The organism is Cohnella zeiphila (genome assembly GCF_014212055.1).
Classification (GTDB): Bacteria; Bacillota; Bacilli; order Paenibacillales; family Paenibacillaceae; genus Cohnella; species Cohnella zeiphila.
Genome location: NZ_JACJVO010000018.1, coordinates 1 through 57,671, shown reverse-complemented (window position 1 = coordinate 57,671; position 57,671 = coordinate 1). Strand labels below are relative to the sequence as shown.

The 57,671-nt window shown below is 60.8% G+C and carries 48 protein-coding genes and 1 riboswitch (1 of these 49 running past the window's edge); of the genes, 31 read left to right on the top strand and 17 right to left on the bottom strand.

All coding sequences use genetic code 11. The annotated features are described in order from the left end of the window. The 4 genes from H7C18_RS14930 to H7C18_RS14915 all read left to right on the top strand — a co-directional run. A protein-coding gene (locus H7C18_RS14930) for a S41 family peptidase (protein ID WP_185129883.1) crosses the window boundary here: on the top strand, positions 1-1,283 show its 3' portion. 205 nt of this gene lie to the left of the window's left edge; only the last 1,283 of its 1,488 coding nucleotides appear in the window; its start codon lies beyond the left edge, outside the window; the stop codon is at positions 1,281-1,283. Between the two features lie 84 nt (positions 1,284-1,367). Continuing rightward, entirely contained in the window at positions 1,368-2,861 is a 1,494-nt protein-coding gene (locus H7C18_RS14925; RefSeq protein WP_185129882.1) for a PDZ domain-containing protein, read from the top strand. Between the two features lie 38 nt (positions 2,862-2,899). Next, a riboswitch (guanidine-I (ykkC/yxkD leader) is annotated at positions 2,900-3,020 on the top strand. Between the two features lie 291 nt (positions 3,021-3,311). Further along, entirely contained in the window at positions 3,312-3,656 is a 345-nt protein-coding gene (locus H7C18_RS14920) for a DMT family transporter (RefSeq protein ID WP_185129881.1), read from the top strand. After that, complete coding sequence (locus H7C18_RS14915; protein WP_185129880.1) at positions 3,656-3,976, top strand: DMT family transporter; 321 nt, start codon at positions 3,656-3,658, stop codon at positions 3,974-3,976. Before H7C18_RS14920 ends, H7C18_RS14915 begins: the two co-directional genes overlap by 1 nt. Before the next feature lie 87 nt (positions 3,977-4,063). Here H7C18_RS14915 and H7C18_RS14910 read toward each other — a convergent pair whose 3' ends face one another. From H7C18_RS14910 to H7C18_RS14895, 4 genes are all read right to left on the bottom strand, one after another. Continuing rightward, positions 4,064-4,753, bottom strand: a complete 690-nt coding sequence (locus H7C18_RS14910; protein ID WP_185129879.1) for an SdpI family protein — start codon at positions 4,751-4,753, stop codon at positions 4,064-4,066. 4 nt (positions 4,754-4,757) lie between these two features. Further along, complete coding sequence (locus H7C18_RS14905; RefSeq protein ID WP_185129878.1) at positions 4,758-5,027, bottom strand: autorepressor SdpR family transcription factor; 270 nt, start codon at positions 5,025-5,027, stop codon at positions 4,758-4,760. 157 nt (positions 5,028-5,184) lie between these two features. Next, a complete protein-coding gene (locus tag H7C18_RS14900) occupies positions 5,185-6,300 on the bottom strand; it encodes a TFIIB-type zinc ribbon-containing protein (protein ID WP_185129877.1) in 1,116 nt (371 codons plus the stop codon). 6 nt (positions 6,301-6,306) lie between these two features. Continuing rightward, positions 6,307-7,464: an SPFH domain-containing protein gene (locus H7C18_RS14895; RefSeq protein ID WP_185129876.1), complete on the bottom strand. Its 1,158-nt coding sequence runs from the start codon at positions 7,462-7,464 to the stop codon at positions 6,307-6,309. Between the two features lie 188 nt (positions 7,465-7,652). Between H7C18_RS14895 and uvrB the strand changes: the two genes are divergently transcribed. From uvrB to H7C18_RS14845, 10 genes are all read left to right on the top strand, one after another. After that, positions 7,653-9,650, top strand: a complete 1,998-nt coding sequence (gene uvrB, locus H7C18_RS14890) for an excinuclease ABC subunit UvrB (protein ID WP_420481862.1) — start codon at positions 7,653-7,655, stop codon at positions 9,648-9,650. A 324-nt stretch (positions 9,651-9,974) separates the two neighbouring features. Further along, positions 9,975-10,712 carry a glycerophosphodiester phosphodiesterase gene (locus tag H7C18_RS14885; protein WP_185129972.1) on the top strand — a complete coding sequence of 246 codons (738 nt, stop codon included), beginning with the start codon at positions 9,975-9,977 and terminating at the stop codon, positions 10,710-10,712. Then, entirely contained in the window at positions 10,712-12,376 is a 1,665-nt protein-coding gene (locus H7C18_RS14880) for a DUF4091 domain-containing protein (RefSeq protein ID WP_185129875.1), read from the top strand. Before H7C18_RS14885 ends, H7C18_RS14880 begins: the two co-directional genes overlap by 1 nt. Before the next feature lie 125 nt (positions 12,377-12,501). Beyond that, the gene (locus H7C18_RS14875; protein ID WP_185129874.1) at positions 12,502-14,229 is read left to right on the top strand and encodes a right-handed parallel beta-helix repeat-containing protein; all 1,728 of its coding nucleotides are present in this window, start codon (positions 12,502-12,504) and stop codon (positions 14,227-14,229) included. After that, a complete protein-coding gene (locus H7C18_RS14870) occupies positions 14,226-15,806 on the top strand; it encodes a sialate O-acetylesterase (protein WP_185129873.1) in 1,581 nt (526 codons plus the stop codon). Before H7C18_RS14875 ends, H7C18_RS14870 begins: the two co-directional genes overlap by 4 nt. 85 nt (positions 15,807-15,891) lie before the next feature. Next, a complete protein-coding gene (locus H7C18_RS14865; RefSeq protein WP_185129872.1) occupies positions 15,892-17,721 on the top strand; it encodes a cache domain-containing sensor histidine kinase in 1,830 nt (609 codons plus the stop codon). After that, positions 17,696-19,267 (top strand): response regulator transcription factor, encoded by a 1,572-nt coding sequence (locus H7C18_RS14860; protein WP_185129871.1) that lies wholly within the window; start codon positions 17,696-17,698, stop codon positions 19,265-19,267. The genes H7C18_RS14865 and H7C18_RS14860 overlap by 26 nt, the downstream gene beginning before the upstream one ends. Before the next feature lie 122 nt (positions 19,268-19,389). Next, positions 19,390-20,307: an ABC transporter permease gene (locus tag H7C18_RS14855; protein ID WP_202887086.1), complete on the top strand. Its 918-nt coding sequence runs from the start codon at positions 19,390-19,392 to the stop codon at positions 20,305-20,307. A 15-nt stretch (positions 20,308-20,322) separates the two neighbouring features. Continuing rightward, positions 20,323-21,216, top strand: coding sequence for a carbohydrate ABC transporter permease (locus tag H7C18_RS14850; protein WP_185129869.1), 894 nt, complete (start codon positions 20,323-20,325; stop codon positions 21,214-21,216). Between the two features lie 90 nt (positions 21,217-21,306). Next, complete coding sequence (locus H7C18_RS14845; RefSeq protein ID WP_185129868.1) at positions 21,307-23,076, top strand: type 2 periplasmic-binding domain-containing protein; 1,770 nt, start codon at positions 21,307-21,309, stop codon at positions 23,074-23,076. Positions 23,077-23,196: 120 nt separating this feature from the next. On the opposite strand, the gene H7C18_RS14840 is transcribed toward H7C18_RS14845, so the two are convergent. Beyond that, a complete protein-coding gene (locus tag H7C18_RS14840; protein ID WP_420481861.1) occupies positions 23,197-24,489 on the bottom strand; it encodes an amidohydrolase in 1,293 nt (430 codons plus the stop codon). Between the two features lie 145 nt (positions 24,490-24,634). Here H7C18_RS14840 and H7C18_RS14835 point away from each other — a divergent pair, with 145 nt between their 5' ends. Beyond that, complete coding sequence (locus tag H7C18_RS14835) at positions 24,635-24,853, top strand: hypothetical protein (RefSeq protein WP_185129867.1); 219 nt, start codon at positions 24,635-24,637, stop codon at positions 24,851-24,853. Here H7C18_RS14835 and H7C18_RS14830 read toward each other — a convergent pair. The 4 genes from H7C18_RS14830 to H7C18_RS14820 form a co-directional block, all read right to left on the bottom strand. Further along, on the bottom strand, positions 24,850-25,683 hold the full coding sequence (locus tag H7C18_RS14830; protein WP_202887085.1) for a methyltransferase domain-containing protein: 834 nt from the start codon (positions 25,681-25,683) through the stop codon (positions 24,850-24,852). The genes H7C18_RS14835 and H7C18_RS14830 overlap by 4 nt on opposite strands. A 35-nt stretch (positions 25,684-25,718) precedes the next feature. Continuing rightward, entirely contained in the window at positions 25,719-25,886 is a 168-nt protein-coding gene (locus H7C18_RS34825) for a MerR family transcriptional regulator (protein WP_202887083.1), read from the bottom strand. Positions 25,887-26,058: 172 nt separating this feature from the next. Next, the gene (locus H7C18_RS14825; RefSeq protein ID WP_185129866.1) at positions 26,059-26,850 is read right to left on the bottom strand and encodes an SDR family oxidoreductase; all 792 of its coding nucleotides are present in this window, start codon (positions 26,848-26,850) and stop codon (positions 26,059-26,061) included. Next, complete coding sequence (locus H7C18_RS14820; RefSeq protein ID WP_185129865.1) at positions 26,847-27,398, bottom strand: GNAT family N-acetyltransferase; 552 nt, start codon at positions 27,396-27,398, stop codon at positions 26,847-26,849. Before H7C18_RS14820 ends, H7C18_RS14825 begins: the two co-directional genes overlap by 4 nt. A 212-nt stretch (positions 27,399-27,610) precedes the next feature. Here H7C18_RS14820 and uvrA point away from each other — a divergent pair, with 212 nt between their 5' ends. Beyond that, entirely contained in the window at positions 27,611-30,469 is a 2,859-nt protein-coding gene (gene uvrA / locus H7C18_RS14815; protein WP_185129864.1) for an excinuclease ABC subunit UvrA, read from the top strand. A 216-nt stretch (positions 30,470-30,685) separates the two neighbouring features. Beyond that, a complete protein-coding gene (gene rpiA, locus H7C18_RS14810; RefSeq protein ID WP_185129863.1) occupies positions 30,686-31,354 on the top strand; it encodes a ribose-5-phosphate isomerase RpiA in 669 nt (222 codons plus the stop codon). Between the two features lie 84 nt (positions 31,355-31,438). Here the strand turns inward: rpiA and H7C18_RS14805 are convergent, their stop codons facing one another. From H7C18_RS14805 to H7C18_RS14795, 3 genes are all read right to left on the bottom strand, one after another. Beyond that, the gene (locus tag H7C18_RS14805) at positions 31,439-32,569 is read right to left on the bottom strand and encodes a PdaC/SigV domain-containing protein (protein WP_185129862.1); all 1,131 of its coding nucleotides are present in this window, start codon (positions 32,567-32,569) and stop codon (positions 31,439-31,441) included. Positions 32,570-32,838: 269 nt separating this feature from the next. After that, positions 32,839-33,651 (bottom strand): ABC transporter permease subunit, encoded by an 813-nt coding sequence (locus tag H7C18_RS14800; protein WP_185129861.1) that lies wholly within the window; start codon positions 33,649-33,651, stop codon positions 32,839-32,841. After that, on the bottom strand, positions 33,648-34,535 hold the full coding sequence (locus H7C18_RS14795; protein WP_185129860.1) for an ABC transporter ATP-binding protein: 888 nt from the start codon (positions 34,533-34,535) through the stop codon (positions 33,648-33,650). Before H7C18_RS14795 ends, H7C18_RS14800 begins: the two co-directional genes overlap by 4 nt. A 153-nt stretch (positions 34,536-34,688) precedes the next feature. Here H7C18_RS14795 and H7C18_RS14790 point away from each other — a divergent pair, with 153 nt between their 5' ends. Then, positions 34,689-35,327, top strand: coding sequence for a TetR/AcrR family transcriptional regulator (locus H7C18_RS14790; protein WP_185129859.1), 639 nt, complete (start codon positions 34,689-34,691; stop codon positions 35,325-35,327). 82 nt (positions 35,328-35,409) lie between these two features. Here the strand turns inward: H7C18_RS14790 and H7C18_RS14785 are convergent, their stop codons facing one another. Further along, positions 35,410-35,931, bottom strand: coding sequence for a DinB family protein (locus H7C18_RS14785; protein ID WP_185129858.1), 522 nt, complete (start codon positions 35,929-35,931; stop codon positions 35,410-35,412). Between the two features lie 237 nt (positions 35,932-36,168). Between H7C18_RS14785 and H7C18_RS14780 the strand changes: the two genes are divergently transcribed. The 3 genes from H7C18_RS14780 (at position 36,169) to H7C18_RS14770 (ending at position 40,064) form a co-directional block, all read left to right on the top strand. Further along, the gene (locus H7C18_RS14780) at positions 36,169-36,378 is read left to right on the top strand and encodes a hypothetical protein (protein ID WP_185129857.1); all 210 of its coding nucleotides are present in this window, start codon (positions 36,169-36,171) and stop codon (positions 36,376-36,378) included. A 183-nt stretch (positions 36,379-36,561) separates the two neighbouring features. Then, positions 36,562-39,075 (top strand): U32 family peptidase, encoded by a 2,514-nt coding sequence (locus tag H7C18_RS14775; RefSeq protein ID WP_185129856.1) that lies wholly within the window; start codon positions 36,562-36,564, stop codon positions 39,073-39,075. A gap of 278 nt (positions 39,076-39,353) precedes the next feature. Then, entirely contained in the window at positions 39,354-40,064 is a 711-nt protein-coding gene (locus tag H7C18_RS14770) for a hypothetical protein (RefSeq protein WP_185129855.1), read from the top strand. 272 nt (positions 40,065-40,336) lie between these two features. Here the strand turns inward: H7C18_RS14770 and H7C18_RS14765 are convergent, their stop codons facing one another. Further along, entirely contained in the window at positions 40,337-41,224 is an 888-nt protein-coding gene (locus tag H7C18_RS14765) for an AraC family transcriptional regulator (RefSeq protein ID WP_185129854.1), read from the bottom strand. A gap of 128 nt (positions 41,225-41,352) precedes the next feature. Here H7C18_RS14765 and H7C18_RS14760 point away from each other — a divergent pair, with 128 nt between their 5' ends. Then, a complete protein-coding gene (locus H7C18_RS14760) occupies positions 41,353-42,165 on the top strand; it encodes a phytanoyl-CoA dioxygenase family protein (protein WP_185129853.1) in 813 nt (270 codons plus the stop codon). Between the two features lie 136 nt (positions 42,166-42,301). On the opposite strand, the gene H7C18_RS14755 is transcribed toward H7C18_RS14760, so the two are convergent. Beyond that, positions 42,302-43,111: a phytanoyl-CoA dioxygenase family protein gene (locus tag H7C18_RS14755; protein WP_185129852.1), complete on the bottom strand. Its 810-nt coding sequence runs from the start codon at positions 43,109-43,111 to the stop codon at positions 42,302-42,304. Positions 43,112-43,229: 118 nt separating this feature from the next. Between H7C18_RS14755 and H7C18_RS14750 the strand changes: the two genes are divergently transcribed. The 7 genes from H7C18_RS14750 to H7C18_RS14720 all read left to right on the top strand — a co-directional run bounded on the left by H7C18_RS14750 (position 43,230) and on the right by H7C18_RS14720 (position 51,592). Further along, positions 43,230-44,153 carry an AraC family transcriptional regulator gene (locus H7C18_RS14750; RefSeq protein WP_185129851.1) on the top strand — a complete coding sequence of 308 codons (924 nt, stop codon included), beginning with the start codon at positions 43,230-43,232 and terminating at the stop codon, positions 44,151-44,153. A 162-nt stretch (positions 44,154-44,315) separates the two neighbouring features. Then, a complete protein-coding gene (locus H7C18_RS14745; protein ID WP_185129850.1) occupies positions 44,316-45,698 on the top strand; it encodes a UDP-glucose dehydrogenase family protein in 1,383 nt (460 codons plus the stop codon). Positions 45,699-45,838: 140 nt separating this feature from the next. After that, positions 45,839-46,717 carry a UTP--glucose-1-phosphate uridylyltransferase GalU gene (galU, locus tag H7C18_RS14740; protein WP_185129849.1) on the top strand — a complete coding sequence of 293 codons (879 nt, stop codon included), beginning with the start codon at positions 45,839-45,841 and terminating at the stop codon, positions 46,715-46,717. Between the two features lie 142 nt (positions 46,718-46,859). Beyond that, entirely contained in the window at positions 46,860-47,555 is a 696-nt protein-coding gene (locus tag H7C18_RS14735; protein WP_185129848.1) for a helix-turn-helix domain-containing protein, read from the top strand. 387 nt (positions 47,556-47,942) lie between these two features. Further along, complete coding sequence (gene pcrB / locus H7C18_RS14730; RefSeq protein ID WP_185129847.1) at positions 47,943-48,680, top strand: heptaprenylglyceryl phosphate synthase; 738 nt, start codon at positions 47,943-47,945, stop codon at positions 48,678-48,680. Further along, positions 48,670-51,075, top strand: a complete 2,406-nt coding sequence (pcrA, locus tag H7C18_RS14725; RefSeq protein ID WP_185129846.1) for a DNA helicase PcrA — start codon at positions 48,670-48,672, stop codon at positions 51,073-51,075. Before pcrB ends, pcrA begins: the two co-directional genes overlap by 11 nt. 88 nt (positions 51,076-51,163) lie before the next feature. Continuing rightward, positions 51,164-51,592 (top strand): hypothetical protein, encoded by a 429-nt coding sequence (locus H7C18_RS14720; RefSeq protein WP_185129845.1) that lies wholly within the window; start codon positions 51,164-51,166, stop codon positions 51,590-51,592. A 20-nt stretch (positions 51,593-51,612) separates the two neighbouring features. Here the strand turns inward: H7C18_RS14720 and H7C18_RS14715 are convergent, their stop codons facing one another. Continuing rightward, positions 51,613-52,467: an alpha/beta fold hydrolase gene (locus tag H7C18_RS14715; RefSeq protein WP_185129844.1), complete on the bottom strand. Its 855-nt coding sequence runs from the start codon at positions 52,465-52,467 to the stop codon at positions 51,613-51,615. 153 nt (positions 52,468-52,620) lie between these two features. On the opposite strand from H7C18_RS14715, the gene H7C18_RS14710 reads away from it, so the two are divergent. Continuing rightward, the gene (locus H7C18_RS14710; RefSeq protein WP_185129843.1) at positions 52,621-53,307 is read left to right on the top strand and encodes a TetR/AcrR family transcriptional regulator C-terminal domain-containing protein; all 687 of its coding nucleotides are present in this window, start codon (positions 52,621-52,623) and stop codon (positions 53,305-53,307) included. A 104-nt stretch (positions 53,308-53,411) separates the two neighbouring features. Beyond that, a complete protein-coding gene (gene ligA, locus H7C18_RS14705; RefSeq protein ID WP_185129842.1) occupies positions 53,412-55,433 on the top strand; it encodes an NAD-dependent DNA ligase LigA in 2,022 nt (673 codons plus the stop codon). A gap of 60 nt (positions 55,434-55,493) precedes the next feature. On the opposite strand, the gene H7C18_RS14700 is transcribed toward ligA, so the two are convergent. Then, entirely contained in the window at positions 55,494-57,131 is a 1,638-nt protein-coding gene (locus H7C18_RS14700) for an alpha/beta hydrolase family protein (protein WP_185129841.1), read from the bottom strand. Positions 57,132-57,671 lie beyond the last annotated feature (540 nt).

The following is a 57,671-nucleotide window of genomic DNA, read 5'->3' as shown; positions in this document are numbered from 1 at the left end:
AAGCCTATGAGCTGATCCGCAGCCGTTCGCTGACGACTGCCGATCCGGACAAGCTGATAGACGGGGCGATCTCGGGAATGGTCTCGGCGCTGAACGACCCGTTTTCGGCTTATTATTCGCAAGAGGAAGCCAGCGGTTTTACGGATTCGGTGCAAGGAAGCTTTTCCGGCATCGGCGCGAAGCTTGATCTGCTGGACGGCAAGCTTATCGTCAGCAAGGTCATGAAGGGAACGCCGGCGGATCGCGCCGGGTTGAAGGAGCAGGACATCGTGCTGTCGGTCAACGGCCAGAGCCTGGAAGGACTCAGCCTACAGGATGCCGTCGCGAAGATTCGCGGGCCGAAGGGGACAAAGGCGAAGCTTCGGGTTCAGCGGTCCGACGTCGCCGAGCCGCTGGAGCTGGAGCTCGTACGGGACCTGATCGCCGCCCAGACGGTAAGCGGCGAACTGGACGACGGCGTCGGCTGGCTGAAAATCACGCAATTTACGTTCGACACGCCGCAGCTGGTCGAACAGGAGCTGGCATCGCTCGAGAAAGGCGGCATGAAGGCGCTCGTGATCGACGTTCGCAACAACCCGGGAGGCGTCGTCGCTTCCGTCGAAGAGGTGGCGGAGCTGTTCATTCCGAGCGGCCGGACGATCGTCATCGACGAGGACGCGGAAGGCAAGCGGGAGACGAAGATGGCGAGCGGCATGCCGGGCAAAGCCAAGACGTATCCTCTCGTCGTTCTGGTGAACGGGGAAAGCGCGAGCGCTGCGGAGATTCTTGCAGGCGCGCTGCGCCAATCGGCCGGCGCGACGCTCGTCGGCACGACGACGTACGGGAAGGGAACGGTGCAGGTCAGCTTCGAGCAGGAATTCGGGGACGGCAGCCTGATGAAGCTGACCGTATCCAAGTGGCTCCTCCCCGACGGTACCTGGATTAACGGGCAAGGAATCCGGCCGGATACGGTTGTCGGCGAGCCCGATTATTACTCTGCGGTCTCGCTGCCGATGGACCGGAAGCTGTCGCGGGACGAGACGGGAGACGATGTGCGCAACCTTCAGCTTATGCTGGAAGGGGTCGGTCTGCCCGCGGACCGGAAGGACGGCTACTTCAGCGCCGCAACCGAGCAGTCGGTGCGCGAGTTCCAGCGCGGGATGAAGCTGCCGGAGACGGGCGTCGTCGACGAGCAGACGGCGGAAAAGCTGGAGGCCGCGCTGATCGAAGTGCTGCGCGATCCGGACAACGACGCGCAATGGCAGGCCGCGAAGGCCGAAGCGCTGGAGCTGGCCGGGCTCTGACCGGGCGGACGACCAAAATCTGTCGGGAGGATTTCCAAGTCCCTTGTCGAATATGTAAAAGGCTTACGAAAGGGGACGGTCTGCATGAATCCTCTCTGGGACGTACTGCGGGAGGCGGGTCATGCCGCGCTGGGCATGCTCGCCTTGCCTTTTCTGTATATGGCGATTCTGTTCGCCTGGTGGCACGCCAAGCAAGCTTCGACGCTGCAGCGGCGGCTGTTCCACGTTCGGCTGCACGCCTCGCTGGTCGTCGCCCTGCAGCGCACGGGGGCCGGCATCGCCGTCGGTCTGCTCATCTCGCTGCTCGGGCTTGGCGTCGGCGCCCGGCTCGACCAGCAGACGCTGGCTTGCGTCTGGGCGGCGATGATCGTGCTGGCGCTCGTTCGGCTGCGCTATATTTGCATCGCCTATGCGGCCGGAGCGCTGGGCGTCGTGCAATGCGCGATGACGTGGGCCGGCGTCTCCGAGACGGACGGGGCGGTCGTCAAGGCGCTGCTCGGGATCGACGTTCCCGGCCTGCTGCTGCTTGCGGGACTGCTTCACGTCGCCGAAGGCTTGCTTGTCCGCTGGCAGGGCGCGCGCTTCGCGATGCCGCTCTTTCTGGAAGGAAAGCGGGGCAAGCCGGTCGGGGCGTACGCTTTGTCCGGCGTCTGGCCGGTGCCGCTGCTGTGGCTGCTGCCGGCGGCGGGAAGCGGGGGCGGCTTCGACCTTCCGTGGACGCCGCTGTCCGGGCTGCTCGGCGGCGGCGCTTCCGTCGCCGCCTGGAGCTTCGCCGCTTTTCCGGTGCTGCTTGGATTCAGCGACCGGACGGAGACGCGCTGGCCGGAGAGCAAGGCCCGCGATACCGGCGGCTCTCTGATCGCGTACGGCGTTGTCGTCGCGGCTCTGGCCGCCGGATCCTGGTATTGGAAGCCGCTGACGATCGCGGCGGCGCTCGCCGCCTTTGCTCTGCACGAGGGGCTGCTGCTGTGGGGGCGGTGGCGCGAGGCGGGCCGGCAGCCGGTCTACGTGCAGGACGGCAGGGGGCTGACGGTGCTCGCCGTTCTGCCTGGCACGCCGGCTGCAGAGATGGGGCTCATGCCCGGCGAGCGGATCGTAAAGGCGAACGGAGCCAAGGTGCGAAGCAAGGAGCAGCTGCACGATGCGCTTCAGCTGCAATCGGCGTTCTGCCGGCTGGAGGTCGCCAACCGCGAAGGGCACGTGAAGTTTGTGCAGCGGGCGCGCTACGAGGGCGAGCATCATCAATTGGGGCTGATCCTGGCGCCGGACGAGGAAGCCGATTGGGTGGCCGCGCCGCGTGCGGCTTCGGTATGGCAAGGGCTGCAGCGGGCGGGGGCTCGCCGGCGGCGGAACGCTCCGGCGCTGCCCGCCCGGGCGGCGGCTGCGCCGGCGGGCGCCGCATCGGGAGCGTCCGAGGAAGCGGCCGCCATCGAGGAGGGGGCGGGCGTTCTCGCTCTCGCCGCGCAACCGGACGGGGAGGCGACCGAGAGATCCGCTCTGGCCGGCGCCGCTTCTGCACGGGAAGACGCCGTGCGGGAGCTGCCGGCCGGTTTGCCGCCGCGCGGCTCGAAGAAGTAGTTGACGGTTCGCGCGCCTTTTGATAGGATGAGACGACACGAACGGTTCCCTAGGGTTCCGCGAGATTCGGCCGTGCGAGCCGGATCCGGTCTGGACCGAGAGGGAACGCGCGACCGCACGGGGCGGCCGCGTACACGGAGGGACAAAAGCCCGGGAGTATCGCGAAGGCGACACGGCGCAGCGGAACACGCAGCGCAGTCGCCCGGAGATGCTCTCGGGCATTTTTATAGGAAATTATGCGATTAAATTTCCTGTGGATAACCGGGGGCTCCCCCAAAAGGAATCGGATTTAACTTCAGAGCATCACTTCACTTTTGGGGGATTCATATCGGGGGCTCCCCCAAAAGGAATCGGATTTAACTTCAGAGCATCACGTCACTTTTGGGGGATTTGTTCACCGTTCGGGGCTTTATCCGGGGTTTAGGACAGACTGGAAGGGGAGGTGAAGCCATGACCCGCCATTGGCTATTGCTGGTCGTAGCCGGCTTGAGCGAGATCGGATGGGTATCCGGCCTCAAGCATGCCGATAGCGTCTGGACCTGGACGCTCACGGCGGCCGCCTTGATTTTCAGCTTCTATATGCTGATGTACGTGACTCGCGTGCTGCCGATCGGGACCGCGTACGCGGCGTTTACCGGCATCGGGGCGGCGGGCACCGTGCTGGGAGAGTCGGTGTTTTTCGGCGTTCCGCTCAGCGCGGGCAAGCTGATCCTGGTCGCCGTCATGGTATGCGGCATCGCGGGATTGAAGATGACGACCGGCAGCGGTGCCGGCGAGAAGGAGGGGAATTCGTAATGGCCTGGATTGCGCTTATTTTCGCCGGCCTCGGAGAAGTCGCGGGCGTGCTTGGGCTGAACCGCTGGAACCGGCGCCCCGGGTGGGCGTCCGGCTTGCTGATCGGAGCCGGATTTACCGCCAGCCTGCTGCTGCTGACCGTCGCGATCCGCTCCATCTCGATGGGCACCGCCTATGCGATCTGGACGGGGATCGGCACGGTCGGCGCGACGGTGGCCGGCATGCTGTTCTACGGAGAATCGCGGCAGCCGCTGCGGATCTTCTTCCTGGCGCTGGTGGTCGCATCCGCCGCCGGTCTCAAGCTGATTGGCGAGGGATGAGCCGTACGCCAGGCTCCGAATTCAGGGCATCATTTCTGCAGCGGGGGAATCCTCAGGATCCCTCCGCTTTTTGCATGATTTTCAGGATCAGGCGCCCTTCTTCCGGGCGTACAGCAGATAGGAGTAGCCGTACGGAATCAGGCCGCTGACCGCGGCGCCCGCCAGCAGGACGAAGACCGCCCAGCCGGACGGAACGAACCAGACGAGCGCGAACATCAGAATGCCGGTGACGAACCACAGCTTGCCGCCGAGCCGGTGCGTTTGCCTCCAAATCTCGTCGTCGGAGAGCGTCCACGGATTGCGGATTCCGATGAAATAGTTGCTTTTCACCTGTCCCATCCGGTTGCCCAGCACGACCCACAGGACGCCCATCGCTCCCAGAATGAATTTGGATATGGAGACCGAGTAGCCGAGATCGTACAGGATGATCATCCAGAACATCAATTGCAGGAACAGGCTGAGGGCCCAACGGATCAGCACGAAGTAGCCGCGGAATTTCTCGTAATGCTCCCGGCGAGGGTCCAGCCTTCGGGTGAACGTCATGGCGGCCGGAAGCGCGATGTTCAGCACCGAGTAGAAAACCCAGAAGGTCCCTTTGGACATCGTGCGGTCCTGTTCTCCGAAGCGGTTGAAGTGAGCGGAGACGGTATCCGGCAGCCGGTGATTGAACAGGAGGAAGGCAACGGCGACCAGCGCGGCGTTCAGCAGGAGAAGCCACGTATCTTGCTTGCTCCAAAGCGGAAACGTCTTCGGGTCGGTAGAGGTTTCGTTTGTCATGGCGTCACTGCTCTCCTTTCGAACCGATCATGTTCAGGAACCAGCCCAGCGCTTCCTGGATGACGGTCGTGTTCAAGGAATAAACGATGCTTTGTCCTTGACGCTCGTCCTGAATGAGGCGGGCGTTCTTCAGAATGTTCAAGTGATGCGAGATGCTCGGCTTGGAGATGGAAAAATGGTTCGCGATCTCGCCGGCGGACAAATCTCGCTCCTTGAGCAGCTGAATGATCTGTCGGCGCGTCGGGTCGGACAGCGCCTTGAATGTATCGTTCACGGAAAGGGCGCCTCCTTCGGCAACGCAATTCGATATTTAGATAAACATCTAAATATAGTTTAACCTCCATGTCGTTCTGTTGCAAGAGGCGGATGCGCGGTCGAATTCGATTCGCGCACCCGCCCCGGGCCGTGGCGCCGAGCGGGCGCAAGGGCGGTCAGGAGGAACCGTATTCGCCGTACAGGTACAAGGCGACCAGCGCGGCGGCAACGCACAGCAGGACGAAAAGCGTAATTTTGACGGCGCTGCGGGGCACATGGCCGGAGACGAGGCCGGTCTGGCCGTTGACCATGTAGCGGTACGGTTTATTTTTGAACGTATAGCGGGCATTCCATACCGGCAGCAGAATATGCTTATAAGTGCGGTTGTAATAACTCGATTGCACGGCCAGCCCGCGAATCTCGTCTCCGCCGATCTCGTTCCGGATCTCGCTCTCCAGCGCGGCGTCGATCTTGCTTCGCGCCCGATCCCAGCCGTCCTTCCGGCCGATGGAGTATCGCTCGGCGATAAAGCCGCTGAGATACTCCGGCTTGTAGCCGATCAGCTTCTCCAGCTCGAAATTGCCCAGCTTCTCGAGCAGCTCGCCGTCGTACTGCCGGGACGCCGGAACGATGACGTCGTCGAACGATCGGTCGTAATGCCCGCCCACCCGGTGCCAGACCGTATAGCGGACCGTTTCGGTGTACGTTTCCGTTTTGCCGTTCACCACCCGCGTTCGGGTCTCCGTCCGGTAGTGGTAGTCGCCTCGCTCGGCCGTATAGGCGGAAGAGGTATCCGAATCGTACGTCCAGTAAGGGATATAGATTCCCGTCAGCTTGGAGGCGACGCTTCCCTTCTTGAACGCGTTCGGAACGAACCAGCGCTTGCGCTTCCATGCGGTGAAGGCCGTTGCCGCTTCTTGCTGGTTCAGTTGAAAAGGGATGACCGTCTCCGGCCGAATGCTCGCCACGTCGCCTTGCGCGAGCACCTTGGGGGAGCCGCAAAAAGCGCATGCCGCCGCGGTCTGCAGCGCCGGGATCAGGCTCTCGCCGCCGCAGCTCTCGCAGCGGATCACCTGCTGCTTGACGCCCCAATCGGTGAGCCCGGGGCTGGTTTCCTCGTTGGAATCCATCTCGTGCTCCACCGGCCGGGAGAGCGAGGCGGCGATCTCCCGTTCGCCGCCGCAGTAAGCGCATTTCAGCTTCTGGCTGTCGGCGTCGAAGCTCATCGAGCCGCCGCAGCCCGGACAAGGGAACGATACGGGGGCCGCGGCCGTTTGCGCGTCGGTCGTCATGGTCCGCTACACCTTCGTTCCGCAGTTCGGGCAAAATTTGGCGCTGTCCGCCAGCGCTTCGCCGCACTCGGCGCAAAACCGTTTCTGCGGCCGCGGCGTGCCGCATTCCGGGCAAAATTTCTGCGACGGCAGCAGCGCGGTGCCGCATTGGCCGCACGGGACGGTTCCCGCGGCTGCATCCGCGGACGCCGCTGGGACATTCTCCGCGTGCCCGCCCGCGCCGCCTGTTCCGTCCGTCCGGCTGATCGTGCCGCTTCCCGCCGTTCCCGGAGCTCCGTTTGACGGAGCGGGCGCGTGATTTTCCCCCGGCCGGTTCATCATCTGCCCCATGACCTGCGCCATGCCCATGCCCGCGCCGAAGCCCGCGCCCATCCCGGCTCCGCCCGCGTTCGGGTTGCTCGCCGCCTCGCGGATCGCCTCCGCCGTCTGGAACTTCATATACTGATCCAGATCGCCGGCGACGCCCATCGCGGAGCGGCGGTCGATCGCTTTCTCCACTTCATCGGGGAGAGAGATGTTCTCGATCAGGAGCAGCGTCAATTCGAGCCCCATGGACTCGAATCCGGGCTGCACCCGGTCCATGGCGGATTCGCTAAGCTCCTCGTAAGAGGCGGCGAGATAGGCGATCGGTATGTTGGATTCGCCCAGCAGGTCGGTGATGCAGGTTACGATCATCGACTTGAGGAAGCCGGAGATCTGGTCGGTCGTAAAATCGCTCCGCGTGCCGATCAGCGACTTCAGGAACAAGCCCGGGTCCTTCACTCTCGCCGAATAGGTGCCGAAGCCGCGGAGCCGGACGATGCCGAACTCGCCGTCATGGCGAATGATCGGATTGGTCGTTCCCCACTTCAGGTCGGTGAAGTTGGCGGTACCGACGAAGAACACGTCGGCTTTGAACGGCGAGTTGAAGCCGTATTTCCAGGACTTCAAGGCGGTCAGGACCGGCATGTTCTGCGTGCTCAGCGTATACGTGCCGGGGCCGAACACGTCGGCGATCTGCCCTTCATTGACGAACACGGCCGCCTGCGACTCGCGCACGACCAGCTTGGCCCCCATCTTGATGGCGTTGTCGTACGCGGGAAAGCGGTGGACCATCGAACCGGCGTCGTCCAGCCATTCGATGACTTCGATAAATTGGCCTTTAATAAACGAAAACAGTCCCATTTCTCGACCTCCCGGGATTAAGGCGGTTAACCCTTTATGAGATTCATTATACCGGATGTTGAATATTCGGCCTATCCTTTCCTTTTTGTGGCGATAGCCGGTTTCGTTTTGACGCGCTTCGGGGAAATCGTTATAATAGACGGGAACGTATATTCGCGCGAAAACGGAGGTGCCGACCGATGTCGGAGATGGTGCAGCAGTACGGGGCGGCGAAGATGCGAGTCGTATCCGATTATTCGCCCCAGGGGGACCAGCCGGAAGCGATTCGCCGGCTGACCGAGGGACTGAAGGCCGGAGCCCGCCATCAGACGCTGCTCGGGGCGACCGGCACGGGCAAGACGTTCACGATTGCGCACACGATCGCCGAGGCGAATCGGCCGACTTTGGTCATCGCGCACAACAAGACGCTGGCGGCTCAGCTTTGCAGCGAGCTGAAGGAGTTTTTTCCCGACCATGCGGTCGAATACTTCGTCAGCTACTACGATTATTATCAGCCGGAGGCGTACATTCCGTCTACGGATACGTATATCGAGAAAGATTCGAGCATCAACGAGGAGATCGACAAGCTGCGCCACTCCGCGACGTCGGCGCTGTTCGAGCGGCGGGACGTCATCATCGTGGCGAGCGTCTCGTGCATTTACGGCTTGGGCTCGCCGGAGGAGTACCGCGACTTGCGGCTCGGCCTGCGGGTCGGGATGGAGCGGTCGCGCAACGACATCCTGCACAAGCTGGTTGATATCCAGTACCAGCGCAACGACTTGAACTTCGTGCGCGGCACGTTCCGGGTGCGCGGCGACGTGGTGGAGATTTTCCCGGCGTCGCGGGGGGACCGGGCGATCCGGGTGGAGCTGTTCGGGGACGAGATCGAGCGGATTTGCGAGATCGACACGCTGACCGGCGAGATCGTAGCGGACCGCGAGCACGTGTCCATCTTCCCGGCGTCTCACTTCGTGACCGCCGAGGAGAAGATGAAGGTGGCGCTCGTCAATATCGAGCGCGAGCTGGAGGAGCGGCTGGCCGAGCTGCGCGAGGCCGGCAAGCTGCTGGAGGCGCAGCGGCTGGAGCAGCGGACGCGTTACGACCTGGAGATGATGGCGGAGATGGGCTTCTGCTCCGGCATCGAGAACTATTCGGGCCCGTTGACGTTCCGGGAACGGGGAGAGACGCCTTATACGCTGCTCGACTTCTTCCCGAAGGACTTCATCATCGTCATCGACGAGTCCCATGCGACGCTGCCGCAGATCCGCGCCATGTACAACGGCGACCAGGCGCGCAAGACGGTGCTCGTCGAGCACGGCTTCCGGCTGCCTTCCGCGAAGGACAACCGGCCGCTGAAGTTCGAGGAGTTCGAGCAGAAGGCCGGCCAGCTCATCTACGTTTCGGCGACGCCGGGGCCGTACGAGCTGGAGCATTGCCCGACGATGGTGCAGCAGATCATCCGGCCGACCGGCCTCGTGGACCCGATCATCGAAGTCCGGCCGACGAAGGGGCAGATCGACGATCTGCTCGGCGAGATCCGGGAGCGGATCGCGAAGGACGAGCGCGTGCTCGTGACGACGCTGACGAAGAAGATGGCGGAGGACCTGACCGACTACCTGAAGGAAGTCGGCATCAAGGTCAACTATCTGCACTCCGACATCCATACGCTGGAGCGGATGGCGATTCTGCGTGACCTGCGGCTCGGCACGTTCGACGTGCTCGTCGGCATCAACCTGCTGCGGGAAGGGCTGGACTTGCCGGAAGTATCGCTCGTGGCCATTCTCGACGCCGACAAGGAAGGCTTCCTGCGCGCGGAGCGGTCGCTCATCCAGACGATCGGCCGCGCGGCGCGGAACTCCGAAGGCCGGGTCATCATGTACGGCGACAAGATTACCGAGTCGATGGAGAAAGCGATCGGAGAGACCGAACGGCGGCGCGCCATTCAGATTGCTTACAACGAGAAACACGGCATCACGCCGCAGACGATCCGCAAGAAGGTGCGCGACGTCATCGAAGCGACGAAGGTGGCGGAGCAGAAGAGCTCGTACCTGGCAGGCGCCGAGAACGTGGGCAAGATGTCGAAAAAGGAGCGCCAATCGCTGATCCAGCGGCTGGAGGCCGAGATGAAGGAAGCGGCGAAGAGCTTGCAGTTCGAACGCGCCGCCGAGCTTCGCGACGCGCTGCTGGAGCTGAGGGCCGCCGAGTAATCCGGCGCGCTTTGACGCCTTCGCCGCTGCGGGTTTGTCCTCTTCCCGCCATAAGTTCAAATCCCCCGGGAGCCTGCATCCGAATGTGGTTCCGGGGGATTTGTCTTTGAAGCGCGGCGTCGCCGCCGGATGCCTCCCGATTGTGTCATTTCAGCGATCATTGGGCTTATTTCGCGAAAATCGCTTCTGTCTTCATTTTGGATTGAGCGGAAAGGTTTTCGATGGTAAGGTGAAGAAGGAATGGGGCTATGAACTTGACGAACAAAAGAGTGACGGGAGGAAACGGTTGTGAACGCATGGCGGAAAGGGAAGCGGTTTCTCGTGATGGCGCATCGGGGCGCCTCGGGCACTTGCCCGGAGAATACGATGGCGGCTTTTGAGAGGGCGGTCGAGTTGGGGGCGAACGGCATCGAGACGGACGTTCATCTGACCCGCGACGGACGCTTGGCGCTCATTCACGATGCGACGCTCGATCGGACGACCGGAGAGCCGGGGAGCATCCGGGGTCTCGATTTCGCGGAAATCCGCGAGAAAGACGCGGGTTCCTGGTTCGGCCAGGAGTTCCGCGGCCAGAAGGTTCCGGCCATGGAGGAGCTGTTCGAATTGGCGAAGGGCCGGGACCTGTTCCTGAACGTGGAGCTGAAGTTCGGCTCCGAGCCTTATCCCGGCATGGAGGAAGCGGTCATCGCCGTCATCCGCCGATACGGCATGGAAGACCAGGTCATTCTGTCCAGCTTCAACCACGACTCGCTGGCGCTCGTCAAGCGGCTGGCGCCGGAAGTGCGGACCGGCATTCTGTACGGAGAAAACCTGTTCGAGCCCTGGAACTACGCGGCGGGCTTCGGCACCGACGCCCTCCACGCCTGGCACGGCGTCGTCACGCCGGAGAAGGTGAAGGGAGCGGACGAGCGCGGCCTCGTCTATTTTCCGTATACGATCAATGAGGCGGAAGAGATGAAACGGCTGATCCAGGCGGGAGTCGCCGGCGTCATTACCGATTATCCGGACCTCGGCTGGGAGTGCTACCGGGAAGCGGCGGAAGGCGCGGGAGGAAAAGTCTGATGAGCGACACGGCCGTCCTTTCGATCGACTCTCGCTTGCTGAGCTCCTTGTCGAAGGTATTCCCGGACGAGGAATTGCGCGATCCCGCTTACGCCAAAGGGACGGCGCTCCGCAGCGAGTCTTTCTCGTTCCAACTGGCTTACCGTTCCAAGCAGCGAGCGCCCAAGCTGAAGGTTGCCGCCGAATCGGAGCTTGCTCCCCATCTGACGCTAAAGGCCGTCGGCCTGGCTCCGAGCGAGCTGCCTTGTTATGCGGATCCCGACGATTTCGTGCTGCGGACGACGCCCGGCTTGTACCCGGATCCGCTCTATCCGCTGCCGGATGATGGGCTGACGGTCTACCCGAACCAGTGGCGAGCCATTTGGGTGTCGGTCGACGTTCCGGACGACCTGCCGGCGGGCGCGTATTCGATCCGTCTGCGTCTGGAGACGGAGACCGGCGAGACGGCGGCCGAAGAGACGTTCGAGCTTCGGGTCGTTGCGGCGAAGCTGCCCGAGCAGCGGCTTCTGCATACGGAGTGGTTCCATTCGGACTGCCTCGCCACCTATTACGGAGTGGAGGTGTTCAGCGAGGAGCATTGGAAGCTGATCGCCGCATACGTGAAAACGGCCGTAAGCCACGGCGTCAACATGCTGCTGACGCCGCTGTTTACGCCGCCGCTCGACACGGAGGTCGGCGGGGAGCGCCCGACCGTGCAGCTCGTGGACGTCGTCCGCCGCGGCGACCGGTACGAGTTCGGCTTCGGCCGGCTGGTTCGATGGGTGGAGCTGTGCCGGAGTCTGGGCGTGCGATATTTCGAATTTTCCCATTTGTTCACCCAATGGGGAGCGAAGCATGCGCCGAAGATCATCGCGGAAGTCGACGGAGAACGGCGGCGGATTTTCGGATGGGAGACGGATGCGGCCGGAGAGGAATATGCCGGGTTTCTGGGACAGTTCCTGCCGGAGCTTGTCCGGTTTATCCGGGCTCAGGGATTGGCTTCGTGCAGCTATTTCCACGTCTCGGACGAGCCGAACGCGAACCATCTCGACAGCTACCGCAGTGCGAGCGAATTGGTCGAGGAGCATTTGGCGGATTTTCCGATCATCGACGCTCTGTCCGATTACGCCTTCTACGAGCGTGGCCTCGTGCGCACGCCGATTCCGGCCAACAACCATATCGAACCGTTCTTGGAAAACGGCGTTGAGCCGCTTTGGACGTACTATTGCTGCTCGCAGTACCGCGACGTGTCGAACCGGTTCTTCTACATGCCGTCCGTCCGCAACCGGATCGCGGGCTGGCAATTCTATAAGTTCGGCGTCCAAGGGTTCCTGCATTGGGGCTATAACTTCTGGTACTCGCAATATTCCCGCAAGGAGATCGACCCGTACCGCGTGACCGACGCGGGAGGCGCGTTCCCGTCGGGCGACGCCTTCCTCGTCTATCCGGGCGAGGACGGGCAGCCGGTCGAATCGATCCGGCTCAAAGTGTTCCGCGAGGCGCTGCAGGACCTGCGGGCGTTGGAGCTGCTGGAGAGCCGGATCGGCCGGGAGCGCGCGCTGGAGCTGCTCGACGAAGGAGCCGCCGCGCCGCTCAGCTTTACGGACATGCCCCGCGATCCCGCGCTGCTGCTCGAACGCCGCGAACGGATCAACCGGCTGATCGAAGAGATGGGGACGGAGTAACGGAACCTTTACTTTTTCCAATCGGGATCTATCGTTTATGGAATTCCTCCCGGAGCGCCCGTTAGTATAATGGGGCCATCAAGGACTCATGAGAATGGGGTCGCGGAAGGGGAGGAAGCAGGAGCATGAGAATCGAGATGGCGGAATTCGGGCTGCGAGGCGGGGAAGAGCGCGTTGACGCGACGCTCGCGGTCGTCCGGGCGCTGGACGCATGCCGGAATTCGCGGGAGCGGACCGAGCTGATCTTCGCCGAAGGGCGCTACGACTTCCATCCGGAACGGGCGACGGAATTCGCTCCGTCTATTACGAATCACGATCAAGGGGGAACCCGCAAGACGGGGTTTCCCCTTACGTGTCTGCGGGACTTCGTTCTCGACGGACAGGGGGCGGAATTCGTTTTTCACGGGCCGATGATTCCGTTCTGGCTGGAGCGCAGTTCGGACATCTCGCTGCGGAACTTTACGGTGGATTGGGACCGGCCGATGTTCGAGCAGGGCATCGTGACGGAGGCGACCGACACGTCTTTCGACTTTCGGCTTCCGCCGGACGTGCCGTACGAGATGAGGGACGACGGCCTTTACTTTGAGTTCGGCGGCCGCCGGCTCCCCGTCTGGGGGCTTCACGACATCGATCCGGTACGGAAAACCCACGCATATGGCAGCGGGGACCGGCTGAGCTGGAGCTCTTTCCGGAAGCTGAAGCTGCAGGAGATTGAACCGGGTCTCATTCGGGTGACCGGAGAGCTGCGGCATCTTCCGGAGCCGGGCCACGCGATCACGATGCGGTTCGGACGCCGGGAAAATCCCGGATTTTTCGTGAACGGCTGCGCCAACGTCGCGGTCGAGAACGTGACGCTGCACCATGCGCCCGGCATGGGGCTGGTCGCCCAGCGTACGGCCGGTCTGACGCTGCGGAAGTTCGACGTCAAGCTGAAGCCGGGGAGCGGCCGGCTCGTCACCGCGACGGCGGATGCCGTTCACTTCACGAACTGCCGCGGCACGATCCGAATCGAGGACTGCCTGTTCGAGAACCAGCTGGACGACCCCTGCAACGTTCACGGCGTCTATGTCCGGATCGTGGAGAAGGTTGCGGACGATAAGCTGCTGGTGCGGTTCGAGCACGAGATGACGGTAGGCCTCGAATTTGCGGGGCCGGGAGACGCGCTGAAGTTTGTCAGCCGCGATTCCTTGCTGCCGTATGCTTCGGCGACGGTCCGAAGCTGGCTTCCGGTGAACGCGGAGCTGGCGTTGATCTCGTTCGACGGGCCGGTACCCGAGGAGATCGGGGAACGGGACGTGCTCGAGAACGAAACCTGGAACCCCGATCTCCTTGTGCGAGGCTGCACGGTCCGGGCGAACCGCGCGCGCGGGTTCCTGATCACGACGCCGGGCAAGGTGCTGCTCGAGGGCAATACGATCAGCGCGCCCGGGGCGGGAATCAAGCTGTCGGGAGACGCGAATTCCTGGTTCGAGTCGGGCGCGGTCCGCGACGTGACGATTCGCGGCAACACGTTTCGGGACTGCAACTACTGCTGGCCGGATTGGGGGCGGGCCGTCATCGACATCGACCCGGAGATCGAGGAGCCGGAACGGCACCCGGCTGCATATCACCGGAATATCCGAATCGAAGACAATGACTTTATCACCTACGCGCCGGCGCTCGTCTACGGGCATTCGGTGGATGGTTTGACTTTCCGGGGTAACCGGATACGTGAGAGCGGCAGCTACCCGACGCGGGAGGGGCAGGAAACAGCCATTGAGCTTCGGGCGGTAACCGAAGCCGACTTCTCCGGCAATCGCTTCGAGCGAGCAGGGCAGAGCGCGCTGCTGAACGGCGAGGAGGTGCCGTTATGACGGCTTCGTTCGCGCTGGCGCCGCTGTTCACGGACGGGATGGTGCTGCAGCGGCAGAAGCCCGTGACGATATGGGGTAACGGACCGGAAGGCGCCCGGGTGACGGTGGAGATCCACGGGCAAAGCGCGTCCGCGGTCGTAAGCGGCGGACGATGGAGCGTGCTGCTGGAGCCGCTTCCGGAAGGAGGGCCTTATGAGCTGACCGCGAAGTGCCGGGACGGTTCCGATGCAAGGCGAAATGCCGATCTGCGCTTCGCCGACGTGCTCGTGGGAGAAGTATGGCTCGCCGGCGGGCAGTCCAACATGGTGCAGCCGCTGCTGGTCGCGCAGGGTGGCGTCGAGACGGCGGCCCTGCTGGCGAATCGGCCCGGCATCCGCTTCTTCACCGTGCCGCGCCGCCCGTTTCCCGATGCCCGGGTGCCGGGCTGGGATTTCATCGGCACGTTCTCGGTAGACGCGAATTGGCTCGTTTGCGATCCGGAGACGGCGCTTCGCTTCTCGGCGATCGGCGCCCACTTCGCCGAGCTGCTCCGGCTGGCGCTGGACGGCGTTCCGGTCGGCATCGTCAGCTGCAACTGGGGCGGGACGCCGGCCGAGGCGTGGATGGGCGAACGGCACCTGGCAGGCGATCCCTTGTTGAAGCCTTTGCTTGATGAGTACAGAGAACGGATCGCCGGACTGGACCTGGAGGTTTATGAACGCGAGCATGACCGCTATATCCGGGACATGTTCCGTTTGATCGAAGAGCGGGGCGATATCGAGCGCCGGGTGAAGGAGCTCGGGCTTCAAGGGTACCGGGACTGGATTGCCGATCATCCGCTGATCTGGCCGGATCAGCCGTTCGGGCCGAAGCACCCCGAGCGGCCCTGCGGCTTGTACCATACGATGCTGGAGACGGTCGCGCCCTATGCGATTCGCGGCGTGCTCTGGTACCAGGGCGAGAGCAACGCCCATCCCGGCAAGGCTCCGCTCTATCGCCATCTGCTCGTCGCTCTTATCGGCGCCTGGAGAGAAGCGTGGCAGGATCCGGACCTGCCGTTCCTGATCGTGCAGCTCGCCGGCTTTGCTCCGGCGGATGCGCCGCACGGCGACGCCTGGTCTCTCGTCCGCGAAGCCCAGAGCGACGTCGCGCGGGAAGTGCCGCATGTTTCGCTCGTCGTGACTCTCGATTGCGGCGAGCAAAGAGACATCCATCCGATCGACAAGCGGACGGTAGCGGAGCGGCTCGCGTTGGCGGCGCGAGCGGACGTATATGGCCAGCCGGTCCGCGCGAGCGGGCCGGCGTGGCTTGGCCCGGCCTTCGAAGGCGATACGGCGCGGCTCGGCTTCGATCCAGGCGGCGAGCCTCCGGCCGAGTCGGACGATCCGCTGGCCGGCTTCGAGATTTGCGGCGACGACCGGCGCTTCGTGCCTGCCGAAGCCCGCTTCCGCGAAGGCGCCGTTCAAGTCCGGAGTCCGGAGGTGGGCCGGCCGGTCGCGGTCCGTTACGCCTGGGGCAATTGGCCGGCTTACAGCATATTCGGACGCAACGGGATTCCGGCGCCTCCTTTTCGAACCGACCGTTATGGCCTACAATAAGAGACAAGACCGCCTTCCTCCTTCAGGCAGGCGGCTTTTCGCTATTTTTCGTTCCCGAATCCATCGCTTCTACGGAAGGTGCGCCATGAGAATGAATCGGATCGTGAACCTGAATCTCCGCGCCAAGCTCATTTTGCTTTATTTTCTGACCATCTTCATTCCGCTTCTCGTCACCGGGCAGATCATCCTGTCCGTCTCCGGCAAGAAAATCATCGAGCAAACGACAAGCATCACGCAGGAAAGCTCCACGCAGACCGCCCTTAACGTGCAGGACCGGCTCGGCGGCTACGTGGATATCGTCAACCGGCTCAGCGTCGACCAGACGCTCATCAACTACTTGAATCCCGATCGGGTGTACGCGAGCGAGCTGGAAAGCATCGACGCCTATGACCTCTATTTGAAGCCGGTCACTTTCTACGATTTCAACTACAAGAACCCGCTGGCCAAGCTGAACATTTTATTTCTGAACGCAACGCTGCTGCAGGACCACAACATCTTTATCTTCGCCGACGACGAGGCGCGGGCGCGCCGCGATTACCGGGAGGCCGTGCAAGCCGGCGGCAAGCTGGTCTGGGGAGTCAGCGGCGACGAAGTGTTCGTGGCGCGCAGCGTTTACAATATCAAGAAGCGTCTGACGGCGGTCATCTCCATGCAAGTTCCCGAGGACAGCCTGTACGCGCTCATCTCCGAATCGAAGATGAGCGACAAAATCGCCGTCATCGCCGACGGCGGGGGCAACGTGATCTCGTCAAACGACCGGGAGCTCGTCGGCCGATCGGTGGCGGACCGGACGTTCTTCCGTCCGGATGCGGCGGCTCCGTTCGAGGTCCGGGATTCCGCTGACGGCCGGTCGTACAAAGTGATCGTCGGAAAGCTCGGCGGCAGCTCGTCGCTTCCGGATTGGCGCATTCTGACGCTCGTACCGATCGACCACCTGATCGACGACGAACGGAAGATCCGCCAGACCGGACTGCTCGTCATGGGGCTTGGGCTGGTGGTCAGCTGTGGCATCTTCCTGCTGGCGCTGGGCCGGATCACCGACCGGGTGAAAGCGTTGGTCAAGAAGATGCAGACGGTCAAGAACGGCGAGCTGTCCCTGCTTCAGGACGAAGGGGCGCAGGACGAGATCGGGGCGCTGACGCGCAATTTCAACGGCATGATCGAGAATCTCCAGCGGTCCATTTATGAGAATTACGAAGTGAACCTGAAGCTGAAGGACATTACGATCAAGAAGCAGGAAGCGGAGCTTTATGCCCTGCAAAACCAGATTCATCCGCACTTCCTGTTCAACACGCTGGAGTCGATCCGGATGGGGCTTCATAACCAGGGGGACGAAGAAACGGCGACGATCGTGATGAACTTCGCCAACCTGTTCCGGCACCTTCTCCATTGGCAAGGGGAGTTCATTCCCCTCCGCGAGGAGATCGATCTGGTCCGCAAATACCTGACGATCCAAAAGTACCGGTTCCGCGAACGGATTCAATACGAGCTGGAGATCGAGCCCGGCCTGGCGGAGGCGCTCATCCCGAAGCTGACCCTGCAGCCGCTCGTGGAAAATGCCGTCAAGCACGGCGCCGAGAGCACCCGCAGCGGCCGGATTCGGGTATCGGTCCGGGCAGCCGGAGACGGTACGATGGTTGCCGCCATCGTTGACAACGGCAAGGGCATCCCGCCGGAGCAGTTGGCGCGCATTCGGCGGGAGCTCGCCGATCCGGAGATCAAAAAGAGCGGCAGCATCGGCCTCAAAAACGTGCATGACCGCATCCACCTGCATTTTGGCCCCGAATACGGGGTTACGATCGACAGTCCGGCGGAAGAAGGCGGAACGCTCGTCCGGGTGACGATGCCGATCCGGTCCGCGAAAGACGGTACGGAAGGAGGGAACCGCGATGTTCAAAGTTCTGATCGTGGATGACGAGCCGCAGATCCGTACCGGTCTCGGCACGATTATCCCGTGGGAGAGCTTCGGCTTCGTCGTGGCGGGCGCCGCCGAGGACGGGGAGGAAGCACTGGCGCTGGCCGGCGAGCTCCATCCCGATCTGGTCATCACCGATATCAAGATGCCGGGCATGGACGGCATCGAGCTCTCCCGGGAGCTGCGGGCGCGGCGTCCGGAGCTGCCGATCTTGATTTTGAGCGGGTACAACGAATTTTCGTATGCCAAAGAGGCGCTTCGGTACGGGGTCGCCGAGTATTTGCTCAAGCCCGTCGATCCCGCCGAGCTGAGCGGCGTTCTGGAACGGATCTACGAGAAGCTGTATCTGGCCGCGCGGGAGAAGCTGCGGGAGAAAGAGAAGACGAAGTCGCTGCGCAATCTGTTCCTCGGGAAGCTCGTCCGGGGGGAGGTGCGCGAAGAGCCGGGGAGGAGGGCCGAGGAATTCGGCATCTCGCTCTCCGGCGGCCGCTTCTGCGTGCTGATCGTCTCGATGGAGCGCTACGGAGAGCTTGTCCTCTCGCGCTCGGAGCGGGAGATCGGCCTCATTCGGTTCGCCTTGGAAAATATCATCGAAGAGCTGCTCGGAAGCGACGGCTACTTCTTCGAGTTGACGGAACAATGGTTCGGCGTGCTGCTTACGGGTCCTTCCCTGAGCGACGGGGATTTCGTCCTGCGAACGGCATCGCGGATCGTGAACGCCGCCCGGCGCCATGTCAAAGAGAACCTGACCGTCGCCAGCGGTTCGACGGTCTGCGGGCCGGAGCGGATCGGCGAATCGTACGCGGAAGCGGTCAGGGCGCTGGACCGGAAGTTTTACTTCGAGTCGGAGCAGATTTTCCTATACGAACCGGAGGATGACGCTTCCGGGACGAACGCTCCCGAATGGGACGACTCCGGCTTCCTGCAGGCTATTCGCGGCGGCAAGCCGGAAGGGATTCGGGAGGCGGCCGATCGGCTGTTCGGACAGCTGGAGCGCCGGCCGGTTCCGCTGGAACGGCTGAAGCACTTCATCATGCTGTCGATTATCCGGCTGGCCAAGCTGACGGAGGAGCTGGGCGGAGACTGGACGGCCCTCTACGCGGGCCAATTCCGGGAGGTTGAACGGATTCTGCTTCACGGCGACCTTCAGGAGCTGAAGGAGCTACTGCTGCGGATCGCGGCGGATATCGGAGAGAAGCTGGACCTCGGCCGGACCCGGAAGACGGAGAACCGGATCCGGGAGATCGTCTCGCACATCGAGACGAACTATCAGGCCGACCTGAACCTGAAGGAGCTGTCGAAGATGTTCTACATCAACGCCGTCTATCTGGGGCAGCTGTTTAAGAAGGAGACCGGCGAGTTTTTCAACGACTACATCAACAAAGTGAGGATCCGGGAAGCGTGCCTGCTGCTCCGGCATTCGGAGCTGACCGCCTCGGAGATCGCCGAACGCGTCGGCTATAAATACGTCGACCACTTTTACCGGCATTTCAAGCAGATTCACGGAATCAATCCCGGCGAATACCGGCAAAGGAGCCCAAAGTAAGCCCTTTATTTTATCCAATCGGCATCTATAGTTTGTGGAAAGCCCCTCGGACCGAGGGGCTTTATACTTTGAATATAGAGGTTGCGCCTTTTATGCATCGCTTAAGAGAGAGGAGCGTCCGGATGGAGAAGACCGCCCCCCGAAAAAGAAAAATCGAAGTTCCCCTGCTTGTTCTGACCGTACCGTTTTTCCTGATCGTCGTGCTGTTCTCCTACGTGCCGTTATGGGGCTGGTCGATCGCGTTCGTCGATTACGTTCCCGGCCGAAGCATTCTGGAGTCGGCGTTCGCCGGGTTCAAATATTTCCACCGGCTATTCGACTCGACTTCCGATTTCGGCACGGTTCTGCGAAACACGCTGGTGCTCAGCTTCCTGCACCTGATCTGTTCGCCCTTGCCCGTCCTGCTGGCCATCATGATCACGAACCTGCGCAGCGGCCGGTTCGCCAAGTTCATTCAGACGGTCACCTCGTTCCCGAACTTCATTTCCTGGATCATCGTGTATTCCGTCTTTTTCTCCTTCTTCTCGATCGACGACGGCATGCTCAACAAGCTGCTGTACGGCACGCTGCATTGGATCAAAGAACCGTCGAACCTGCTGTCCGATCCGCGTTGGACCTGGTGGTTCATGACGCTCGCGACGGTATGGAAGACGGTAGGCTGGACGGCGATCATCTATATCGCCGCGATCGCGGGCATCGATCAGGAGCAGTACCAGGCGGCCGAGGTGGACGGAGCCAGCCGGTTCAAGCAGGCAATCCACATTACGATTCCCGGCATTATGCCGACCTTCACCATCCTGCTGCTGCTGAACATCGGCAATATGCTCAATGTCGGCTTCGACCAGTACTACGTGTTCGGCAACGCGCTGGTCCAGGAGAAAATCGACGTCATCGACACGTATACGTACCGGGTCGGCTTGCTCAACATGGACTTCTCGTACTCGACGGCCGCCGGCATTTTCAAATCGCTCGTATCCGTCATCCTGCTGTTTACGGCCAACTTCGTCACCCGCCGGACGTCGGGCCGGTCGATCATGTAAAAAAGGAGGAGCGGCATGAACGAAACTTCCAGGGCCGTCGGTTGGAAGCCGCGAGGCTGGGATGTGCTCAACATCGTGCTATTGTCCCTGCTGGCGCTGGCGACCATGTATCCGTTCTACTACATCTTCATCTATTCCATCAGCGTGCCGGAAGAGGCTCTCAAGGGAGTCTACTTGATCCCGCGCGGGTTCAGCCTTCAAAACTACGTCCACATTTTCAAGCAGGACAATATTCTTTGGGCGTTCTTCATCTCCGTCGCGCGGACGGTCGTCGGCACGGTGCTGACGCTGCTGTGCTGCACCGCGTTCTCCTACGGCATCAGCAAGCGGAACGTGCCGTTTCGCAAGCTGATGTACGGAGCCGTCATCGTCACCATGTACATCTCTCCCGGCCTCATTCCGTGGTATATCACGATGAAGTCGTACGGCTTGCAAAACAACTTCTTGCTTTACATCCTGCCCGGGTTGATGGTGGCGTTCTATATCGTGCTGATCAAGACGTACATCGAAGAGCTGCCGGCCGCCCTGGAAGAATCCGCGATGGTGGACGGGGCATCTTACTACCAGATGCTGTTCCGGATCGTGCTTCCGCTGTCGATTCCCGTTCTGGCGACGGTGGCCATCTTCAATGCGGTCAACCAATGGAATTCGTGGGTCGACAATCTGTATCTGGCCTCCGATCTGAAGCTGCAGACGCTGCAGATGCTGCTGTACACCTACGTCAACCAGCAGACGGCGGCGCTGTCGATGATCAACTCGAATTCCACCGCCCAAACCGCCTTTGTCATGACGCCCACATCGGTGCAGATGACGATCACGATGATCGCCACGCTGCCCATCCTGTTCGTGTATCCGTTCCTGCAGCGTTTCTTCCTGAAAGGACTCATGCTCGGCGCGGTGAAAGGGTGAGCGCTCCGCCGTGTCTGCGAGCGACGAAGACAAAGGATATCCAGGCGGCAAGCCTTGATATAAGATGTGAACACAGGAGGTCTTGAGAAAATGGGAGGAAAATGGTACAAGCGGTCGGTCGCTCTGCCCGTCCTGGCGGTCGCCCTGGCGGCAGCCGGCTGCTCCTCGAATTCGAATGACGGCAGCGACACCGCGTCTTCAGGCGCCACGGCAAGCGGAAGCGAAAGCGCCGGCGCGAGCGCGAGTGCTTCCTCGAACGGGGGAACCGCTCAGGAACCGGTTACGCTCAGCATCTTCGGCGTCGTCGGCTCGACGGTCATCAACAAGCCGTTCCAGGACGACCAGGTCATTCAGGAATTGGAGAAGCGCACCGGCGTCAAGCTGGACTTCACGCCCGAGCTGAACGTAACGGACCGCGCGGAGAAGCTCGCCGTCATGCTGGCGGGGGACGATCTGCCCGACATCGTCGTCTACAATGCACTGACCGACAGCTCCAAGATTCAAAGCGCGAACGTGGCGCTGCCGCTCGACGATCTGGTCGCGAAATACGGGCCGAACATCACGAAAAACGCGGGCAAGGCGATCGAAGTGTCCAAGAGCTCCTCGCCCGACGGCAAGCTGTACTACTTGCCCGGCGGCGTCGGGGACGTCCAGTTTTCGCCGCTCGTCAACGACAACTCTTGGAACCTCCGTTGGGATCTTTACAAGAAATTGAACTATCCGAAAATGGATACGCTGGACGATCTGCTCGGCGTGCTCGGGCAGATGATGAAGCTGGAGCCGACCAACAAGGACGGCAAGAAAAACTACGGCCTCGGCCTCAACCTGTCCGAGACGTGGGGCCAGCTCATGATCGACAAGGCGATCGCGAATTTGAAAGGCTATGTGCAAGCGCTGCCTAACGACGTATATATCGAGATGGACACCGGGAAGCTCGTTCCCCGCGTCTCCGATCCGAACAGCGTCTTCTGGACATCGATGAAGTTCTACAACAAGGCTTACCAGCAAGGAATTCTCGATCCTGAGTCCGCAACGCTGAAGTACAACACCATTACCGAGAAGTACAAGACGGGACGCTACTTCGCCAGCACGACGCACTGGTCGCTGGGCGGCGCGGACGAGCAGTTCATCGCCCAGGGCACGCCGGAGAAAGGGTTCGTGCCGTTCATGGTCGATTACAATCCGAAGAACATGTACGTCGGGCAGGCGACCTACAACGGCGACCAATTCCAGATGTTCATCTCCAAGAAGAGCAAAAACCCGGAAGCGGCCATGAAGCTGATCGACTACCTGTACACGGACGAAGGCACCGAGCTGCTGACGAACGGCATCGAAGGCGTTCATTACGACGTGGTGAACGGCGTGCCCCTCGTCAAGGACGAGGAGATCCAGGCGCGGCAGACCGACCCGAATCACTTCATTACGACGGGAATTCATAAGTACGATCATCTGAGACGTTACATTCCGCAGAAGGATGCGAACGGCAACCCGACTGATTTCCTTAACGTGCCGCAGACGGTGGAGAAGGAAATGACCCAGGTGCAAAAAGACTTCGTTCAGCACTACGGCTACAAGACGGTCACGGAGGCGTTCACGAAGGTGCCGACCTACGTGTACGACACGTCGGTGCTCGGCAGCATCACGACGCCGGCGGGCTCGGACCTGCAGGCGAAGGAGCAGCAGATGGACGCTTACCTGATCGCGAACGTCGCCAAGGTCATCTTCCAGAAGACCGACGCGGATTACGAGAAGGCCAAGCAGAAGTTCCTGGACGAGTACACGTCCAAAGGCGCCAAGGAAGTGTTCGACTACTACGTGAAGGCGTATGCCGACAAGATGGCGCTGGTAGGCGGCAAATAAAGATGAGGAATGAACATAAACCCCGGTTCGCCTGTCGGCGGGCCGGGGTTTTGTCGCGTTGCGGTTGAGAACGGGCTTGCCCCCGCGCGCGAAGGAGTCTGGTAATCGGGTCTTGTTCTCCTATAGCCCCGCCACAAGGCGGGCGGCCCGAACCGAGGCTTGACGCAGAATCTCGTCTTCGTCGAGAGTGAGCAGCCGGCGATTGCGCATCAGCACCTTGCCGGCGACGATCGTCGTATCGACATCCGCTCCGTTCGCGCTATACGCCAGGAGCGACTCGAGCGAATGAACGGGCCGCAGGTGCGGCTTGTTCAGGTCGACCAGAAGGAGGTCGGCCTGCTTGCCCGGCTCGAGCGTGCCGACTTTGTCTGCGATGCCGAGCAGCTCCGCGCCTCCGATCGTCACCATTCTCAGCGCTTCGAGAGCGGGCAGGGCGGTAGGGTCTTCGCGGCCCAGCTTTTGCAGCCAGGCGGCGGCCTTGATCTCCTCGAACAGGTCGAGCGTCGTCGCGCTCCCGGCGCCGTCCGTGCCCAGCCCGACGACAAGGCCTTGGCCGGTCATGGAGGAGACGGGCGCGATGCCGCAGCCCAGCTTCAGATTGCTGACCGGATTGTGGGCGATGCCGCCCCGCATGCCGGCGAGCAGGCCGATATCCCGCTCGCTCAGGTGAACGGCGTGCGCAAGCAGGACGTGAACCCGTTCGAAAAGACCGGTCTCGTGCAAATATTCCGTCGGCGTCCGCCCGTACTTTTCGCGGAGGACGGCGACTTCTTCCTTCGTCTCGGCCAGATGGACGTGGATCGGCAGCTTCAGCCGTTCCGCCAGCCCGATCGCTTCGCGCAGCGGCTCGGGCGGACAAGTATACGGGGCATGGGGGCCGATCATGACGGTAATCCGGCCTTCCGCGCCTCCATGCCACTTTTCCGCCAGATCCAGCGCCTCTCTCATCCTCCGCCCGCCGTCGTTTTCCAGGAACACCAGCCCCCGCGTCAACGAGGCCCGCATGCCGGCTTCCTGGACGGCGAGGGCGATCTCGTTCATATGGATGTACATGTCGGCGAAAGCCGTCGTTCCCGACCGGATCATCTCGGACATCGCCAGCTTGGCGCCCCAATAGACATCCTCCGGCGTCATCCGCGCTTCGGCGGGCAGCATTTTCCGGTTCAGCCAGTCCATCAGCTTCAGATCGTCCGAGAACCCTCTCAGCAGGCTCATCGGGGAATGCTGATGCGCGTTGACGAGCCCCGGCATGGCCAGCATTCCTTCGGCATGGATAACCTCGTCGGCCTCCTCGCCCAGCTGCGGGCCGATCCGGGCAATCCGGCTCCCCTCCAGCACGATGTCCCCCACGAACGGAGCTTCGCCCTCTTTCATCGTCATGATCCGGGCACCGGCGATTTTCGTTTTTTTCACGAGAGTTCCTCCTTCATCCTTGTCACGGCGGAATCAGCATAAGGCTTCTCGTAACGGCAAAGTCAAGGGAGAAGAAGGGAAGCAGGTTACTCACTTTGGCGAGATTGCAGGGGAATGGGCGAAAGAGAGGAAGCAGGTTACTCACATGGGCGAGATTGCAGGGGAATGGGCAAAAGAGAGAAAGCAGATTACTCACTTTGGCGAGATTGCAGGGGAATGGGCAAAAGAGAGAAAGCAGATTACTCACTTTGGCGAGATTGCAGGGGAATGGGCGAAAGAGAGGAAGCACGTTACTCTCATGGGCGGGAATGCAGCGAGGATGCCGGTCCAGACTCGTTCTGTGCGCCGCTTCGCAAGCCTCTAGCGCCCCGCCCGGATCGGAACCGCGTAAACGACTTGAACGAGTCCGGACAGCCGTTTGACCTGAACCATATAGCCCGCCTGTTCCAGCCAAGCGGTCATGAGCGAAAGGTCGGCGATTGCCGCATGAGAGAAGGGCTGACTCGCCGTGTCCGGTTCAACCCTGTCGACCATCAGATCGGCGATGCAGAGCGTCCCGTGCGGCTTCAGCACGCGGCGGATCTCTTCGAGCGCCAGCGGCAGCTGCTCTTCGCTCAGATGGCGCAGGGCGAAGCTGCTCACCGCGAAATCGAAGCTGCGATCCAGGAACGGAATCGCGAGAACGTTGCCCAGCTTCGTCTCCATAGACGGAAACTTGCTCCGGCACCGGCGAAGCATCTCCTTCGACTGGTCGATTCCCGCCATTTCGATGCCTTTTTCCAAGAACAGTCCCGCCAGATTGCCCGTTCCCGTTCCGATGTCCAGCCCCCGTTCTCCAGGACGCGGGGCGACCCAATCCGCGACCGTCCGCAGCGTTCGGGCATAATCCGGAATGGCGCCGGGCTCCGGCCCGGAGCCGAGAACGACGTCGTCGTGCGTCTCGGCCTGCCGATCGAAGTTCCAGTGGTCTCTCCAGTTGGCGCGCAGCGCGCGCGTTCTTTTCAACCCTTCAGTCCAGTCGAAAATTTCGTCCCAATCCGGAGCTTGCTTCCCCTGCCGGAAACGCCCGATCATCCGGTCGGCGGCGTCGATATTGATCCGAAGCTCGACGAGCTCCGAGAACAAAAGCGAACGCTGCATCTCCAACAAATGAAGCGCGCCGTCATCGTCTCCCCGGTCCAGCTCGGCGAGCACGGCTTTCGTCTCTTCGACGGAGAGGCCGACCGCTCTTAAGACAGGACGGTTTGCAGCCGCTGCCGGTCCGTCTCGTCGAACAGACGGTAGCGGTTGCCGCTTTGCTTGCGCGGCGAGATCAGTCCGGCTTCTTCGTAATAACGGATCGCGCGAGCGGAGATGCCCAGCTGCTTGGCGAGCTGTTGGATGTGTATAAGCGGCATGTCGGGCGCTCCTCCTCTCCTGACGGCATCCGAATTGTATCCAGCATAAAGCTTCACGTTACGGCAAGGTCAAGCTTTTTGACAGAAAAGCCCCTTGTCGGAGTCTCCCATCCTAATCGCCGAAATGGCGAATAGATCGGCATGCCGCCGCAGCTTCCGGAAAAGCGCCCCGTTACAGCCCGCGAACGATGCCGCCGTCAACGAGCAGCGCCTGGCCGGTTACGTACGTGTTCGCGAATGAACCGAGGAAAACCGCGGCGCGGGCGAATTCCTCCGGGGTGCCGACGCGGCCGAGCGGAATTTCGGCGGCAGAGGCGCGCATGATTTCCTCCAGCGGCAGGCCGGTCGCTTCGGCCTTTCTGCGGTCGAGGTCGAGCAGCCGGTCGGTGCCGATCCGCCCGGGGGCGACGGTGTTGATCAGAACGCGGTCCGGCGCGAGCTCGAGCGACAGGCTCTTGGTCAGCGCCTGAACGCCGGCGCGGAACACGTTGGAGAGAATCAGATTCGGAATCGGCTCCTTCACCGACATCGACGCGACGTTGACGATCCGTCCTCCGTCGGAAGCGGCGCGCAGATGGGGCAGCGCCTCGCGGATGAGACGGACGACGCTCATCAGCGTCAGCTCGAAGCCGCCCTGCCAGCCGGCGTCGTCGAAGTCGCCGAAGCCGCCGTGAGGAGGCCCGCCCGCGTTGGTCACGATCGCGTCCAGTCCGCCGTGCCGCTCGGCCGCTTCCCGCACCGCGGCGGCGATGTCGTCCGCGCTGCTCACGTCCAGCCGCACGGCATGCGGCTCGTTCCCGGTCGCCGCCGCGATCTCGCCTCGCGCCGCCGCAAGCTGCGCTTCGTCGCGGCTCGCGATCGTCACGCGCGCGCCTTCGCGAGCGTATTCGAGCGCGATCGCCTTGCCGAGCCCTTTGCTGGACGCCGCCACCAATACCGATTTTCCTTGTAAGCCCATGTTCATCTTTGACCAGCTCCTTCTTCCGCGGAATCCGCTTCGTTCCCGCCGGCCCTCAGCCCCAGTACGGCCAAGTCGCGCTCCACGCCGTCCAGCTCGGCCACCCGCGGGTAATAGCCCCACTGTTCGAAGCCGAACTTGCGCAGCAGCTTGAGGCTCGGCTCGTTATGGCCGAACACGAAGCCGAGCAGCGTGTTCACGCCCAGCCCCGGGCATGCCTCCAGCGCGTGCTTCAGCAGCCTGCTGCCGACGCCGGTTCCGCGGCAGTCCTCGGCGACGTAGACGCTCAGCTCCGCCGTTCCGTTATAGGCCGGCCGGCCGTAAAAATCGCTCAGGCTCGCCCAGGCCAGCACGCGTTCTCCGCTCTTCGCCACCCACAAGGGCCGGCGGTCGGGCCGATGCCGCTCGAACCATTCGATCCGGCTCTCGACCGTAATGGGCTCCAGGTCGGCGGTCGCCCGGCGCGAGGCGATCGTGCTGTTGTAAATGTCTACGATGGCCGGCAAATCTTCTCTCGTGGCGTGGACAATGGCCGGCTCGGGGGATAAGGACATGAACGGGCACCCTTTCCGCTGTTTTTGTCCATTCGATTGTACCCAAGCCGGCGGCCGCATACAATAGAAGCCCGATATCGCCGAACGATTTCCATTTGCAACCTAATAAAGGCTTCGCTATAATAGATGGGAACACATATTCTTATGGAACGGAAACCGGCGGCAGCGATGAAGCAAGCCCCGCAGTGACCGTCACGAAAGGGGCTATCCCGTTGGCCAACGAGAATATCGTCATCAAGGGCGCCCGCGCCCATAATCTTAAAAATATCGACGTTACGATCCCGCGCGACAAGTTCGTCGTGCTGACCGGCCTGAGCGGCTCGGGCAAGTCGTCGCTGGCGTTCGACACGATCTACGCGGAAGGCCAGCGGCGCTACGTGGAGTCGCTGTCGGCTTACGCGCGCCAGTTCCTTGGCCAGATGGACAAACCGGACGTCGACTCCATCGACGGGTTGTCCCCGGCCATCTCCATCGACCAGAAGACGACGAGCCGCAACCCGCGCTCGACCGTCGGCACGGTGACGGAGATTTACGACTACTTGCGGCTCATGTTCGCGCGCGTCGGGCATCCGCATTGTCCCGACCACGGCGTGGAGATCACGTCGCAGACGGTCGAGCAGATGGTCGACCGCATTATGGAATATCCGGAGCGCACCCGTCTGCAGATTTTGGCGCCGATCGTGTCCGGACGCAAAGGCGAGCACAGCAAGCTGCTGGCCGACGTGCAGAAGCAGGGATTCGTCCGCGTGCGGGTGAACGGGGAAATCCGCGACCTGGCGGAGAAGATCGAGCTGGAGAAGAACAAGAAGCATTCGATCGAAGTCGTCGTCGACCGGATCGTCGTGAAGGAGGACGTCGCCACCCGGCTGGCCGATTCCTTGGAGACGGCTTTGAAGCTGTCCGGCGGGCGGGTCATCGTCGACATTATCGACAAGGAAGAGCTGCTGTTCAATTCCAATCTGGCGTGCCCGATCTGCGGCTTCTCGATGGAAGAACTGGCGCCCCGCATGTTCTCGTTCAACTCGCCTTTCGGCGCTTGCCCGGAATGCGACGGCCTCGGAGTAAAAATGGTCGTCGACCCCGACCTGCTCGTGCCGGACCGTAGCATCAGTATCGACGACGGGGCGTTCGAGGCGTGGGCGGGCGGAACGTCCAACTACTATCCGCAGTTTTTGGCGGCGGTCTGCACCCATTACGGCATTCCGACGAACGTTCCGGTGTCCGAGTTGTCCGACAAGCAGATGAACGTGCTGATGAACGGCACGGGCGGAGAGCGGGTCCGGTTCCGCTACGAGAACGAGTTCGGCCACACCCGCGACGCGATGGTTCCGTTCGAGGGCATCGTCAACAATCTCGAGCGAAGATACCGAGACACGGCTTCCGAAGGCATCCGCGAGTTCATCGAAGCGTACATGAGCGCGAAGCCATGCGCTTCCTGCAAAGGCCATCGCCTGAAGCGGGACGTGCTGGCCGTGACGGTCGGAGGACAGAACATTTCGTACGTCACGTCGCTTTCCATCGGGGAAGCGCAGAAGTTTTTCGCCGGGCTTGAACTGACGGAGAAGGAACTGCAAATCTCGCACCTCATCCAGAGGGAGATTACGAGCCGGCTCGGCTTCCTCGTCAACGTCGGCCTCGAATATTTGACGCTGTCGCGGGCGGCCGGCACGCTGTCCGGCGGAGAAGCGCAGCGCATCCGGCTGGCGACGCAGATCGGCTCCAGCTTGATGGGTGTGCTGTACATTCTCGACGAGCCCAGCATCGGCCTGCACCAGCGCGACAACGACCGGTTGATCGCGACGCTGAGCCACATGCGCGATCTCGGCAACACGCTGATCGTCGTCGAGCATGACGAGGACACGATGATGGCAGCCGACTATCTGATCGATATCGGGCCGGGCGCAGGCATTCACGGCGGTACGGTCATCGCGCAAGGGACGCCGCAGGAAGTGATGGCAGACGAGAATTCTTTGACGGGCGCTTACCTGAGCGGCAGGAAGTTCATCCCGGTGCCGCTGGAGCGCCGCAAGCCGAACGGCAAGTGGCTCGAAGTGAAGGGCGCCAAGGAGAACAACCTGAAGAACCTGAGCGTGAAGTTTCCGCTGGGCGTTTTTACCGCGGTGACCGGCGTGTCCGGATCGGGCAAGTCGACGCTCGTCAACGAGATTCTGTACAAGACGCTCGCCCGCGATTTGAACAAGGCGAAGACGCGGCCGGGAGAGCATAAAGAGATCGTCGGGCTGGACAATCTCGAGAAAGTGATCGACATCGACCAGTCGCCGATCGGGCGGACGCCGCGCTCCAATCCGGCGACGTACACCGGCCTGTTCGACGACATTCGCGACGTATACGCGATGACGAACGAATCGAAGGTGCGCGGCTACAAGAAGGGACGCTTCAGCTTCAACGTGAAGGGCGGCCGCTGCGAAGCTTGCAAAGGCGACGGCATCATCAAGATCGAGATGCACTTCCTGCCGGACGTCTACGTTCCTTGCGAAGTGTGCAAGGGCAAGCGTTACAACCGCGAAACGCTGGAAGTGAAGTATAAGGGCAAGAGCATCGCGGAAGTGCTGGAGATGACGATCGAGAATGCGACCGAGTTCTTCCAGAACATTCCGCGCATTCACCGCAAGCTGCAGACGCTGCTGGACGTCGGTCTCGGCTACATGACGCTCGGCCAGCCGTCGACGACGATGTCCGGAGGCGAAGCGCAGCGCGTCAAGCTGGCGGCCGAGCTGTACCGGCGCAGCACGGGCAAGACGCTTTACATTCTGGACGAGCCGACGACCGGTCTTCACGCGGACGATATCGACCGTCTGCTGCAGGTGCTTCAGCGGTTGGTCGATTCCGGAGAGACGGTGCTTGTTATCGAGCATAACCTCGACGTAATCAAGACGGCGGACTACTTGATCGATCTCGGGCCGGAAGGCGGCAACGGCGGAGGCACGCTCGTCGGCGTCGGTACGCCGGAGCAGCTGGCGGCCAACGAGAAGTCCTACACGGGCAAGTATCTGGGGCCAGTGCTGGAGCGGGACCGAGCCCGTACGGAAGCGGCTTTGGCGAAGGCGTAACGGGAAACGCGGAGACGGCGGATTCCGAATCAGGCGGTTTTCCGGGGGGATATTTCCGAGCGAATCGGATATCCGTCCGGGGAATCGCCTTTTTCATAGGTAAGCGAAGAGGAAAGACCGGCAGATGAGGTTTGCCGGCTTCTCGCTTGGCTACCTTTTCGGACCGAATGGTAGTATACTTTCTGATAATACGAGCAGGGAACGGAGCGAAACGCCATGGAACCGAATCTGAAAAAAATCGCCGCCGAGAAGGCGGTCGAATGGGTCGAAGACGGAATGACGATCGGCTTGGGGACGGGCTCTACCGCCTACTGGGCGATTCTTCGCATCGCCGAGCGGGTGCGTGAGGGGCTGACCGTTCGCGCGGCGGCCAGCTCGATCCGTTCGGAGCAGTTGGCCCGCGAACACGGCATTCCGCTTGTATCCCTCGATGAGATCGACCGCTTCGATCTTACGATCGACGGGGCGGATGAGGCGGATGACCGGCTGAACTTGATCAAAGGCGGGGGAGGGGCGCTTCTCCGGGAGAAAGTGCTGGCCGCGAGCAGCGACCGGTTCGTCGTCATCGTCGACGAATCGAAGCGGGTGCGGACCCTGGGGGCGTTCCCGCTGCCGGTCGAGATCGTGCCGTTCGGCTCGCGGTTGACGCTGAACGCGTTGAAGGCGCTGGACGGCAATCCGGCCGTGCGGATGGACGGAGACCGGCCCTATGTGACGGACAACGGCAACTGGATCGCCGACTGCCGCTTCGGCACCATCGACGATCCGGAGCAGCTGTCGGTTCGGCTGAACCGCATTCCGGGCGTCGTCGAGAACGGCCTGTTCGTCGGCATGACCTCGGCCGTCGTCGTCGGAACCGCCGGCGGAGCGATCGTGCTCGAATAATCCCAAGCGAGCAAAGAAAGGCCGAGACGGCTGACCGTGGGGAACGGTTCGGCGTCTCGGCCTTTTCGGCATGTCGGCGTTCCTTTAGTTGTGAATCGTCAGATTGCCTCCGGTCGGGCTCTCGGTCACGTTCAAGCCCAGCATTTGGGAGAAAAAGTCGTCCGGGACATAGATCGTTCCGCTGATGCTGACGGACGCGGCGGTTAAGGGAATCGGCGTTTTTCCGGTCAAGGCGTAGCTGTTTTTGCCGAGCGGGACGGATGCCGTAATTTGATCCGAACTAACCTGAGCCGCCTTGGTCGCATTGTTCCAGGATACTTTATAGCCGAAGCTGGAAGCGACGGTCCGCAGCGGGACCATGACGTGTCCCTTCGCATCGACGAAGTAATGGGCGTCGCCTGCTTTGTTCGCCGCGGCCGGCGCCAGCGTAAGAGATTGCTTCTTCGGCGGCTGCGCCGACACGGACGCGGGTTGGACCGGGATCTCGACGATGCCGGACGCGTAAGGGCCGATCTCGTATTGCTGAAAGACGAGATAGACGGTTCCCTGGCTGACGAAAAAGCTTTGATCGTCCGCGATGCTCTTAAACGCATCGCTTCCGTCTTGCGGATAGTAGCGGTCCGGGTTGGCCTTCAATTCGGCGGCCACCGCGGCGTTCGCGAGCTTCAGGTAGTCGCTCCCCAACAATTGCTTCAGCGTCAGCGGAGAAGCTGCCGCGGCATTCTGCACGTTGTACGTATCCTCGACGGTGGAGCCATGGGCGCCTCCGGTATACGTATAAGTCGAGACGACCAGCGAGAACGTCCCGTTCTGGCCGCTGCCGTCCGATTTGACGGCATACGTGATCTCCATCTCATAAGGGCGAAACTCGTAGCCGCCCGTTTTGGAAGCTTCCTGATCGGCGGCCGCCGTTTTTTTCAGATCGTCCAGCACGCTCATGGCCTGACTCTCCAACTGCTCGTTGAGTTTCGTCTGATAGATGGAGTCCTGCATGCCGGAGAGTACCGGAATTTGCAGTTTGGCCGAGTACAGATCGTTCTTGTCGTTCACTTCTTTGGAAGTGACCGTAACGGCGCTTTGCGCCGTCTGCGAGGAAGCCGGAGCGACCGTGGCGCTCGGAAGGCCCGCGGCGGCGGACACGAGCGGCGATGCGGCGAGCAGGCAGGTTCCGGCGGCGGCGACGGTCAGCAGTTTCAACGATGCGGATTTTTTCACGAGTCGGCACTCCCTCATAGATGATGTGGAATGATGGCCTTCCTTCTGAAAACCTTGTTACGGAATAGACGGCGGAAGTCGACAAAAAGTTGAGACGCGCCCCGCAAGCGGCAGCTCAAACAATCCTCGTCGCATGCTCCCGGAGAAGCCCCACGGCGGAGAGGATGGCCGGTAACACTGTTATACCATGAATTTTTGCTGCCGAATCGGATTGATAGAAAAAACTCAGAAAAGCGCCGGCAGAATAGCCGGCGCCAGGAGTGAAGCTCTTACAGCGGAAGATCCCGCTTCCGGAAGATCAGAATGCCGGCGGCGAAGCCCGCCAACCCGATCAGCAGCAGAATCGTTGCGGACAGCGCCGCGTGGCCTTCCCCGCCGGCCAGTTCGCTGGGGCGGTAGAGCGCGAAGGCGGAGACATAGCGCAGCCACTCCACGCTGTCGCCGATCTTGCCGATGAGATCGAGACCGTACATGCCGAAGACGACCGCGCCGGAGAGGCCGAGCGCCCGCTTCTCGTCGTTGGACGCAGCGGAGATCAGGAAGGACAAGCCGCCGACGGCGACGAACAGCGTCCAGGCGACCGCATTCATGCGGAGGAAGCGGGAGGCGTCGAACGGATAGCGGTCGCCGATGATCCACTCGTGCCCGGCGAAGCCCGCCGCCGTCGTGACGGCCATGATGATGAGCAGGCCCAACACCAGCACGAGGGCCTGGGCGGAGGCTACCTTCGCGCGAGTGGCGGGAGTCGACAGCAGATAGGCCATCGAGCCTTGGTCGATCAGCCGGGCCATCAGCTGCGTCGACAACAGCACGGTGAAGATGGACAGGATCAGCGGCAGCAGCAGCCCGTAATATTCGCCGGAGATGAACGCCTCCATGCTTCCGAAGCCGCCTTGGAAGCCGAAAGCTTGCGCCACGCCTTCCGGAAAAGCGGCCAACAGGTCGTTCAGCGCCTTCGAATTGTCGGCGATGCTGGGATAAAGCCAGAACATCAGCAGGATGTAAAAGGCGGAACCGAAGGTGTAATTGCCGAACGAGCGGGAATGAACCTTCAACATTTGATTCAGCAGAGGCGCGTTCATCGGATCTCCCCCTTGCGGTCGTAGAAATGCATGAAGACGTCTTCCAGGCTTTGCGCGGCCGGATCCAGGCTGAGCGCGGAGCAGGAGGCGGCCGCCCGGATCAGCTCGCTCATCGAACCGGACACCGACACGGAGACGCGGTTCCCGTCGCGGGCTTCCACCTGCAGCCCCTCGCTGCGGGCGAACCGGTCGGCGTCTTCCGGCCGCTCGAACGTAAGGTCGATCCGTTTGCGCTGCATCGACTGCAGCTCTCCGATATCGCGGACCGCGACGATCCGGCCGTCCTTGATGATGGCCGCCCGGTCGCACGTCCGCTCGATCTCCGGAAAGCTGTGCGACGACATCAGGAACGTCGTGCCGCGGGCTTTCTCCTCCAACACGAGCTCGATGAACGTCCGCTGCATCAGCGGATCGAGTCCCGACGTCGGCTCATCCAGCACGATCAACTCGGGATCGTGCATAAAGGCGGCCACGATGCCGACCTTCTGCTTCATTCCTTTGGACATCTTGCGAATCGGCGTGCGCGCGTCGAACTGCAGCCGCTCGATCAGCCGGGCGCGCTTGGCCGAGCTGTCCACGCCTTGCATTCGGGCGAGGAATTCGAGGAAGCCGATGCCGTTCATCCCTTCGAGAAAGGCGATCTCGCCCGGCAAATACCCGACCCGCTTCCGGAACGCGCCCTCCTTCCAGGTGTCGAAGCCGAGCAGCGTCACCTTTCCCCGATCCGGCTTCATGAAGCCCATGATATGACGAATCGTCGTCGACTTGCCGGCACCGTTCGGCCCCAGAAAACCGAACACTTCTCCTCGGCGAACCGCAAACGTGACGTCCTCGATTCCTTTTCCGCCCGGAAACCGCTTGGTCAACCCTTCGACGCTCAACATAGCCAAGGCCTCCATTTGAATGAAATTAATGAAATCAAAACGTTAGCGAATTTCATGAAATGATCATACGTCCGCCCGAAGCTCCCGTCAATAGGTTGTGAAATATATTTATGTTATAATTTCATCAATTAAACTCAGGCAGGAGAGCGACGCATGAACGGTTTCGAGAAGAGGGCCGAACGGATCAAGGAGAAGATCAAGAGCACCGTATTCCGGATGCTTCAGACGTGGGAGCCGAAGAAGATCCGCATTGCCGACATCGCCGCGGAGGCGGGCGTGTCCCAGGTGACGATCTACAACTACTTCGGCAGCAAGGAAGGCTTGATACGCGAGACGTTCCGGGATTACGTGGGCCGATCCGTCCGGGATTTCGAGGAGTTCATCGGCAGCGGACCGTCGATGAAGGAGGTTATCTCTTATGCCCTTCAATACGATAAGCTGATGTACAGGGCGTTCTCGCCGGAGATGGTCAAGCAGCTGGTCATCGACGACTCGGAAATCGCCAGGGAAGTCGACGAAATGTACCGCAGCCGAATCCTTCCGTTCATGGAGCGGTTTATCGAAGAAGGCAGACGGAGGGGAGAAATATCGGCCAAAGTATCGACGCAGACGATTATGACGTACATCGGCATCATGTACAATCAGATGCAGGCCAGCCTCGACTTGATGCAGAAAAGCGGCGATCCCGAAAAATTCTTGGAGGAAGCGGTGCATTTGTTTTTTTACGGCATATGCGGGGCGGAACCGGAGGCGGGGGAGACCGCGGCGAAAGAGGAGATCTGGGAAACGTAAGGTGGTTGGAACAGCCGTCCGGACAGGTAAACGGCTCAATGAAAGGCGGGCGCTGCTGCCGGACCGGCCGTTCCCTTTTCGCTTATTTCGGCAAGTAACGCTCCCGGATGATGTTGCGGTGATGCAGCTCGTGGCCGATGATGACGCAGGCGATCGCCCTTGCGGACAGCGGGCTGTTGTTGGCAGAACCCGTTCGCAGCCATGCTTCGTCCGGCAGAGCCTGCAGCAAGCTCAGCGTGGAGCGGCGCACGGCCGCATAATCGGCGGCGATATCGGCCAGGGACATCCGGGCGAAAGGAGCGCCCGCCATGAGAACGTCCTGATTATAGCCGGGAAGCGGCGTGGCGTCGCCGCGCGCGATCCGCAGCAGCCGGTAGCTCATGATCCGCTCGTTGTCGGCGACGTGGCCGATCACTTCGCGCAAGCTCCACTTGCCTTCCGCGTAACGGAAGTCGGCTTGCTCCTCGGTCAGCGAGGAAAGGAAGCTCTCCATATCCTCTCCTTGACGCCGCAAAATCTCGAGCAGATCCTCTTCTTTCGGCACGAGTACGATATATCCTTTATAAAATTCCGAAAACTCGTTCGAATCCGGACGCTCCCTCATGGACATCATTCCCTCCTGGATAATATCTCCACGATAGGAAGGCGGCACTCGCTTGTCAAGAGTTTACATAGGCGCCGGTCTTGTCGGGCAGCCTATTGGAATCGAATTAATCCCAAATTAATAATGAAAGCGTGTGACAAAGTTGTTACGGCGCAAAGTTCGGGCTTGCGCCCAAGCCTTCCGGAATATAACATATAGGATAATGGGAAACTTATGAACAAAAGGAGGTCGCCCCCCATGTTCTTGGCAGACAACGCGGCGGAGGGTTCCACGAGTCTGTTCACTCCGTTCGATGTTTTCATGGTCATCTTTACGGTCGTCATCGCGATCGGATTTTTCCGTCTGCTGGTCTCGAGGGACAAGAAAAACATTTTCGCCCTCGGCTTCACCCTGGTCGCGCTCGTCATCTTCTTGGTTGCCGACGTGAAAATGGTCAGCGGCTGGTAATTCGGCCGAAGACTCCGACCCGATCTACATAAGCGGCCTTGCCGGCGATTCATCGTCCGGCAGGGTCGCTTTTCATTTGCGCGGGAAGATTCAAGGAAGACGCGTGCCCAATTGTTTTCTTTGGCCCCGTCCGGCACGGTTTGGTATACTAGGGGCAGTTGACAGGATGGAGGTTTCATCGAAATGACGAACCTGGCCGGAATCCGGCGTGAAGATATCGAGCTTCTGGCGCCCGCGGGCGATTGGGAGTGTATGCGGGCGGCGGTGGCGAACGGAGCGGACGCGATCTTTTTCGGCGTGGAGAAGTTCAACGCGCGCGCCCGCGCGAACAATTTCAAGATGGAAGAGTTGCCGGAGATCATGAGATTTTTGCGCCGGTACGGAGTGAAGGGATTTCTGACCTTCAACATTCTCGTATTCGAGGATGAGCTCCGGGAAGCGCGCGAGCTGGTGGATGCGTGCATCGAGGCGGGGGTGGACGCGGTCATCGTGCAGGATTTGGGATTGGTGAAAATGATCCGCGAGATATCGCCGGACTTCCCGATCCACGGTTCCACGCAGATGACGATCACGTCGCCGGAGGCGGTCGAATTCACGAAGCCGTTCGGGTTGGAACGGGTCGTGCTCGGCCGGGAAAATAACCTGAAGCAGATTCGCAAGATCGGCGAGCAGGCGAAGCTGCCGATGGAGGTATTCGTGCACGGCGCGCTGTGCGTCTCCTACTCCGGACAATGCCTGACGTCCGAAGTGTGGGGCGGCCGCTCGGCCAACCGCGGCGAATGCGCGCAGGCTTGCCGCCTGCCGTACGATCTGATGGTCGACGGCGAGCGCAAGCCGATGGGCGACATCGCGTACCTGCTGTCGCCGAAAGATTTGGCGGCGATCGACCTGATGCCGGAGCTGATCGAGGCCGGCGTCACGTCGTTTAAGATCGAAGGGCGGCTGAAGAGCCCGGAGTACGTCGCCAACGTCGTAAGCAAGTATCGCCGCGCCATCGACAAGGTGTTTGACGGTGACGAGACCGCACCGTCGAAGGAAGAGATTCGCGAGCTGCAGCAGAGCTTCTCGCGCGGGTTCACGCACGGCTTCCTCGAAGGGACGAACAACAAGAAGCTCGTGGACGGCACGTTCCCGAAGAGCCGCGGGGTTTATCTCGGACGCGTCGAGAAGATTCTGCCGGGCGGCATCGTCTGCACGATCGAGGCGCCGCTCAAACGCGGCGACGGCCTGGTGTTCGACGCCGGCGACCCGACGAAGAAGGAAGAGGGCGGCCGGGTGTACGACGTGCGCAAAAGCGGCGCGAAGCTCGAGGGAGAGGCGCCGGAAGGCGAGCGCATCGAGATCGTGATGGGCCGCAGCGACGTCGACTTGAGCCGGGTGCATGAAGGCGACCGGATCTGGAAGACGAGCGACCCGGCGCTGGACAAGCGGCTGAGAAGCACGTTCGAGACCGAGAAGCCGTACCGGACGTTCCCGGCCGCGGTGACGGTCGAGGGGCGCGAAGGTGCTCCTCTGCGTACGATCTGGACCGACGTCGGACGCGGCCTTACGGTTGTCGTATCTTCCGAGATGCCGCTGGAGCACGCGGAGAAGCGTCCGCTCGGACGGGAAGTGCTGGAAGAGCAGCTCGGACGGCTCGGCGGAACGCTGTATTACCTGGAGCAGCTGACCGTGGCGCTGGAAGGCGACGTCATTGTGCCGAAGAGCGAGCTGAACCGGATTCGCCGCGAGGCGGCGGAGCAGCTCGAACGGCTGCGCGAACAGCCGCCGCGCTATACGCGGAACGTGCGCGCCGGGCTTGTTCCATCGGCGGGGCGAGCGGCTAAGCCCGTGACGGAGCCAAAGCTGACGGCGCTTTGCCGCACGCTGGAGCAGGTGCAGGCGGCCGTGACGACCGACGTGTCGATGATCTACGCCGACTTCGAGTTCATCAAGCAGTTCCCGGACGCTATCGCGATCTGCCGGGAAGCGGGCAAGCCGATCGCGCTGGCGACCCCGCGCATCCACATGCCGGGCGAGAACGGCTACCATCGCAACATTCTGAACCTGAAGCCGGACGCGGTGCTCGTGCGCAATACGGGCGCGCTGTACTATTATTTGCGGGAGCGGGCGGAGAAGCCGGGTGAGAAGCACCCGGCGCTGATCGGCGACTTCTCGCTGAACGTCTCCAACCATAAGACGATCGAACTGTTCCGGGAGGCGGGCGCCGACTGGCTGACGCCGTCGTACGACCTGAACATTCAGCAGATGGTCGATATGCTGGCCCTGTCGGATACGTCCCGGCTGGAGCTGGTCATTCACCAGCACATGCCGATGTTCCATACCGAGCATTGCGTCTACTGCACGTTCCTGAGCGAAGGCACCGACTTTACGAACTGCGGCCGTCCTTGCGAGCAGCACCGCGCGTCTTTGCAGGACCGCATCGGCATGTCCCATCCGGTCCGCGTCGACGAAGGCTGCCGCAACACGGTCTACAACGCGATCGAGCAGTCCGGCGCGGAATATCTCTCTCATTTCATGGAGCTGGGCGTCCCTTCCTACCGGGTCGAGTTCCTGGAAGAGACCGGGAGCAAAGTGCTGGAAGTGCTCGCGCTTTATCGCGCGGCCATGGACGGCCGGATCGGCGGCGGCGAAGTGTGGCGCAAGCTGAAGGCGACCAACCAGCTCGGCGTCACCCGCGGGCAGTTGGTCAAGTAATCTGCGCTGCCGGGAAGTGCTCGCGCGAAGTATTCGTCTGCGAGCGGACTCTTGCGGCGGAAGACCGCACCAACATCATTTAAACGCGCATGAAGCACATGCCGCTTTCTCCCTCTCGGGGAGCAGGCGGCTTTTTCTATCTGGAAGAGATTGACCCGGCAGAGCCTACTGGTCTTCCTGCGCTTCGTTGGTCACCCGTCGGGCTAGGCGACTTCGCCGTCTTCAATCCAGCCGAGTGCAAGCTCGACTAATAAGATCTTAAAAAGGAGGAATAAGACATGAGTTGGAGCTTTGAAGGTTTTTTGGAGCAGCAGAAACGCACTGCAACGGGGCAGAGGCTGGAAATGCTCGGCAAGGATTTGTCGGGCACGCGCAAAATGTTGGAGACGGTGCTTATCCCGGTTCTAGGCACGTCGCAGCAGCTGATTTTGGAGCATGAGTTAGTGGCTTCTTCAGGCATGCGCATCTTCGTCGACACGTTTCTGTCCGCGCATGGAATCGTCTTCGAAAGCGAAGGCTTCGTATCCCATGCGGAAAGCATCACGCGGGATCGATTCTCCTTCGAAAGAATGAGGATTCGGACCTTTGCGCTTTACGGATATAAATACATTCCTTTTTCGTGGGACGAGTTGGATAAGAAGCCCGAGGCTTGCCGGCGCTCTCTTTATGAGTTGCTGGGGAGGCAAGGAAGGGCGGAGGAGACGAGTTTGATGGAACTGGATGTATACGAGCGGGAAGTGCTGCGTTTGGGGATGTTCCGTACGGAATTTTTTCGGATCGGAGATGTGAGAAACTGGCTGAAGCTGGGGGCGGATGTCAGTCGTTTGGTTGTACATCGACTGGTGGGCAAAGGGCTCCTCTCCAAGGTGGGAGGCAGCGAGCGAAGGAGTCACGGATTTGAGGTGACGGATCGGGCTAGACAATTGTTCTGGGCGGCCGCCGGAGCAGTCGGCATTCCGGAACCGCAAAACGCGCCCAAGGGACGTTAATTAGCCGAGAAAAACGGCTATCGAGGCCGGACAAGGGGCCGATAAGGTGCCGATAGCCGAGAAAATCGGCTAACGAGGCCGGGCAACGGGCCGAGAAGGTGTCGATAGCCGAAAAAATCGGCTAACGGTGCTTCGCGAGGGGCGTAGAGGATGCCGATAGCCGAAAAAATCGGCTAACGGTGCTTCGCGAGGGGCGTAGAGGATGCCGATAGCCGAAAAAATCGGCTAACAGTGCTGCGTGGACAGCCTGGAGGGCCCGATGCCCCCTCCCCTTAAACCATCCTGTCCATCCGGCGAAAGAGGCTGGGCGGACAGCCGATGCGGCGCTTGAACAAACGGGTGAAGTGGTGGATCGAGCCGAAATGCAGCCGGCGGGCCGTCTGCTCGACGCCGAGGCCGTCGGCGAGCAGCAGCGTTTTGGCCAACTCCAGCTTGCAGTCGAGGAAGTAGTCGTGCGGAGACTGGCCGTACAACCGGGAAAAGAGGGCCGCTGCGTGGTTCTCGTGATAGTGGGTCCATTCTTTCAGCCATTCGCGGCGATAAGGCTCGGCCGCGCGCTCGCGAAGCTGTGTTCGGACGGACTCCAGCAGCGGCGCGGCGGGATCGTTTTGTTCGTTCTCGCGGCAGACCCAGTCGTACAGCTCCGTCAAAAAACGGATCAGCAGCGCGCGGTTGCGCAGATGATGAAGCGCGTCGGCCGTACGGTAATGCCGCGCCGCCGCTGCGAAAAAAGGCTCGGCGAAGGAAGGACGCAGCCGAGTCCGCTCCGGCACTTGAAAAGGATAGGCTCCATCCCCCAGCTGAAGGCCGGATTCGTTCGCAGCTTCCGGCTCTCCCCAGCTTACGTCCACGGGCTGCCGATACGGGACCGCGCCCGCAGCCGGAAGGTCGCCGATCGGGGCGAAGTGAAGCCCATAGAGGATGAAAGGCTCCGTCTCGTCCGCCTCAAAACGGTGCTTAACGTCCGGGCCGTAGTAGAACAAATCTCCTTCCTCCGCGGCATATCGCCGTCCTCCGATATCGGAGCGGCCCCGTCCCGCCGCCACGTAAATAAACTGATGGTCCCGAATAACCCGGGGCCCGAATGAAAAGCCAGGATCGCAAACGAGCCGATTGGCGTAAGACACGACCGGATTCAACGTCTCCCATCCGATGTTCATCTTCTAGCCCCCCATTTTTCTTTATAAAGATCAAGTTCATGAAGTTCGCTCTAAATACAACGGCGATAAAGCCGTTTACGATTAAGGAGAACGAAACGTAAAAATCAAATTTGAAGGAGCGGATCGAGATGACGCAGAAGACGATGGGACAGCTGCGGGATTCGATGGAACTGCTGCACGACATGCCGAAGCTGAGGAAGCGATTGGAAAAGGAAGGCTATCTGTTCTTCCGCGGACTGCTGGATGCGGAGGAACTGCTTCGGATTCGCGAGGATATGCTGTCCATCGCGGACGAGTACGGCTTCGTGGACCGGAACGCGCCGCTGCGGGACGGCCGCTACTCGGGACAGCCTTTTCCGGAATCGCGAAAGTTCGAGACGTCCCCGCTGTATCGGCGGATTCTGGAATTGCCGAGCTTTAACGCGTTCGGCCGCAATCCCGTGCTGACGCTGCTTTACACCGGGCTGCTGGATGCCGAACTGGTCGAGCATCGACGCCGCATCGGCCGCATTACGTTCCCGCAGAGCTTTCTGAACACGACTCCGCCGCATCAGGACCATTTCTATATTAAAGGAACGCCGGATACGTATACCAGCTGGATCGCCGCCGGGGATTGCCCGGAGGAGATGGGAGGGCTCGCGGTCATGCCGGAGTCGAACCATCTCGGCTTTCTGCGGCATGAACCGATGAGCGGAACGGGAGGTCACGGCATCCCTCACGAGAAATGCGACGAGCTGGGGCTTCCCTGGCTGACGGCGGATTTTCGGGTCGGCGACCTGCTCCTGTTCCACGGGATGACCCTCCATAAGGCGCTGGACAACCGGACGGCGGACCGGCTGAGGGTATCGCTGGAATATCGCTATCAGCGGCGAAAAGACGCCATCGATCCCTCTTCGATGGAATATCACATGAAAGGCTCTTTCGAAGGGGAAGGAGCGTAGCCGGCGACGAGCCGCGCGTTCCATTGAAGCCCAAGCCCAAGGCCCGCCTTCCGAAGGCGGGCCTTGGCATTTGCTCCTCGGCAGCGATTCCATCACCGAGCCGTCATCCGAGACCGGCTCGTACCTCGCGCCCGCTCTAGCTGCCGGCTCCGGTCAGCAGCGGGAACCGCGGCCCCTTGATCGGCTCGCCGGTCTGCAAGCCGGTGCCGTCCGTTACGACGTGCTTGGCTCCGCTGTACGTAACGCCTTCCGGCACGTAAATGATCGCCAGCACGCGGCGCGGCCGATCCGTGCTGTTGGCGTGCGCGTAATGGAACGTCAGACCGTTGTGGAACGTGCAGCTTCCGGCCCGCAGCGGCACGACCACCGGCTGCTGGACCGTCGTTTGACCGCCTTCCACGTAGTCGAAAATATTTTGCGGGCTCGCCAGATCGATGCCCTTCAGCTTGCCGAGCCGGTGCGACTTCGGCACGAACGCCATGCAGCCGTTCCGCTCGTCCACGTCGTCGAGCGTAATCCAGATCGACATCGCGCCCGCTTCGGCTTCGTTAAACGGCCAATACGGCGTATCCTGGTGCCAGGGGGTCGCTTTCGAATCGCCGGGCATTTTCCAAAGACCGTGGTCGTGGAAAAACCGGATGCCCGCCGCCCCCGACAGCTCCAGCGCGGATTGCGCGAAACGCGGGTGGAAGCTGAACTTCCCCATGCCGGCGTGGTCCCGCCAAACGTTGACCTTCTGGTTCAGCACCCGGTAGTAGAGCCCGTCTTTCTTGTCCGTGTTGACCGAACGATCTCCTTCCGAATGCATGGCCTCCTCCAGATACTCGCGCAGCTCGGCCAATTCCTCCGGCGTCAGCATATCGTCCACTTTCACGAAACCGTTCTCCCGATAAAAGTCGATATGCTCTTGCGTAATCGGCGTTTGCGTTTTGACAGTCGTACTCATCGGATTTCCTCCTTGAATCAGGGATTGGATTCATCATAATAAAAGAAGAGCGTTGGAACGATGGAGGGAAATCCGGACTTTTTGTAAAAAAGTCGAATCGATTGGAAGGAGGGACCCGATGAGAGAATCGCTGCGAGTCGATTACCGTTCGCTGTCGCCTTACGTCCGTTACGTGCACGAAGTGGAGATCGGAGCCGGCGTAAGGGGCGCGGAGCGGTATATTTACGACTACGAGTTTATCTATGTGGTTCGCGGCGAAGGGACGCTGCGGATCGAGGAACGGGTTTACGAGATGCGCGCCGGCGACCTGCTGCACATCCGTCCGCACCTGATCAACGAAATGACGGTCTCGACGAGCGGACCGATCCTTTGCTTCGCGGTCCATTTCGATTACGTTTTTCTGGGGGAAGGGTTCGAATTCTCGCCTTATTCGGTTTATCTGGGCCGCAAGACCGAAGGGGCGGATACGGCGGGAGAAGGCCGGCTGGGCGAGAGGCCCGCGGTGGAGCTGGCGGAAATGACGATTCCCGAGAAAATGACGCCGGAAGACGTTCCAAGCTTCTACGATGTGTTCCGGGAGCTTCGAATGCGGTTCGAAGAATCGAGATCGGACTCGCGGCTTTGGCTGAAGTCCGCGATGCTCCGGCTGCTCGCGTTGATTCAGCGGGAGCTCGTCACGAAGGAAGGGGTGCGCATCGGCCACGCTCACGCCGACCTGGTGCTGGACGCGATCTCTTATATGGAGGAGCATTACGCCGAACGGATCGGCACGGCTTTTCTGGCCAAACGCGCGGCGCTGACTCCGAAATATTTCGGGACGATCTTCCGTCAGGCGACGGGGAGATCGGCATCGGAATATTTGCTTCGGTTGCGGATGGAGGAGGCCAAGCGGCTGCTGGGGCAGCGGAAGTTCACTGTGCAGGAAGTCGCGGAGCGGGTCGGCATCGGCGATCTTTATTATTTCAGCAAGCTGTTCAAGCGATTGGAGGGAATTCCCCCAAAGAAATACGCGGATTCCGTTTCCTGGCCGGACGAATTGTAAAAAATCGACCGCGTTGACATTCCCCAAACCATCCGGTGATACAATCGCCATATGGCGGGAACCGTTCGCGAGCAGCCCGCGAGATATGACTCTGTTCAACATTTGTCGCCACGGGCGGCATTTTGTTTTACAATAAGATCAGGAAATGGGAGGAAGCGGTTCATGAGGTTGGCGGTAATGGGAGCGGGAATCGTCGGTTTGACGACGGCGGCAGGGTTTGCGGAGCTGGGGCACACGGTCGATTGCTGCGATATCGACACGGGCAAGGTCGGCCAGTTGGCCAGAGGGCTCGTACCTTATCGCGAACCGGATCTGGAGGCGCTTATATCCCGCCATGCGGCCGCGGGCCATCTTCGGTTCAGCTCCGACCCGGAGCGGCTTGCGGCCGAAGCGGAGGTCATCTTCCTCGCGGTGGGAACGCCGGCCGGGGACGACGGGCTGATGCGTCTTGAGCCGCTGTGGGCGGCCGTGGACCGGCTCGGCGAATGGATGGGCGGCCGAAGAACGATCGTGGTCAAGAGCACGGTTCCGGTCGGGACGGCCGACCGGCTGGAAGCGAGGCTGCGCGCGCGCCTGCCGGAACGGTGCGAGCTGTTCGTCGCGTCGGTTCCCGAGTTCATGCGCGAGGGGCAGGCGGTCCGGGATTTTTTCGAGCCGGCGCGAGTCGTGATCGGCTCGGACGACGCGGAGACGTTCGCCATCGTCGAGCGGCTGTACGGCGCCCTGCCCGCCCCGATCGTCGCCACCGACCGCCGAAGCGCGGAGCTGGCGAAGCTGGCCGCCAACGCCCATCTGGCGGTGAAAATGTCGTTCGCCAACGAGATGGCGGCGCTGGCGGAGCAGACGGGCGCCGATTATCCGGCCATCGCCCGCATTCTGGGACTGGATCCGCGCATCGGGTCGGAATACCTGGGCGCGGGTCTCGGCTTCGGCGGCTCGTGCCTGCCGAAGGACGCGCGCGCGCTCGTGCGCCTGGCGGACGAGGCGGGCGCGCCCCAGACGCTCGTCGCGGCCGCGATCCGCGCGAACGCGACGCTGCCGCTGCGCATGATCCGCAAGCTGGAAGCCGCGCTTTCCTGGCCGTCCCGCCGCAAAGTCGCGCTGCTGGGGCTCGCCTTCAAGCCGGGCACCGACGATATGCGCGAGGCGCCTTCGGTCCGGCTGGCGCAGGAACTGCTGCGCCGCCATCCCGGCATCTCGCTGACGGCTTACGATCCGGCCGCGAGCCAGGCGATGAAGCGCGCGCTGCCCAGCGCCGTGCGGCTGTACGGATCGGCCGAAGCCGCGCTGCGCGGCGCCGACGCGGCCATTCTCGTCACGGAATGGCCGGAATTCGGCCGGATCCGGGCGGAAGAGTTCAGAAGCTGGATGAACCGGCCGATCCTGCTCGACGGGCGCAACGCCCTGGATGCGGACGCCCTGAACGGAAGCGGCGTCGTCTGCATCGGCGTCGGGCGGCTGCCCGCGAATTCGCCCGATCTGTCGGGCGCCGCGGACGAGAGCGGGCGGAGGGCGCAGAACGAGGAGCAGGGTACGGGGGCTTAGACAATTCGGAGAATTCATTGTCGGATTGCCTGGCTTTCCTCGCGTTCGCGTTCGTTCCGCCGCTTCTTTTACCCCATTTTGCGGGCCGGACTTGGCTTTGGATGCGAACAATTCGTTAGATAGAGAGAGGATGCAGTCATTTGAGAATTCGCAAAGCGATCATACCCGCCGCAGGTCTCGGCACACGGTTTTTGCCGGCGACCAAGGCCATGCCGAAGGAAATGCTGCCGATTATCGACAAGCCGGCCATTCAATATATCGTCGAAGAGGCGGTCGCGTCCGGCATCGAGGACATCCTGATCGTAACCGGGAAGGGCAAGCGCGCGATCGAGGACCATTTCGACAGCTACTACGAGCTGGAGCAGAATTTGCTGCAGAAAGGCAAATTCGACCTGCTGTCCGAGGTGCAGCGGGCTTCCGACCTGACGGACATCCATTACATCCGCCAGAAAGAACCGAAAGGGCTGGGCCACGCCATCTGGTGCGCGCGCAAGTTCATCGGGGACGAACCGTTCGCCGTGCTGCTCGGGGACGACATCGTCCAATCGGAGGAGACTCCGTGTCTCCGGCAGATGATGGACGTGTACGAGAGAACGCAGAGCAGCGTGCTGGCCGTGCAGCGGGTTCCGGATACGGACGTGTCCCGTTACGGTATTGTGGATCCCGATCCCTCCTCGGACCCCGACTCGTCCCTCATCCGGGTGAGGGGCGTCGTGGAGAAGCCTGCTGCAGAGAATGCACCTTCCAATATCGCGATTATGGGGCGCTATATTTTGACCCCGGCCATCTTCGATCTGCTCGAGACCCAGAACACCGGAGCCGGCGGAGAGATTCAACTGACCGACGCCATCTTCCGCCTGCTGGAGCGCGAGCCGATCTACGCCTACACCTTCGAAGGCAATCGCTACGACACCGGAGAGAAAATGGGCTACCTGAAGACGATCGTCGACTTCGCGCTCGAACGCCCCGATCTGGGCGAGGAATTCCGCGCTTATCTGATCGAGAAGCTGAAGGGTTAGGCTAAAAAACGGAAACACGTACCATTCTACGTTTTCTCACTCGCATGAAGCACATGCCGCTTGTCTCCCTTGGACGGGAGCTAGCGGCTTTTTGTTTTTCGAACGGGATGGCAAAGTCAACAAAACAAGGAGGATACACGGCATGCACGAGAAGCTCGCAGTACGGAAGGGTGGGTTCGACACTTTTCTTGAGGAACAGAAGCGGGGAGCGTCCGGTCAACGGCTGGAGATGCTCGGCCGAGACCTGACAGGCACCCGGAAACTGGCGGAGGAAGTGCTGCTTCCGGTTTTCGGCTCTCTGGACGGGTTTGTTCTGGAGTACGAACTGATTAGTTTGTCAGGCGTAAAAATATACGTCGATGCTTTTTACCCACCGTTATTGGCTGCGTTTGAGAGTGATGGCTTTGTGTCGCATGCCGAAAGGCTTACTCGCGATCGATTTTCTTTTGAGAGAATGCGGATGCGAACAGTCTCCATGCACGGGCTTCGGTTTGTTCCGTTCAGCTATGACGAGTTGGATAAAAAGCCCGAAACTTGCATAAGAACCGTTTATGAACTGTTGGGAAGGTACGGTAGTTCTCCGGTTTCTCGGCTTTATGAATTGCCTGTATACGAGCGGGAAGTTCTTCGCTTTGCTTTGTCTCGAAACGGAGTTTTCACCTTGAACGAAGCTGGTGAATGCTTGAGGTTGAAGCGGGTAGCGACAAGTCGCTTGCTTCATCGGATGGTTAACCAAAAGTTGCTTTTGCCTCTGGGAAAAGGTTCCATTCGGTATTCCTCATTTGTGATAAGCGAGAAGGGAAAAAGCTATTTTATGGCAGGCAACTTGGAACGTTAGAGGCTTGAGGTACGTAGAGGCACGGCAAAAATCTGTTAGCTGGCGGTATGAGCTTAGGGATGTGAGAACGAAGTTATCGGCAAATGCAAATGCATGTGATGAACATGTAGTTGGTGAACTTGGCGGCGGGCTGCTGTAAGTGCATGGAATGAACTTAGAGTTGATGAAGCTGGGTGGCGGGCGGCTATAAGTACATGGGATGAACTTAGAGTTGGTGAAGCTGAGCTGCGAGTGGCTGTAAGTGCACGGGATGAAATTAGAGATGGGGAAGTTAGGCGGTAGGTGTCAGCAAGTGCACGGAGTGAACATGGAGGAGGCAATCTATTGGAGGATGCAACCCCCACCTTGGAAGAAGCCGAGAATTCCTGTAGACTAGGGGTAAAAGCGATGGAGGAACGCATGATCTCGTTTCCTTCTTTTTATGCCGAGTGGCGGCATGTGTTCAAGCTCGACCCGGACCGGCCGATCGCGGACGAGGCGCTGGAACGGGTATGTCTGTCCGGCACCGACGCGATTCTGGTCGGCGGGTCGAGCGGCGTTACCTATGACAACACGGTGGAGCTTCTGTCGCGCATTCGGAGGTACGAGCTGCCGTGCGCGTGCGAGCTCACCGATCCCGCCGGCGCCGTGCCCGGATTCGACGGCTATCTCGTCCCGATGGTGCTCAACACGCCCCATCGGGAATGGCTGATCGGCCGGCAGGCGGAGGCGCTCGCCGACTACGGCCGCCTGATGCCGTGGGAGTCGGTCGCCGGCGAGGCGTACATTGTGCTCAACGGCGAGGCGACCGTGGCGCGGCTTACCGAAGCGGAGGCGGACCTAACCCCCGCGCAAACCGTAGCCTACGCCCAACTGGCGGACCGCCTGTGGCGCGTACCGGTATTGTACCTGGAATATAGCGGAACGTTCGGCGATATGGCGCTTGTGCGCAAGGTGCGGGACGGATTGAGCCAGGCGCGCCTGTTCTACGGCGGCGGCGTCCGCACGCCGGAGCAAGCACGAGAGGCGGCCGCAGCGGCGCACACGGTCATTGTCGGCAACGTCGTTTACGACGACCTGCCGGCCGCGCTCGCGACGGTCCCCGCCGTGAAAAACAGCGTAAAGGAGCAGGACCATGTTTTTTGAACCGGATCACCGACCCGAACCCGATCACGTGAACATAGACGAAGCGATCCAGAAGCTGAACCCGAGGCAGCGCGAGGCGGCGGTCGCCACCGGCGGCCCGCTGCTCATCATGGCCGGAGCGGGAAGCGGCAAGACGCGCGTGCTGACGCATCGGATCGCCTACATTATTGCCAAGCGGCTAGCAGCCCCTTGGAGCATTCTGGCGATTACGTTTACCAATAAAGCCGCCCGGGAGATGCAGGAACGCGTCTCCAAGCTGGTCGGACCGTCCGGCCGCGACATTTGGGTGAGCACGTTCCACTCGATGTGCGTGCGCATCTTAAGGCGCGACATCGAGCGGATCGGTTTTACCTCGAACTTCAGCATTCTCGATTCGGCGGACCAGCTGTCGGTTATCCGCAACATTATGAAAGAGCAGAACATCGACACGAAGAAGTTCGAGCCCAAAGCGGTCCAGGCCACCATCAGCAGCGCCAAAAACGAGCTCGTCACGCCGGAACAGTACGAGTCTCGCACGGGGGACTATTTTCAGAGCATCGTCGCCAAAGTGTTCACCCAGTATCAACGCCGCCTCAAAAGCAACAACTCGCTCGATTTCGACGACCTGATCATGCTGACGATCCAGCTGTTCAAGGACGTTCCGGAAGTGCTGGACTTTTACCAGAACAAATTCAAATATATCCACGTCGACGAATACCAGGACACGAACCGGGCACAGTACGTCCTTTGCCGCCTGCTCGCGGACAAGCACCACAATATTTGCGTCGTCGGGGACAGCGACCAGTCGATCTACCGCTGGCGCGGCGCGGACATCACGAACATCCTGAATTTCGAGAAGGATTATCCGGAAGCGCAGACGATCCTGCTTGAGCAGAACTACCGGTCGACGTCCAACATCCTGGAAGCGGCCAACCAGGTCATCAAGAACAACATGGGCCGCAAAGCCAAAAACCTGTGGACCGAACAAAAGGGCGGCGACAAAATCGCCATCTACCAGGCAGACTCTGAGCACGAGGAAGGGTATTTCGTCGCAGGGGAGATCAAGCGCAACCGGCAGAACGACATGCGGTACGGCGATCATGCCATCCTTTATCGGACCAACGCGCAGTCCCGGGTGATCGAGGAAATTTTGATCAAATCGGAAATTCCGTACCAGATCGTCGGCGGCACGAAGTTCTACGACCGCAAGGAGATCAAGGACATTCTCGCTTACCTGAGGCTGATCTCCAACCCGGACGACGACATCAGCCTGAACCGGATTATCAACGTGCCCAAGCGAGGCCTCGGCGATACGACGATGGCCAAGGTGCAGGAGGAGGCGCAGCGACGCGGCATTTCCATCTACCGCCTGCTGAGCGAAGGGGACGGCCTGCTTGGGGACGGTTTGTACAACGTGGATATTCAAACCCGGGCCAAGACGGCGCTGTCCGGATTCCGTTACTTGATCGCCAATCTGACGGCTATGGTCGATTACCTGTCGGTGACCGAGTTGACGGAGAAAATGCTGGAAATGACCGAGTACCGGCTCGAGCTGCAGCGGGAGAATACGTTGGAATCGAAGGCGCGGCTGGAAAATATCGAGGAATTCCTCTCCGTTACGCAGGAGTTCGAGAAGCGCAACGACGACAAGTCGCTCGTCGCGTTCCTGACCGATCTGGCGCTGATCGCGGATATCGATTCGATGAACGACGAGGAAGAGGACGCGGACGACGCCGTCGTGCTCATGACGATGCACAGCGCGAAAGGACTGGAGTTTCCGGCCGTGTTTATCGTCGGGATGGAAGAGGGCGTTTTTCCGGGGAACCGGGCGCTCATGGACAACGAGGAGATGGAGGAGGAGCGGCGGCTCGCCTACGTCGGCATTACGCGCGCGGAAAAGAGACTGTACTTGACCTGCGCGAAAATGAGGCTGCTCTACGGCCAAACGAAGAGCAACGCGCCGTCGCGGTTCCTCCGGGAGATTCCGGAGGAGCTGAAGCAGGCGGTCGGCGGACAGAGTCCGACCGCGTTCGGCGGCTACGGGCTCGCCCGCCCCGGCTTCGGGGCGGCGGGCGGTCGCCCGGGCTTCGGCGCGCGGCCGGGAGCGGGCGCGCCCGGTTCGACGGCCGGCGGGTTCGGCGGCCGCCCCGCCGCAGGCGGCATCGCCGGCCGGCCGCAGGCTGCCGGCGGCGCACGCGTCGTGCCGCAGCCGGGCGCCCCGGCGACGGCCGCGGGTTCGGGCGGCGGCGGGCTGGCGGTCGCCGCCGGCGATAAGGTGCAGCACGCCAAGTGGGGCGTGGGCACGGTCGTGGCGGTGAAGGGGAGCGGGAACGATACCGAGCTTCAGATCGCGTTTCCGGCGCCGGTCGGGGTGAAGCGGCTGCTGGCGGCTTTTGCACCGCTGACGAAAGTATAATCTGCATGAACGGATTCTTTATGATTGACGAACGTTTGTTCTCATAATAAAATGGATGCAGGAATCGAATCGCGAGAGGAGATGACCCATGGATTCATCGATCGTCGAAGCTTTGCGATCCGTCGTCAGGGAAGAGCTTCAACCGGTCAAAGAAGAACTGCAAGAGCTCAGAACGGATGTTAATCAGTTAAAAGCAGACGTGCAGGTACTGAAGACAGACGTGCAGGTACTGAAGACGGATGTTCAAGGACTTAAAGAAGACGTACATGTACTCAAAGGAGACGTTCAGCAGCTCAAGACGGACATGAGCCAGGTCAAGGAGCAGCTAGACCGCATCGAAACGAGCCAGAACGAAGATGTCATCGGCATGCTGAAGCATATGGACCAGAAGTTGAACGATTTCCGCCATGAGACCCGGGTGGAGTTCAAGAGCCTTTCCAGGCGCGTGACCGCTCTCGAGACGGATCTGAGCGCGACGATGCTAGAAGTCGAATCCATGAAAGCGTCGAAATCATAAGCCCATTCGGGCTTTTTTCTTTAAGCTCCCGGCGAATTAAAAAAACGGCGCAGCTCCGGCGCAACCCGTTCCGGCCGCCCTCCGCGGTCGGCATTGCCGGAAGCGCCGTGACCGAGCCCGGGAAACTCGACGCGTCGGACATGCGGCAGAATCTTCTCGAGGGCGTCGAGGGCTGTTTTTAAATAAGCCGGACTTTTGCCGCCTCCAAGCAAAAGCGTTTCGGAAGGCATCGCCTTGAAACGATCCAAGGAATCGCTCATTTCTTCGACGAGCCGGAAGTCGTAGTCCAGCGTCGGAGCGAGCTTTCTGAACGTGTCGTCGCCGTCTTGCGCTTTTTTGTCCTCGCTTGCCATCATCATTTCCGTAAGCCGCTTAAGCAGCCATCGTGGCAGGGAGTTGAAGATCGGAGGCCCCATTTGCGCACCCTTCATACCCGTGACGAGCGCGGACGAGACGTTGCCTTCGGCGATCTCCTTCCGGAAACGCGGCATGAAATCGGTCGATACCGAGCCGTTAACCGACAATGGGGGCTCGAAAATGGCCGCTTTTTGGATAGCCGGCAATTCCATCGCCGCCCGCAGGGCGATGATGGCGCCGGAGCTCACTCCGAATACGAAGCGGGCGCCGGTCTGCGCTAGGATCGCTTCCAAGTCTTCGACATCCTTGCGAATGCCGTGGTCCTTGCCGTACGGACCGCTCCCTCCGCGGCCGCGGCGATCCGGCAAGTAAACGCGGAACGAGTCGGCCAGCTCTTCGGCAAGCTGGAGGTGGCTTCGGGACGACTCCATGGCGCCATGCAGGATCACCAGCCCCGGGCCGTTGCCAAGCTGTCGGTAGCCGATCCCGGTACCGTCGCGGGAAATGACGTTATTCATAATCGAACACCCTCCCCATGTTATAACCTATCATTGATAGCCAATGAACTATCACCGATAGGTTACCACGGCTTCGGGTATCTCTGTCAAGAGGCTTCGCCATCTTATTTTTTTGGGCGAAAAACAGTACAATGACAAAGGGAGGTCGTCGCGATGGCCACGAAAAAAAGCAAAGAACAGAACCGGCGCAGCTCGAATCCCCGAGAAACGCTGGATATCGACAAAATCGTTCAAACCGCCCTGACGCTGCTGAACGAATCGGGACTCCAGCAGCTGACGACCCGCCGGCTGGCGGAAGCGCTCGGAATCCGTTCCGCCTCCTTGTACTGGCACGTCCGGGACAAAGCGGAGCTTATGCAATTGCTGAGCGAGAGCATTTGCGGCCGACTGCGTCTGCCGGATCCGAATCTGCCTTGGCAAGACCAGGTGCTCGCTTTTGCAAGGGAATACCGCGCTGTTCTGCTGTCGATTCGCGACGCCGCGGAAATCTTGATGGAGACGCCGCCGCTCCTGCCCAATCGGCTTCTGTTGATGGAAGCCATGTTCAAAAGTCTCGTTCAGGCCGGCTTTCCGCCCGAGGAGATCGTTATGGCTTCTATGTTGGTGAACGATTACGTGCTTTCCTTCGTCAAAAACGAAACGCGCGCAACCAACGCATCGCCGGAGGAGACGAGCCGTTCGCGCGACGTTCTAAGCCAGCTGCCGCCCGAACAATATCCGACCCTCTTTCGCCTTGCGCCCTATATGGCAAGCCTGAACACGGACGAGCATTTCGAATACGGTTTGCATATTTTGCTCGGCAGTTTCCGGGATCGGCTGGAGAACCGGGCGATTCGTTGACGCGCGGCCGTACCGTATCTTAGACTGGGGGTAACATTCGACCCCGACAGCTTTTTGAAGCGAATTTCCCGTTTAAATATCGATGAAGAGGAGCCGACCTTTCCATGACGGAACCATTGGATCGCATGCGCTCGCTGGTGGCTGAATTGAATTTGTACGGCCGCCAATATTACACGCAAGACAGCCCGACCGTCAGCGACAAAGAGTACGACGCGCTGTACGACGAACTGGCCGCGCTGGAGCGGGAGACCGGCACGACGCTGCCCGACTCCCCGACCCGCCGGGTCGGCGGCGAGATTCTCAAAGGCTTCGAGCCGCATCGCCATCTGGCGCGGCTGTGGAGCCTGGACAAGGCTCAGAACGCCGACGATTTGGCGGCTTGGGAGCAGCGGGTGAAGAAGCTGATCGCCGACTTCAACGCGAAAAACCCGGAGCGACCGCTTCCGGATCCGGAGTATGTCGTCGAACTGAAGTACGACGGCCTGACGCTCAACCTGACCTATCGGGACGGGGAGCTGGTTCAGGCTTCCACTCGCGGCAACGGCACGGTTGGAGAGGGCATTCTGGCGCAGGTGCGGACGATCCGGTCGGTTCCGCTGACGGTTCCTTTTGCGAACGGAACGTTCGAGGTGCAGGGCGAAGGGTACATGCGGTTGTCCGTGCTCGAGAAGTACAACGAGACGGCTGCCGAGCCCCTCAAGAACGCCCGCAATGCGGCGGCGGGAGCGCTGCGCAACCTCGATCCGCGCACGACGGCTTCGCGGAAGCTGGACGCCTTCTTTTACAACGTCGGCTTCCTGGAGGGAGACGTTCGGCTGACGAACCATCGCCAGATGATGGATTTTTTGCGCGAGAATCATTTTCCGGTCAACCCTTATCTCCGCTACTTTGCCGATTTCTCCGAACTGACAGAGGAACTGGCGGCGATCGCGGACAGGCGCCATACGCTCGATTACCTGATCGACGGCGCCGTTGTCAAAATTACCGATTTCGCCACTCGCGAAGCGCTCGGCTACACCGACAAGTTCCCTCGTTGGGCGATCGCCTTCAAGTTCGAGGCGGAGGAGACGACGACCGTCCTCGAATCGGTGTCGTGGGAAGTCGGGCGCACCGGCAAGATCACTCCGCTCGCCCGCGTAGAGCCGGTCGAGTTGGCCGGGGTAACGGTACAAAACTGCACGTTGAACAATATCGGCGACATCGAACGGAAGAACTTGACCCGGGCGCTTGGCACGAGGGTGTTCATTCGGCGCTCCAACGACGTCATACCCGAAATTCTCGGCAAGGCGGACGACAGCGAAGTCGGCGGGGAGATCGTCTACCCGACGGTATGTCCCGGCTGCGGTTCCCCGCTGGAGATGCGGGGAGCGCATCTGTTCTGCAACAACAGGCTGGGCTGCAAACCCCAGGTTGTCGGGCGCATTACGCATTTCGCGTCGCGAGATTGCATGGATATCGAGACGTTCAGCGGCAAAACGGCGGAGCAGCTGTACGAGGAGTTGAACGTGCACGATCCGGCCGACCTGTACGGTCTGGCCGCGGACGATCTGGTCAAGCTGGAGCGGTTCGGGGAAAAGAAGGCGAGCAACCTGCTGGCGTCGATCGAGAAATCGAAGACGCGCGACCTGGCTGCTTTCTTGAATGCGCTCGGCATTCCCAACACCGGCAAGGCGACCGCCAAGACGCTGGCCGATCACTATGGCGATCTCGACCGGTTGATGGCGGCGGATGCCGAAGAGCTGATCGCCCTGCCAGACGTGGGCGGCATCGTCGCGGAGAGCATCGCGAGCTTTTTCCGCGATCCGCTCGTACAAGAGAGCATCGCCCGGATGAGGGCGGCGGGCGTGAGGGCCGAAGCGGATCGCCCGGCGGCCGAAGCGGCCGACGCCGGTCATCCGCTGTTCGGCAAGACCGTCGTGCTGACCGGCACGCTGACGACCATGACGCGCGACGAAGCCGCGAAGAGGCTGGAAGCGCTCGGAGCGAAAGTATCGGGCAGCGTGTCCAAGAAGACGGATCTCGTCATCGCGGGCGAGAGCGCCGGCAGCAAGCTGACGAAGGCGCGCGATCTGGGCGTTGCCGTGCTGGAGGACGAAGAGGAGCTTGCCCGGCTGCTGGGCCTTTGAAAATAATGCGGGCGGCCTTTCCGGTATCGGAGAGGCCGCCTTTTTGCACGGTCGTCCGCGTTAATGCGAGCGTTGATCGATCCAATCCGCCATGTCGCTTATGACCTGAGGATCTACGTTTTCGGGCGACATGTAGTTTTGAAGCCCTTTATCCAACGTTCCCTCCGTAAAAAGATGCGTCAGCTTCGGATAAGTGCGGTATTCCACATTCGTTCTTCCCGCATAGGCTTCCTTCCAACCTTGCAGGCTTGCGAGCGGTACTTGAAAATCCTGCTCGCCCTGCAAAATCAGCATCGGAACGTTGCGCAGCTTCGCCTCTTCCTTCGGTTCGTATCCGGCAATGTCCGCCCACCAGTAAGGGTTAGGCGGCAAATCGAACTCCTTCGGCGGGTTCGACGGATCGAAATTCGGCTGCTGCACCCATTTCAACTCTTTGCGGTAATAAGCGATTTCGTCGACGGACATCATACCTCCAAGTTCCGGGTGATCGTAGGACTCGATCTCCGAATAGCTCGGGTCGGCTCCGGCCAAGACGATCGCTCCGGCCAGCAGTTGGTCCGAGTCGCGGGCAAGAATGCGGGGGATCATCCAGCCGCCGCGGCTGTGGCCGGCCGCATAGATGCGGCTCGAATCGATCTCCGGCAGGCTTGTCAGCTGCTTGGCCGCCAAGAGCGTATTATCGACGAATTCGTCTTCAATGGTATAGCGGGAGGACAGTTGGACGAAATGTTCCCTTGTCGTTTTGGGCATGCGCAGCACGGCAACCCCTTTGCCTGCAAGTCCTACCGCCAAATCGCGGAACGGCTTCTGGGCGAAAGCGGTGCTGTCGGCATCCAATTCGCCGTCTCCTTGCACGAGAATGACGACGGGGAACGGCCCCTTCCCCTCTGGCAGGGTCAACCGGGCCTCGACCGCATGATCGCCTTCTCCGACGGTCATGGACTGTTCCGTATAGAATTCGGGGAGATCGTAGGACGGAGCTCGGTAGCCCGTCATATGCAGGTTCGGGTATAGATCGTCCACTTGGCCGTTCGGATTCAGCCGGATTTCAATGTCGGAGGACATTTGAGGCGTCCGATACGAGATCGTCACGGTAGTATGAACCGCGTCCGTCCTTACGCTGCCCCGCGTCGAGCGGGGAGATTCGCCCAGTTGCCGGATCCAGGCGAGCGTTCCTTCGGGGATGGACCCCTTTTTGAACCCGGCCGATGCCAGCGAAAAAGCGCCATCCGTATCCCCTTGCTGGAGACGGGTCAGGAAAGCGTTGGCCCGGGACTTGGCGTCGCCGGTAGCGATGACTGGGTGGCCGTTCGACCAAACGGCGTCGATTCCGAACACCTTTTTCAGGGCCTCGTGGCTAAGAAAAGTCGTTCCGCCATTCAGCTCGATTCCTCCGTTCGCTTGCAGCGCTTGTCCGTTCTTTTCCACGACGAATTCATGATTGTAGCTTAGACGGACGGAAACAAGATTATCTCCTTCTTCCGCAAGAATCGCGTGTTGTACGGGATCCCATCGGATCGGGACGCCTATCCAATCGCACAATTCCCGAAGCGGTATGACCGCGGATTGGACGGACGCAGGCGCTGCCGCTGCGACTGATGGCGGACTTGCGTTCGGGATCGCCGCCGTAGCCGCTTGATCGGTTAAAGCGAAGGGCAGGGAGATAGAAAGGGAGACGGAAAGGAAGATTTTCTTCATGCTTGCAATCACCTCGGATATGGTTTGAACGGGAAACTCAGGATTCCTAGAGCATCATAACGATCCGAGTTTAAAGAGAGGGAGAGGCGGGGGTTAACTTTCGTTTAAAAGAAATTCGAAATTGGGATTTAATACCTGTTGCAATGGGCAGGCGCCTTGTGGTACATTAATTCTCGCCCCTTCGAAAAGGGTGCGCGATTCACGAAGTTTTGACCGGCTTCGACAAAAGCGGTTGACACGCTTTGCAGAAGCTGATATGATTAATCGCTGTCGGCTCGTTTGCGAGACCGATCGCGAAGATAGACCTTGTTCCTTGAAAACTGAACATCGAGCGTAATTGGAATCGTCGATCGGGAGCTTCGGCTTTCGGGAGACAAACCAGCAAGGAAATGAGCCATATGGCTCTCTGATAAGGTTGGACATTTTGACTCTCGGGATTTCCTCACGGAAACCCTGACAACTGAACAATCAGCCTACGGCTGACGTTAACAGTTGCAGGGACCTGCCGTCAAAAGTCCTTTTATGGAGAGTTTGATCCTG

Excerpts from the sequence above, each read along its gene's own strand:
- H7C18_RS14860 (WP_185129871.1), top strand. The coding sequence starts at position 17,696 with ATGTTCAAAGTTCTGATCGTGGATGACGAGCCGCAGATCCGTACCGGT.
- H7C18_RS14760 (WP_185129853.1), top strand. The coding sequence starts at position 41,353 with ATGACGCAGAAGACGATGGGACAGCTGCGGGATTCGATGGAACTGCTG.
- H7C18_RS34825 (WP_202887083.1), bottom strand. The coding sequence starts at position 25,886 with ATGCCGCTTATACACATCCAACAGCTCGCCAAGCAGCTGGGCATCTCC.
- H7C18_RS14755 (WP_185129852.1), bottom strand. The coding sequence starts at position 43,111 with ATGAGTACGACTGTCAAAACGCAAACGCCGATTACGCAAGAGCATATC.
- H7C18_RS14780 (WP_185129857.1), top strand. The coding sequence starts at position 36,169 with ATGTTCTTGGCAGACAACGCGGCGGAGGGTTCCACGAGTCTGTTCACT.
- H7C18_RS14915 (WP_185129880.1), top strand. The coding sequence starts at position 3,656 with ATGGCCTGGATTGCGCTTATTTTCGCCGGCCTCGGAGAAGTCGCGGGC.
- H7C18_RS14865 (WP_185129872.1), top strand. The coding sequence starts at position 15,892 with ATGAGAATGAATCGGATCGTGAACCTGAATCTCCGCGCCAAGCTCATT.
- H7C18_RS14785 (WP_185129858.1), bottom strand. The coding sequence starts at position 35,931 with ATGAGGGAGCGTCCGGATTCGAACGAGTTTTCGGAATTTTATAAAGGA.
- H7C18_RS14770 (WP_185129855.1), top strand. The coding sequence starts at position 39,354 with ATGAGTTGGAGCTTTGAAGGTTTTTTGGAGCAGCAGAAACGCACTGCA.
- H7C18_RS14820 (WP_185129865.1), bottom strand. The coding sequence starts at position 27,398 with ATGTCCTTATCCCCCGAGCCGGCCATTGTCCACGCCACGAGAGAAGAT.
- pcrB (WP_185129847.1), top strand. The coding sequence starts at position 47,943 with ATGGAGGAACGCATGATCTCGTTTCCTTCTTTTTATGCCGAGTGGCGG.
- H7C18_RS14885 (WP_185129972.1), top strand. The coding sequence starts at position 9,975 with ATGGCGCATCGGGGCGCCTCGGGCACTTGCCCGGAGAATACGATGGCG.
- H7C18_RS14710 (WP_185129843.1), top strand. The coding sequence starts at position 52,621 with ATGGCCACGAAAAAAAGCAAAGAACAGAACCGGCGCAGCTCGAATCCC.
- H7C18_RS14795 (WP_185129860.1), bottom strand. The coding sequence starts at position 34,535 with ATGTTGAGCGTCGAAGGGTTGACCAAGCGGTTTCCGGGCGGAAAAGGA.
- H7C18_RS14875 (WP_185129874.1), top strand. The coding sequence starts at position 12,502 with ATGAGAATCGAGATGGCGGAATTCGGGCTGCGAGGCGGGGAAGAGCGC.
- rpiA (WP_185129863.1), top strand. The coding sequence starts at position 30,686 with ATGGAACCGAATCTGAAAAAAATCGCCGCCGAGAAGGCGGTCGAATGG.
- H7C18_RS14855 (WP_202887086.1), top strand. The coding sequence starts at position 19,390 with ATGGAGAAGACCGCCCCCCGAAAAAGAAAAATCGAAGTTCCCCTGCTT.
- H7C18_RS14920 (WP_185129881.1), top strand. The coding sequence starts at position 3,312 with ATGACCCGCCATTGGCTATTGCTGGTCGTAGCCGGCTTGAGCGAGATC.
- H7C18_RS14900 (WP_185129877.1), bottom strand. The coding sequence starts at position 6,300 with ATGACGACCGACGCGCAAACGGCCGCGGCCCCCGTATCGTTCCCTTGT.
- H7C18_RS14850 (WP_185129869.1), top strand. The coding sequence starts at position 20,323 with ATGAACGAAACTTCCAGGGCCGTCGGTTGGAAGCCGCGAGGCTGGGAT.
- pcrA (WP_185129846.1), top strand. The coding sequence starts at position 48,670 with ATGTTTTTTGAACCGGATCACCGACCCGAACCCGATCACGTGAACATA.
- H7C18_RS14895 (WP_185129876.1), bottom strand. The coding sequence starts at position 7,464 with ATGGGACTGTTTTCGTTTATTAAAGGCCAATTTATCGAAGTCATCGAA.
- H7C18_RS14835 (WP_185129867.1), top strand. The coding sequence starts at position 24,635 with ATGGGCGAGATTGCAGGGGAATGGGCAAAAGAGAGAAAGCAGATTACT.
- H7C18_RS14800 (WP_185129861.1), bottom strand. The coding sequence starts at position 33,651 with ATGAACGCGCCTCTGCTGAATCAAATGTTGAAGGTTCATTCCCGCTCG.
- ligA (WP_185129842.1), top strand. The coding sequence starts at position 53,412 with ATGACGGAACCATTGGATCGCATGCGCTCGCTGGTGGCTGAATTGAAT.
- H7C18_RS14715 (WP_185129844.1), bottom strand. The coding sequence starts at position 52,467 with ATGAATAACGTCATTTCCCGCGACGGTACCGGGATCGGCTACCGACAG.
- H7C18_RS14750 (WP_185129851.1), top strand. The coding sequence starts at position 43,230 with ATGAGAGAATCGCTGCGAGTCGATTACCGTTCGCTGTCGCCTTACGTC.
- H7C18_RS14745 (WP_185129850.1), top strand. The coding sequence starts at position 44,316 with ATGAGGTTGGCGGTAATGGGAGCGGGAATCGTCGGTTTGACGACGGCG.
- H7C18_RS14870 (WP_185129873.1), top strand. The coding sequence starts at position 14,226 with ATGACGGCTTCGTTCGCGCTGGCGCCGCTGTTCACGGACGGGATGGTG.
- H7C18_RS14910 (WP_185129879.1), bottom strand. The coding sequence starts at position 4,753 with ATGACAAACGAAACCTCTACCGACCCGAAGACGTTTCCGCTTTGGAGC.
- H7C18_RS14775 (WP_185129856.1), top strand. The coding sequence starts at position 36,562 with ATGACGAACCTGGCCGGAATCCGGCGTGAAGATATCGAGCTTCTGGCG.
- H7C18_RS14825 (WP_185129866.1), bottom strand. The coding sequence starts at position 26,850 with ATGAACATGGGCTTACAAGGAAAATCGGTATTGGTGGCGGCGTCCAGC.
- uvrB (WP_420481862.1), top strand. The coding sequence starts at position 7,653 with ATGGTGCAGCAGTACGGGGCGGCGAAGATGCGAGTCGTATCCGATTAT.
- H7C18_RS14925 (WP_185129882.1), top strand. The coding sequence starts at position 1,368 with ATGAATCCTCTCTGGGACGTACTGCGGGAGGCGGGTCATGCCGCGCTG.
- H7C18_RS14790 (WP_185129859.1), top strand. The coding sequence starts at position 34,689 with ATGAACGGTTTCGAGAAGAGGGCCGAACGGATCAAGGAGAAGATCAAG.
- H7C18_RS14720 (WP_185129845.1), top strand. The coding sequence starts at position 51,164 with ATGGATTCATCGATCGTCGAAGCTTTGCGATCCGTCGTCAGGGAAGAG.
- H7C18_RS14735 (WP_185129848.1), top strand. The coding sequence starts at position 46,860 with ATGCACGAGAAGCTCGCAGTACGGAAGGGTGGGTTCGACACTTTTCTT.
- H7C18_RS14845 (WP_185129868.1), top strand. The coding sequence starts at position 21,307 with ATGGGAGGAAAATGGTACAAGCGGTCGGTCGCTCTGCCCGTCCTGGCG.
- H7C18_RS14765 (WP_185129854.1), bottom strand. The coding sequence starts at position 41,224 with ATGAACATCGGATGGGAGACGTTGAATCCGGTCGTGTCTTACGCCAAT.
- H7C18_RS14880 (WP_185129875.1), top strand. The coding sequence starts at position 10,712 with ATGAGCGACACGGCCGTCCTTTCGATCGACTCTCGCTTGCTGAGCTCC.
- H7C18_RS14700 (WP_185129841.1), bottom strand. The coding sequence starts at position 57,131 with ATGAAGAAAATCTTCCTTTCCGTCTCCCTTTCTATCTCCCTGCCCTTC.